This window comes from Paraclostridium tenue (assembly GCF_039521565.1).
GTDB classification, from domain to species: Bacteria; Bacillota; Clostridia; order Peptostreptococcales; family Peptostreptococcaceae; genus Paraclostridium; species Paraclostridium tenue.
This window is the reverse complement of sequence record NZ_BAAACP010000013.1, coordinates 1-57,671: the sequence shown is the minus strand read 5'-3', so window position 1 is coordinate 57,671 and position 57,671 is coordinate 1. Positions and strand designations below refer to the sequence as shown.

The following is a 57,671-nucleotide window of genomic DNA, read 5'->3' as shown; positions in this document are numbered from 1 at the left end:
ATCCTAAAATTTTTCTCAATTGTCTCTAATAACAATTTTGCTCCTCCATAGGCATATGCATGTGTTAATTTTTCATATCCATGTCCAGGAATATTTACTAAAGTATCTCTTACTAAAGAAGTTAATTTTATACTTTTATTTGTGCTGTCTATAGTTAAAATCATCATAGCATCTGATCGTCCTACATTATCAAAATCCTTAGAATCACTTCCAATTAATAAAATATTTGATACATCTTTATTTTTATTTAAAGAGTCAAATTTTTTATCTTGTCTATTATTAGAACTTTTAATTGTATTTTCATTTGATTTATCTATAACTTTACTATAACTATTTAATGCATATACACTACTTATAGTTGAAAATATGACAACTGATATACTTAAAATAATACAAAATTTTTTTAATTTATTCATATTCACTTCCCCTTAATTACTTTTTTAATGTTATTTTAACCATATAAATAAATTTAAATCTTTTTTGTAAAATATTTTAAGCTAAATCTTTATCCCTTTACAAAATATTTAATATTACAGTTTTTGCTAATGCAAAAAACTCCCTTAAATAGTAAACAGGTATAAATTGATTTATTGAATTAACAGTCCAGAAATTTATATTTTTATATCCATTTTTTTTTGCTAATAAAAAGCTTCTAAAACCATGAAAATCTGTAGTTACAACTTTTATATTTAACTTTTTTATACTTTTATTACTATTTTTTTCTATTTTTTCTTTACTATATTTAAAGTTTTCATAGGTACTAGTAGATTTGTCTTCTAAAATTATTCTTCTTTTAGATATTCCATGATCTATCAAGTAATTTTCCATAGCTTTAGCTTCTGATATCTTTTCATCACTTCCCTTTCCACCAGATACAACTATATAACAGTCATCATTACTTTTATTTATGTACTCTATAGCTTTGTCTAATCTGCCTTTTAATGTAAGACTAGGTCTAGTATTTTTAACGGAAGCTCCTAGTATTACTAAGTAATCGCAATCATCTTTTAAATTTTGTTTTGGAAAAAATATTAACATAGATTCAGCTATTAAAAATATAGATAATCCTATAGTTAAAATTGTATTAAATGCTTTTTTAAAGTTTTTATTTAAATCTATTTTAAATTTTACAAAATGATATAATATTAAAATAATCCCTACAACTATAAAAAATATATCAAATGACATACCATTATAAACTATTTCTAAGTAAAAATAATAAAATACACATAATAATCCAATAAATAAATCTAAATATTTAAGCACTAAAAACCTCCTACTAAAACTTATTTAATATTTAAATAGCATATAGATTAAATATTCTTTATTATACTTAAAAAAGGAGTACCATAAGATACTCCCATTTATAAACTATACAATTTTAAATATTAATTATTCTTCGTCGTAATCTAATCCTTCTTCTTCCATTAAAGTATTATAAACAGCTACAACTGTTTCATACTCATCATCATTTTCAAGAGGAGTTAATATATCTCCTTCTTCATCTGAATCAATTCTAAATATTAAAGCTTCTTCAGCTTCATTATCATCTAAAGGCATAAGTATAGCATACTCTTTTCCTTCTGCTTCTAAAGTTAATATTATTTCAAATTGTATTTCATTTCCATCTTGGTCTATTAAATTTACTATGTTTTCTTGCATTTATTTCACCTCAAAATTTAATTATTTAAATATATTATAACGTATATCTACATTATTTTGTACCTGTTTTAGAAAATTCTTTTGCTATCTAAATACCCTTGAAGAATTATTACTGCTGCTAACATATCTATAACTTTTTTTCTTTTATCCCTTCTGACATCTGCTTCTATTAAAGATCTTTCAGCTGCAACTGTAGAAAGTCTCTCATCCCAGTATTCTATCTTAATTCCACTTTCTTGTTCTAAAAGTTCACAAAACTTTATAACTTTTTCTCCTTGAGGACCTAGCGTCCCATTCATATTTTTAGGAAGTCCTGAAACTATTTTGTTTACTTGTCTTTCTTTTATTATAGTTTTTAATTCTTCTATATCTTTTTTCTTACCCACTCTTTTAACAGTCTTAACACCTTGAGCAGTAATTCCCATAAGATCGCTAACTGCAACTCCTATAGTTTTATCACCCACATCTAGACCCATTATTCTTCCGTCTAATATCATATAAATCTCCTTGATTAACAAATTTCTAGCAATTTTTCACTATATGTATATACTATATTCTTATTGTTCTCTAAATTCAAGACATTATGTACAAAAATAAATTAACCTAGATACCAAAATATTAAGTAACTAGGCTAATTTTATATTATTCTTTATTAAAAATCATCATATTTATACTCATAATTAATAATGGTATAAGTATATAAATTGAAGTAGTACCTGCAGCTACTATTCCAGAGTCATTAACTAATAAAGTTACTATACATCCTACAGTAGAAGCAACAAAACCTTTAAATATATAAGGATATTTATCTGATATCTTTTTAAATTGTCTTGAAGGTTTAAATATAAAACTTGATATAAACCCTACAATTGCAAATAAAATTATGATAAATACATTACTTGTAGCGATATCTATATTCATCTGTATCTTTCTAACAAATGTTTGAATTATAGCTCCTGGTCCATCGACCATTATTTGATTTACAAATACAGATAAATGAGATTGACTTTTAGATAATATATCTAGTGCTGCAAATAAGAAAACAATTATAACTGGCACTAAAGCTAAAAGTATATACTTTTTCAAATCCATCTTAGCATCAAATATAAGTAATATAAACAATACATATGCTACAGATTCAGATATTGAACCTCCTACATTTGCTCCCATTGAAGGATAAGCACTGGTTATTAATATTATTAAAGCCAGAACAACTACAAACCAGTTTGGTATTTTTTTATAATTAACTAAAACTGATAAAGCAAAAATAGCACATCCTATAGTTATTCCTTCATACTCATTTCCTATTCCATAATATCTAGCACCAATTATAGCGTCATAACTCATAATATTATTTTGCATTAAATATGTACCAAACATAGAATCTATTACAATAACCAATATAGTAAGAGTAGAGAAAAATCCCATATAAGCTATATCATCTTTAAATAATTTTTTACCTATTATATATAAAACTATAAGAGTCCCTAATATTCCCATAGTTATACTAGTTTTAGTCGAAAAATTAAATATAGGTGAAACTATAAATACCAAAGGTATTAAGATCCCTAGTTTTAAAAACTCTTTTAAAACATTAAAAATCATTTCTTTCTTAGGTAGTTTAGTTCTAAAAAATAATAGTAATATAGTTGCGATAACACCTGCTACAGCTACTATACCAACAGAAGTATTAACTATAGCACTTCTTATGCCTATCATAGAAACCATTTTTTCAAATTCATGATTTATAAAGCTTATATTATCTTTTTTATCAACTTTTATAAGTTTTTTTCCTACCATTTGTTGATTTTCTATCCCAAACTTAGAAAGTATATCTACACCTATATCAATATTTCCAACTACGCCATTTCTTCTAGTTGTAGCTGAGCGTAAAACTCCTTTTCCAGAGCCCTCAAATTTAATTATAGGTGATAATCTTTTTTGCTCTTTATAGTCTTTTTTACTTGGAAATGTAGACATTATATAAACTGTATCATTTTCATTTACTATTTTAAAAACTTCTTTTAAATATGAATCTATGTTTTTATATATTTTATTTTTCATATTTTTATAAGTTTTATCATTTAAATAATTTTTATATTCATCTAGTCTATATGTATCTCCAAGTTCTATAAATACAACTTCACTATCATCATAAAACTTTTTTGTTTCATTTTTTAACTTATTGTAATCAGTTCTCATTCCATAAGGCATAGTATTATCTTTAGTATTTATATTATCAACATTACCAGATTCAACTCTACCTATATTATCCATAGCCATTAAAGCTATATTTCTATTTTTTAATAATTCTCCATTATTAACTTTGTCAGCATTTCCTATAACAGCAGTCTTTATTTTTTTGTCCGCTAAAGTTTGCCCTAGTGACCCAAGTTTTGATCCATAAGAACCATTCTCTAAGTTTTCACTTAGAGAATAGTTTATAGTCATGTCATTTATTTTTTTAGGATTGTGTCCTGTTTCAGCTTTATATGCTACTCCATTGTCTTTATTAACTTCTTCAAAGTTTATAAGACTTTGACTTGGCATTGTAACTTTACCACCTGCACCTATAGCTGCATATGACCTTCTATCATCAGTCCCTCGGTCACCTCTGATATTCATAAGCCCTATATATCCTTCTTTGTTAAGCTTTTTATTTAAGACATCTATACTTAGCATGTCTTCAAGGCCTGTCCTATTCATATTAATTAATATAACTTTACCTTTTTCATTGGCAAAACTAACTGTAGATATAGAACTTATAAGTACTATTAAAGTAGTTAATAAGGATACAATCTTTTTTTTCATAAGATTGACCTACTTTCTATTGTTCAAATAATAAGTTATAACCTCTTCTAAAATTTCATCTCTTTCAAATTTTTTCATGATTCCTCTAGCATTATTATGACTTGTTATATAACTAGAGTCTCCTGAAAGAATATAGCCTATAATTTGATTTATAGGGTTGTATCCTTTTTCCTTAAGAGCGCTATAAACTACATCTATAGCTTCACTAACACTCATTTGTTCAGATGTTATACCTTCGAATTTCATTGTATAATCCATATTTTCATTCATACTACAACACCCCTATTTCTTTTATTTTTATTTGTTTTTTGTTTTTATTACTTTACTTGAGATTTTAACACATCTTTTGCATGATTTAAAGCATCATCAACTTTTGTTACATCTGGTGCTCCAGCTTGTGCCATATTAGGTCTTCCCCCACCTTTTCCACCAGCTGTTTGAGCAACCTCTCTAACTATGTTTCCAGCATGAACTCCTTTTTCAATTACATCTTTAGTAGCTGTAGCAACAAAGTTTATTTTTCCTCCTGCTACATTTGCTAACACTACTACCCCTGAAACTAATTTATCTCTTAAAGTATCAGCAGTGTTTCTAAGTGTGTCCATATCCATATCTTCAAACTTAGCTGTAACTATGTTTACTCCATTTATATCTACTTTAGAGTCTAATATAGAGTCTGCAGATTGTAAACTCATTTTAGCTTTAACTTCATTTAATTCTTTAGTTAATGATTTAGTTTCATCTAATAAGTTTGCTACTTTTGCTTTTAAATTATCTTCTTTAGCTTTTATAGTTGCACATACTTCATTTATTAAATGTTGTTTATTGTTTAGGAAGTTGTATACTTCTTTACCAGTTATAGCTTCTATTCTTCTTACACCAGCTGCAACTCCACCTTCAGAAAGTATTTTAAACATACCTATTTGAGCAGTGTTTGTTAAGTGAGTTCCTCCACATAATTCTATTGAATAATCTCCCATAGATACAACTCTTACTTCATCTCCATACTTTTCACCAAATAATGCAGTAGCACCTTTTTTAGAAGCATCTGTCATACTCATATTTTCACAAGTTATATCTAATGCTTCAAATATTATATCATTTACTTTTTCTTCTATAAGTTTTAATTCATCTTTTGATATAGCCTCAAAGTGAGTTACATCAAATCTTAATCTTTCAGGAGTTACAAGTGATCCCGCTTGGTTAACATGTTCTCCTAAAACTTCTTTTAATACTTTATGAAGTATATGAGTAGCACTGTGGTTTCTAGCTGAAGCTAATCTTACTTCTTTATCTACCTTAGTATATACTACATCCCCAACATTTATTATTCCTGATTTAACAACACATACGTGTTTTATAGTGTTATTTGGTCCTTTTTTAGTATCTATTACTTCTAAAACTACATCTTCATTTTTGTTAACTAAAAAACCTTTATCTCCAACTTGTCCTCCACCTTCTGGATAGAAAGCAGTTTTATCAAGAACTATTACAACTTCATCTGAAACACAAGCTGATTCTACTAATTCGTTGTTTTTAGCAATTCCTTTAACAGTTGATTCTATAGATAAAGTTTCATATCCTTCAAAGTCTGTAACTATATCTTTATCTAACTTAGCTATAGCATCTTCTTTCCATGCTTCTGAGTCCATATTTCCTCTAGCATCTCTTGCTGTTTGTCTTTGCTTTTCCATTTCAGCTTGGAATCCTTCTTCATCTATTTCTAGATGTTCTTCTTCTAAAATTTCTTTAGTTAAGTCAACTGGGAATCCGTAAGTATCATATAATCTAAATGCATTTTCTCCACTTAGAGTTTTTTCATTTTTAGCTTTTAATTCTTCTATATATGAAGATAATATTTCGCTTCCCTTATCTATTGTCTCATTGAATTTTTCTTCTTCTATTCTTATAACTTTTTTGATGTAGTCTGCTTTTTCTACTAACTCTGGGTAAGCTTCTCCACTTACAGCTATAACTTCATCAACTAATTTATATAAGAAAGGCTCTTTCATTCCAAGTAACTTTCCATTTCTTGCTGCTCTTCTAAGTAATCTTCTAAGAACATATCCTCTACCTTCATTTGATGGTAATACTCCATCTGCAACTAAGAAACTTACACTTCTTATATGGTCAGTTATTATTCTTATAGATTTATCAACTTTATATTCTTTTCCATAAGTAGAGTTTGTCATTTTTTCAACAGCATTTAATATATGCTTTATAGTGTCAACGTCAAATATAGTATCAACACCTTGCATTATACAAGCTATTCTTTCAAGACCCATACCTGTATCTATGTTCTTATTTTCAAGTGGGTTGTAATTTCCTTCTTCATCTTTATTAAATTGAGAGAAAACATGGTTCCAAAACTCTAAATATCTATCACAGTCACATCCTGGTTTACAATCTGGGTTGTCACATCCATATTCTTCGCCTCTATCAAAATGTATTTCTGAACATGGTCCACAAGCACCTGTACCTATTTCCCAGAAGTTATCTTCTTTACCTAATCTTACTATTCTTTCTTTTGGTATACCTATTTCTTTTTCCCATATTTCAAAAGCTTCATCATCTTCTAAGTACACACTTACCCATATTTTATCTTGTGGTATGTTTAGGTGTTCTGTAACAAATTCCCACCCCCACTTTAATGTTTCTTCTTTGAAGTAATCTCCAAAAGAGAAGTTTCCAAGCATTTCAAATAATGTAGCATGTCTAGCTGTAACTCCTACATTTTCTATATCTCCAGTTCTTACACACTTTTGACAAGTTGTCATTCTCTTACTTGGTGGTATTTCTGTACCTGAAAAATAATTTTTAAGCGGTGCCATACCTGCATTTATTAATAATAAACTTTTATCGTTATGTGGCACTAATGAATAACTTGGTTGAACTAAATGTCCTTTTGATTCAAAGAATTTTAAAAATTTACTCCTTATTTCGTTTAATCCCATTTTTTGCATTATAAATTCCTCCTTGATTTATGTATTTATTCGATTGAAAATTATACTTATTTTGAATATAACTTTCTTAATAATTAAAAAATCCCCGCCTCTATAATACTATAGGGGCGAGGATATATCTCGCGGTACCACCCTAATTACTGTAAAAAATCTACAGCATCTTCGGAAAACCTTAAGTTATAACGGAACTACCGTCAACTCCTACTTAATTTCAAAGTTGATACTCCAAGACTGCTTCAATTAATCTATTATAAGGGATCTCACCATAACCCTCTCTCTGTAAAACATCAATTAATCTACTACTTCTCTTCATTGTATTTAAATTATATACTACCTGATTATGTTATATTACTAAATTTCATCAAAATAATCAATAGTTTTTTTAGCAACGTACGTAGCCGTTGACACTATGAAGTAATTCGCCGACACGTCGCTCAAGCAAAGTGAATTTTTATTATAGACTTTTTTCTATTATTCCTCCACCTACAACTTTTTCTCCATCATACATTACTACTGATTGACCTTTAGTTATAGCTCTTTGAGGCTCGTCAAATACTATTTTAATCGTATTTTCACCTACTTTAGTCACTGTAGCATCAGATGGTCTTGCAGAGTATCTTACCTTAGCTTGTACTCTTATAGGTTCTTTTATATCATCAATTGATATTAAATTTACATCTTTAGCTATTAATGCATTTGAAAATATATCTTCGTTATCTCCTAATACAACTGTATTTTTAATAGGATCTATATCAACTACAAACATAGGTTTACCAAATGCTATTCCTAGTCCTTTTCTTTGACCTATAGTATAGTTTATTATGCCTTTGTGTTTTCCTAATACATTTCCTTTAGTATCTACAAAAAATCCTGGATCAATTCTTCTTTTAGAGTGTTTTTTTACATATCCAGCATAGTCATTATCTTTTACGAAACATATCTCTTGACTATCTGGTTTATTATGAACATCTATACCAATTTCTTTTGCAATTTCTCTTACTCTATCTTTTTCGTAATCTCCTATTGGAAGTAAAGTATGTTCTAATTGTTCTTGAGTTAAATTGTATAATGCATAAGTTTGATCTTTTTTATCCGTAACAGACTTTTTAAGTAAATATCTACCTGTTTCTTCATCTTTTTCTATTTTAGCATAATGCCCTGTAGCTACATAATCACATCCTATTTGACGTGCTTTATTAAAAAAGTCATCAAATTTTATGTGTTTATTACAAGCGATACAAGGATTTGGCGTTCTCCCGTTTAAATATTCATCTATAAATGGTTCTATTACTTTTTCTCTAAATACATCGCTAAAGTTTAATACGTAAAAAGGTATACCTATTTTATCTGCAACTTTTCTTGCATCCTCAACAGCTGCAAGTGAACAACATCCGCCTTCATTTTCTATAAGTTCATCATCATCATCTTGCCATAACTTCATAGTAACTCCTATTACATCATAGCCTTGTTCTTTTAAAAGATATGCGGCAACAGAACTGTCTACCCCACCACTCATACCGATCATTACTCTCTTTTTCATATTATCACCTCGTTCTTTATATTATATATACTTTGACTTATTTTTTAAAGTGTTAACTATATCCTATCTATAAAATCATTTGCTCTTTTATATAAATAATGATTTTTTATAAATTTTCTATATGATCTTATAAACCAAATTCCACCTACTAAAACTATTATATATATAGGCCATCCAATTATACTTAAACTAATAAATACTAAACTAATAACAATACCTATAGTTCCTAATATTAATCTAGTATCCAGCATATGAACAAAATAAGGAAAAAATTTTATAGTAAACATACTCATTCCTAACAGTAATAGCATACCCATAATCATCACACCAGTAAACACAATTGGCGGAACTATTAAAATTTTAGATACTTTTTCTAATATTTTCTCTAAAATTTTTTTTACTATTATATGCTTTCCCTTATTTGGCCTCTTTGATATTTTTAAAGTTAAATATTTTAAAAATTTAGCTCTATTCATAAATTACTCCTTTAAACTTATCTTAGATAAAACTTTATATACTATAATATCTTTTTTGATGTGCTTATAACAAGTGTTTATCTTTAAAATATTTAAATTATCCTTAACTATTGATATAATATCATCAAGAAAACATTTTCTTATTATAAGGGGGACAATTATGAAAAGAACAGACAGACTTTCATTATTACTCAATGAGAATAATTTAGATGCAATATTTTTAACAAAACGCTCTAATGTAAATTATATTAGTAAATTTACAGATGAAGCTGCATTTGTTTTAGCGTGCAAAGATAAATTTTATCTTATAACTGATGGTAGATTTACTGAATTAGCTCAGAAAGAATGTGTAGGTTTTGAAGTTGTTAACTGGCATTTATTTGATAGAAATCTTATAAAAGCAGTTAGTCATATTTGTGAGGAAAATGATGTAAAGAGATTAGGTTTTGAAAGAAGTAATATAACTTTTGATAGATATGAAGCTTTAAAAAATATGTTATGTGATATAGAACTTGTGGGAACTGATGGAATTGTAGAATCTTTAAGATATATAAAAGATGAAACCGAAGCAAGTTATATAAAAAAAGCTTGTGAAATAAGTGATAAAGCGCTTGAAGAATTAGTTCCTCACATAAAAGTTGGAGTTAGTGAAAAGGAATTATGTGCTAGACTTGAATTTTACTTAAAAATGAATGGTGCTGATGAAATAGGATTTGAAACTATTTTAATTTCAGGAGCTAAAACTTCTCTTCCTCATGGTAAACCAGATAAAAAATTAATAGAAGATGGAGATTTTGTTACTATAGATTTTGGTGCTAAATATAATGGATATATTTCAGATATGACTAGAACTTTTATAGTAGGAAAACCTAGTGAAAAACACTTAGAAATCTATAATCTTGTTAAAGAAGCTCAATTAGTAGGTCTTAGTAAGATAAAAGCTGGAGTATTAGCTTTTGAGCCTGATCAAGCTATAAGAGAAGTTATAAAAAAATATGAAGAGTTTTACTATCCTGGAATAGGTCATGGTGTTGGGATGGACCTTCATGAAGAACCATTTTTAGGTAACTATGGAAGTAAGGTAATAGAAAAAAATTGTATAATAACTATGGAACCTGGTTTATACATTCCAGGGTTTGGTGGAGTTAGAATAGAAGATACTGTACTTGTAAAAGATGATGGAATAGAGATACTTACTAAGTTCCCTAAAGAACTTATGATTTTATAAAAAAAGTGAGCTAATTTAGCTCACTTTTGCTATTCTGACATTTTCTCAAGTTTTTTAATACTAAAGAAAAACGCATTTCTCCTACACTTTATAAATTTGTAAATAATACTATCCATATTACGCTAGTTTTCTAAGTAGTGTTTGGAGTTGTTCCAATTATATTAAATTCTAATACTTAAGTACAAATTATTATTTATAATGTTTAGAATAAATTTAAATAGGTATTAATAATAATATTAATATATTTTTGGAGGTTAATATGAGTTTTCAAAATATAAATAAATTATCTACTTCTAATGAAAATGCTTGTGCAATATTATACAATTTTAATAATAAAGAATTGACTATGTTAAAAAATATATGTGGTTTAATAGGAATTAAAGAAAAAATAATTCTTACTCCTAAAAATGGAAATTCTTTGATTAAAGATGTTTTAGAAGGAAAATTAGATGATAACTGTGAAAATGGTTTAATACATAAAGCTGTTATATTTAATAATGTTGACCATTCTAAAATACATTCTTTTATAGATGCATTAAAAAAATTTAGAATACCTAACCCTTTAATAGCTGTAGTTACAGAAACTTCTTTAAATTGGGATGTAAATACTTTAGTAAGTAATTTATTAGAAGAGCGTGAAGCTTTAAAAGCTGGTAAACCTATTAACCATTAATAAAAACCTCGTAATAAAAGTTACGAGGTTTTTATATTGTCTGAAGTTTTCTTGGAACATAAAAAAATGAAATAATTGATATTATCCAAAAACTTATTTTAAATTTTAAAACTAATGAACCTAAAAAAGCCATTCCCATTATATTTAAAACTTTTATAGATTTAGTTCTTTGATAAGTATATAGCCTAAGATATGCATAAGCATCCCTTATTAAAAAATAATAAATTATATATTTTATAGTTTCTGTCACTGTAAGTAAGTAGACATGATTTATCTCAAATCCAGTTAAATCTTTAATTTGAAGAATAAGTAAATATAATAATCCTATATATACTGTAATTTTAGAACAAAATATAAAATTTGCATACTTTCTTATATTCTTTAATATATAAAACTTTTGACTGGCTACTTCTTTTAAACACTTTATTCTGCTTCCTATAAATAAACTTCCAAAGTAAGTCATTATTATAGTTCCTAAAGGAAGAGTTGCAATAAGAATATATACTAACGAAGATTTTATGCTTTCACTAATTGGAACTTTAGCTAACATTTGTTGATAGTCCTTCATAATACTGAATCCAATTAAGTTTGAAAATAAAACATCTACTAATACCATTATAAAACAAGATATTATACTTAAATAAAATAAGTCATCTAGCATTTTAGTTTTTTTATTAATTATAAAACCACACATAATTCCAATTATCATACTTTGACTCATACAAATTGCTGAAGCTATATCTCCCATGATTAAACCTATTATAACTAAACAAATTAACATAGAAAGTGCGCTAAACTTAAAATCACATCTTAAGTATATAATTGCAATAAATATTGGAACTATCATATCTATATAAAGTGCATATAAAAAACCTGTTGATATTGCAAAAATACTACAAACTACAAACAAAGCAGACATAATAGCTGCTTCAGTCATTTTTCTTATTTCCATGTAACTCCTTCTTTCTTAGTTTTATTAATATTAGTATATTATATCATATACTAAATTTTACAATAATATATAAAAAATAGTTATCTTTAATTAAAGATAACTATTTTTTATATATTTATTCTTAAGCTTTTTTATGATTTTTTATAAATAAAGATGCAATTAACCCTAATAATGCAATAACAGCTGTTCCTATAAATAAATGTGCATACCCTTGATTCATAGTATACTGATATGCATTTTCTATTGCTGGTTTAGCTTTATCTAAACTAACTAAATAGTTATTTTTCAATATATCAAAATGCATATTAGGATTATTACCCATTGTGTGTTGAAGCCCCTTAAACATAGCTTCTACAAATGATTTTACAGTATTAAATATAGTTGTAACATCTGCATTTTGAAACTTATCCATCATTTGAGAAGACATATGCCCGCTTCCTAAAGAACCTCCTGGAATATGTGGCATTACTTTTTCAATTGCACCTGGTACCTTTCTACCTGCATCTGATACAAAATTTATAAGTAAGTTTGGCGAAACTGCAACCCCTATTGAACGAAGTAATGATACAGTTGATTGCCCCATAGATATCTCTTCAGGCTTAACCAAACTCATCATTAAGTAGTTTATTGGAGTTCCCATAGTAAATCCCATACCAGCTCCCATAAATACTAATCCTATTGTTAAGTTTATAAAATTTGGATGATTGGCTGTTACTAATGCTTGATATAACACCCCTATTATATTTACGCCAAAACCTAGTAAAAGTAATTTTTTAACTCCAAACTTATCTATAAATTTACCACCTAAAGGTGCTGCGATACCTGTAAACACAGCAAATAATGTTACTACATAACCTCCGCTACCTTTTTTAATTCTTAATACGTTCTCTGAAAATTGTGGTAAAAATACTGTACTCATAAGCCCACATCCAACTACAAAACTTAAAAATAATGTTAATGCTGTTTGCTTATTTGTAAAGAAGTTTAAATTTAAAACAGGATCTTCTGCTCTTTTTTCTACAGCTATAAATAAAGGAATAAAAACTATAAATATTATTAAGTAAGGCCATACATCAATTGATTGAATTGATTTTGCAAAATCATAGAATTTTAAGTTTGTTAAGCAATACATTATTGATGCAACCATAATACTTAATACAACTGAGCCCCATATATCCATCTTTTTAACTTTAGATTCTTTTTTGTTTTCTTTAAGTTTTAATGCAGCAATTACTATAACTATACTTATTGGAACATTTATTAAAAATAAAAATCCCCATCTACTATCTCCTGCCATTGAAAGTACGAAACTTCCTAATGTAGGTCCAAGTACTGTTGCTATACCATATACTCCACCTACCATACCAAGAGCTGAACCTCTTTTTTCCTCTGGGAAAGAAGCTCCTATATAAGCTGTGGCAATTGGCATTATACCTCCTCCACCTATTGCTTGTATTATTCTTGAAATTAATAAAAATTGATAACTACCTACCATATCAGATACTCCACAAAGTAATGAACCTGTGGCAAATAATATAACACATATCATATATACCTTTTTTCTACCATATGTATCCGCTAGCTTCCCTGTAATTGGCATAGAAACAGCATAAGCTAATGTGTATATAGTTATCATCCATACACTAGCTGACTCAGTTATTCCTAGTCCATTTGCTATTACATTTCTTGCTGGAGATACTATTCCTGAATCCATAGCCCCCATAAAAATTCCAAGTAAGAAAACTAACATAGCTATACCTGTACTATTTTTCTTCTGTGATTCGCTCATAAAAATACACTCCTATTAATTAAATTTTGCCTTAATTAATGTAAGATTCATTATTTTAGTTTAGTTATAATCATTTTAAAATATAATATTAAGATATTCTATCCTAAAACAACTACAATTTTTAACTTACATTAATTAATTTATTAAATTTTAGTTTCTTTTATCTATCATTCATATACCCATAAAAAATTTATTTATTCATTTCTAAAATCTAAAAAAGAAGTGAGAATAAAAAACTATTCTCACTTCTCTTTAATCAAACTTAAATGGATTAACTCTTATTGCATTATTGTATAAAAATGGATATGATTTTTGTAAGTATTCTAAATATGAAATCCACTGTATTGAAATATTTTTATATACTCTTATAACATCATTTTCTAAATGGTTTATATTAAGTTCTAACTCATTATCTTTTTCCATAAATATAATTTCATCTCTCAAGTGAATTACAGACATAAGCAAATCTGTAAAAATTTGATGTTGTAGTATACTCTCATTACTTATTAATGTTACAAACAAATTGCTATGTTCTACTAATATATTTTTTATTGTACACAAATCTATATAATTCATATTAACTTTATAATTATATTCATATAAAGATTTCTTTATTTTATTTAAATCCTCAAAATTTGTTATGTAATTTTTTGCATCTTTATCTGCATCTATAATAAGATGCATTAATTTCCCACCAACTTCTGTGAAAAATACACCAACTAGCATATTTATTTTTTCGATTCTATCTTTTTTAGCTCTGTAATCTATTAATTTTTCAAGCATTATAGTTACAACTAAACTGTTTATGGGAATAAAACATAAATTCATAAGAGAATAGTATGCAGTGTTTATTGCTTGGCCAAAAATTAGATAATGTATAAAAAACATTATGGATGATAAAGCGATTAATATAAATGATATAACAAAATAATATCTAATTTTTTTCATTTAAGTACTCCTTTATAAAATTTTTTTAAATACTTAAGTATTATAACATAGATTATAAATTAACACTTTTCTTTAATTTTCTATGCCTTAAACTATTTAAGCATTCCTATTTTAAAGTTTTAAAAGCAATACACTTAAATTTTATGAGGTAATTATATATTTTAAGGATTTTAAACTTTTTGACCCCTATTTAATAAGATAATTATATATTTTCAAACTATAAAAATTATTCAATTATATATATTCATTTTATTTATTAAAGAACTTTATTTTTACTATTTAAAATTAAAGTTAAATACTATATACTCTTTAATATCAAAAGAAATGAAAGGAGTTTTTACTTTTATGCTTAAAAAAATAAATAAGATACTTGTTGCTAACAGAGGTGAAATTGCTATTAGAATATTTAGAGCTTGCTCTGAATTAGGAATAAAAAGTGTGTGTGTATACAGTAAAGAAGATAAATATTCATTATTTAGAACTAAGGCTGATGAATCTTATCTAATTGGAGAAGACAAAGGTCCTATAGATGCTTATTTAGATATAGATTCCATAATAAAACTAGCTAAAGAAAAAAACGTAGATGCAATACATCCTGGATATGGATTTCTATCTGAAAATCCAGAGTTTGTACGTAAATGTGAAGAAAATAAAATAATATTTATAGGTCCATCTGCAGATATAATGAATATGATGGGAGATAAAATAAACTCTAAACAAATAGCAAAAAACGTAAGTGTCCCTACTATTCCTGGTATTGACAAACCTATTAAGAGTATTGAAGAAGCTAAGGAAATTGCCAGTCAAATAGGATATCCTATCATGCTTAAAGCCTCTAATGGTGGTGGCGGTAGAGGTATGAGAGTTGTATATGATGAAAATAATTTAGGCATAGAATATGAAACTGCTTGCAGTGAATCTAAAAAAGCTTTTGGTGAGGATATAATTTTTATAGAAAAATTTATAAAAAATCCTAAGCATATAGAAGTTCAAATACTTGGTGATATGTATGGAAATATTGTTCATTTATATGAAAGAGATTGCTCGGTTCAAAGAAGACATCAAAAAATCATTGAATATGCTCCTGCATTTTCATTATCTACTCAATTGCGTGAAAAAATATGTAAATGTGCAGTAAAAATAGCTAAACATGTAGGATATGTAAATGCTGGTACACTTGAATTTTTAGTTGATGAAACTGAAAATTTTTATTTTATAGAAATGAATCCTAGAGTTCAAGTTGAGCATACAGTTACTGAAATGATAACAGGAATTGATATAGTTCAAAGTCAAATATTAATTGCCCAAGGTCATAGATTAGATGATGAACAAATAAATATTAAAAATCAAGAAGATATACAAATAAGAGGCTACTCTATTCAATGTAGAATAACAACTGAAGATCCAAAAAATAATTTTATGCCCGATACAGGTAAAGTTCAAGTTTATAGAACTGGTTCAGGATTTGGTATAAGACTTGATGGTGGCAATGGATTTACAGGTTCTACTATAAGCCCTTATTATGACAGTTTATTAGTTAAAACAATTTCTTGGGATAGAACTTTTAAAGGGGCAATAAATAAAACTATCCGTTCTATAAAAGAACTTAGAATTAGAGGAGTTAAAACAAATGTTGGATTTTTAATTAACGTCTTAAATAATAAAATATTTGCAAATGGAAAATGTAGTACCAAATTCATTGATGAAAACCCTGATTTATTTGATATAAAAGAAAGTAAAGATAGAGGAACAAAATTACTGCAATTTATAGGAAATACAATAGTTAATGAAAATAAATGTAGTAAAAAGCCTAAGTTCCAAACTATATATACTCCTAGGTTAGAAGATTCTATTGTAAATAAAGAAGGCAGTAGAGATTTATTTAATAAACTTGGTAAGAAAAAATATATAGATACTATAAAAAATGAGAAAAAATTATTAATAACAGATACTACAATGAGAGATGCTCATCAATCGCTTCTTGCTACAAGACTTAGAAGCTATGACTTACTAAAAGTAGCTAAACCAACAAATGAATATATGAAAGATTTATTTTCTCTTGAAATGTGGGGAGGTGCTACTTATGATGTAGCTTATAGATTTTTAAAAGAATCTCCATGGTTAAGATTAGAAAGATTAAGAGAAGAAATACCTAATATAATGTTTCAGATGTTGTTTAGAGCTTCTAATGGTGTTGGATATAAAAATTATCCAGATAATGTTATAAATGAATTTTTAAAAGAATCTGCTAATAAAGGTATAGATATTTTTAGAATATTTGACTCTCTAAACTGGGTAGAAAATATGAAACCATCTATTTATACAGCTCTTGAAACTGGAAAAATAGTAGAATCTACAATTTGTTATACAGGAGACATTCTAGATCCATCAAAGAGTAAATATAACTTAGAATATTATATAAATATGGCTAAGCAGTTAGAAGAATTGGGTTCAGATATAATATGTATAAAAGATATGGCTGGACTTTTAAAGCCCTATGCAGCATATAAGCTTATAAAAGAGTTAAAAGCAAATGTAGATGCTCCTATTCATCTTCATACACATGATACTAGTGGAAATGGTGTTGCAACTCTTTTAATGGCTAGTGAAGCTGGTGTTGATATTGTAGACACTGCACTTGAAACAATGTCGTCTCTTACAAGCCAACCATCTTTAAATGCTATTGTAGAAGCTTTAAAAAATACAGAAAGAGATACTAAAATAGATTTATACGGATATGAAGAATTAGGAAATTATTACAAAGATTTGAGAAAAGTATATTCTAAATTTGAAAGTGATTTAAGTAATCCATCTGCTGAAATATATAAATATGAAATACCTGGTGGTCAATATACTAACTTAAAACCTCAAGCTGATAGCTTAGGTTTATCTGATAAATTTGACCAAGTAAAAGAAAAATATAAAGAATCAAATGATATATTAGGAGATATCATAAAAGTAACTCCATCATCTAAAGTGGTTGGTGACTTAGCTATATTTATGGTAAAAAATAAACTTGATAAAAATAATATATTAATAGAAGGGAAAAACTTAGCTTTCCCAGACTCAGTAGTTGATTATTGCAAAGGTATGATAGGTCAACCTGAAGGTGGCATTCCTAAGGATATTCAAAAAATAGTATTAAAAGGAGATAAACCTATAACAACTAGACCTGGAACATTAATAGAAAATGAGAACTTTGAAAGTATTAAAAATTATCTTGATGATAAATTTAAAATGGATTCAAATATCAGAAATATATTAAGTTATACCCTATATCCTAAGGTTTATGAAGACTATCTAAAGCATTTACAATTATATAATGATATATCTAAACTTGAAAGTCATGTTTACTTCTATGGTTTATCTATTGGTGAAGAATGTGAGGTAGAAATTGAAGAAGGTAAAGTTCTAACTATAAAGTTGATAGAAATTGGAGATGTAAAAGAAGATGGAACAAGAACCTTATCATTTGAGCTAAATGGAATGATAAGAGATATTGAAATAAAGGATAACAACCACTGCTCAAATATAAAAGATATATTAAAAGCAGATATGAACAATCTATTACAAATAGGTGCTAGTATACCAGGAAAAGTTGCTAAAGTTTTCGTCAAAGAAAATCAATCTGTTAAGAAAAATGAGGCGATTATAGTTATTGAAGCTATGAAAATGGAAACTGTTATAGTTGCAAAAACTGATGGAATAATCAAAAATATACTTGTAAAACAAGATGAACTTGTCAAGGATAAACAATTATTAGTAGAAATGAAATAATAAAAAAGAACCTGTATACAGGTTCTTTTTTATTGCTCTTTATACTTTTTTAAATTCTAATTTTACTTTAAACAAATCTCCATCTATCTGTATATCAAAATTTCCATCTTGAAGTTCCACCAAATCACGAGCAATAGCAAGTCCTAATCCACTACCTTCTGTGTTTCTAGATAAATCTCCCCTTCTAAATCTTTCAATTATTTCATCTGCTTCAAAATTAAGTTCATAAGCTGAAATATTTTTAAAAGATAAATATACTTTATCTTCATCTACTTTCATGTCTATATAAACTCTAGTATTCTCAAGTGAATACTTAGAAATATTTATTAATAAATTTTCAAATACCCTATACATTCTTTTCCCATCACAATTTATATATACAGGTTCTTTTAGTAAGTTTACTTTTAAATTCAAATTAGAATTTGTAAGTTTTTCTTCATTTTCTCCAATACTTTGTCTTAATAATTGGTTTAAATCTAACTTTTCTATATTAAGTTCTATATTGCCACTACTAGCTTTGCTAGCTTCAAATAAATCTTCTATAAGAATTTTTAATCTTTTTGATTTATTGTCTAATACATTTATATAATCTTTTAAATACTCAGGTTGTATATTTTCTTCTTTTTTTATTAAATCTACATAATTTATTATAGAAGTTAATGGAGTTTTTAAATCATGGCTTACATTTGTTATAAGTTCAGCCTTCATTCTCTCGCTTTTAAACTTTTCATCTATTGCACTTTCAAGACCTTCACTCAAATTATTTATATCTTGTGCAAATGTAGCCAATATATCATTACCTTTTACTTCTATTTTATGATTTATATTTCCATTTTTTATTTTTTTAGTTCCTTCTATTATGTTATCTAAATAATCTATTTTATTTAATATAATCCCTGTTATTATAATTAAGCTTAAAGTTAAAAAACCAATTATTGCAATTAGCATAAAAAATGGGTCTTGCCAATACCAAGTAGTATATAAAAATATAAATATTAAACCTACAATAATTACTATCACTAATTCTACTAAAATTAATCTCTTTATTAAAGGTAATTTATTTTTATACTTAATAATATTTTTAATTATGTTTATAAAAAATCTACATATATTATAAGTAATACTATTAGTTATTAAAGCTTTCTTTTCATCTAGATTTTTAAAGTAAATTATCCACATTATAATCGATGTAATAGCTATGAATTTATTAATAATCGATATAATATAACTAAAACCTAAAAACATAGGAAAAAGTAATATAATTACACCTATTATGTAAATTTCTATAGGTATTCTTCTATATATTTTTAAAAGTAACCCATCCTTGTTAATAAATTTTCCTTTAGCTTTTATACACGCTATTAAAGAAATTATACTTATAATACCAGAAGATATTAAAACTTTAAATAAAATATCTATATTATTACGTGAATGTTTAAAATCATCTTGATATGCCCTTAATCCAAATGGCTCATAATTATTTATCTGTTTTGGAATTGATATACTTATTGATATAGGTTCTGGTTTATCTTGCATTACCCAAAAATAATTTGAATATATACTTGATGATAATCTTTTTTTATCGATTATTTTTGTATATGTGCCTTCATTATTATTTAAATCAATTTCTATATTACAATAATCCTTTTGATTTTCTCTAAAAACTTTATTACTTTCATAATTAGTATTTGTATAAATTTTACCTGTTGAATTATTTTTTATAAAAAACTTTACATCTTTAAATTCACTTAAATCTTTCTTTGCATTTTCTATAGATTCATTTTCATAATCACCTGAATTTGAAGTCGCTACCACCATTCTATCTATTAAATTTTGAAGAATTTGATTATCAAAGTTATCCGTTTCAAAAAAATTATCTGCATATATTTTATTACTTTTTTCTAATAAGTTACTTTGTTTTATATAATGAAATTCATATCCCTCTATCATTTTTTGCCCTGTTGCTAAAAATATTGAAGTTGATATCAAAAATATAATTAAAAATACAATTTTTATCCATTTATTACCTTTATTTAATTTTCCCATTTGTCCACCTGCTTTTCTTTTTACAATAAATTCATCCCAGTCATAGCTTTATAAAATATAAAATTTGCAATAATTAAACCTACAAATTGTAATATTATTTTTCCTTCTAAATATGTACATCCTATTAATACAGCCCCTAACTGAGTAAAAAAGAAAAATATAAGTAACATTACAAAATGTAAAACTAATTGTATATTCCATCTTTTTATTTTGAATATATTATAACTTCTCGACTTTGTAGCCAACTCCCCACACCACCTTTAAATATCTTGGTTCTTTAGGATTAATTTCTATTTTTTCCCTAATCCTCCTAATATGTACACTTACAGTATTTTCTGCATTAAAGCTATCTTCTTTCCACACCTTTTCATATATTTCATCTATAGAAAACACTCTACCTTTATTAGATAATAAAAGATTTAGTATCTTAAATTCTATAGGAGTAAGTTTTACAAATTCATCTTCTACAAAAACTTCTTTTGTACTAATATTTAATTTTAAATCTCCACTTTGAAGAATATCTTTATTTTCTTGTGCTTCATAGGTTCCTAATTTTATATATCTTCTCAATTGAGATTTAGTTCTAGCTATAAGTTCTAATGGATTAAATGGCTTAGTTATATAATCATCTGCCCCTATATTTAATCCAATAATTTTGTCACTATCTTCACTTTTAGCTGAAATCAATATTATAGGAATATTTTTTTCTTCTCTAATTTTTATAGTTGCCTTTATTCCATCTAATTTTGGCATCATAATGTCCATGAGAATTAAATGTATATCATGGTTGATTAGTATATCTAAAGCCTCTATCCCATCATAAGCTTTAAATATATTAAAACCTTCATTTTTTAAATAAATTTCAATAGAATCTACTATTTCCTTATCATCATCTACTACTAAAATATTGCTCATTTATATACCTCTCTTAAATTAATCATCGAATTTGATTATACATTATTACACCCTCTTAATCCTACTTTTTTCTATATTTATATAATAAAGTATAAATCTTAAGAAATAATTAATATAATTCTTAAGATTTTCTTACAATTTAAAAAATCTTATCATATATTAGACGAAATACACACTTAAATAGTTTCATTAAATATAAAAATTCACATAAAAAAAAGGAGCAAATGCTCCTTTTTAATTTAAGTTAATATTATCTTACTCTTCTTCTTCAACATCATGATGATGATCGTGATCATCTTCTATAACAACACCATCTAATGCAGCTATGTGTATATTATTCTTTTTAGAATAATCTATTAAAGCAGCTTTTATAGCTTGCTCAGCTAAAACTGAACAGTGCATTTTAACTGGTGGTAAACCATCTAAAGCTTCTGCAACAGCTTTATTAGTTATTTCTAAAGCTTCATCTATAGTTTTTCCTTTTATTAATTCTGTAGCCATAGAAGAACTTGCTATAGCTGATCCGCATCCGAAAGTCATAAACTTAACGTCATTTATAACCTTAGTATCATTATCTATATCAAGATATATTCTCATTATATCTCCACATTTTACGTTTCCAACTTCTCCTACTCCACTTGCATTTTCTATCTCTCCAACATTTCTTGGGTTCATGAAATGGTCCATAACTTTTTCACTGTATTGCATATTACTTACCTCCCTTGTCTAATTTGTTATATAATGGCGACATGCTTCTTAATCTTTCTATTATCTTTGGTAAATTATCTATTATAAAATCGATATCTTCTTCTGTTGTAAAATCTCCTATACTAAGTCTTAATGAACCATGAGCTATCTCATGAGGTAATCCCATAGCCATAAGTACGTGAGATGGATCTAGTGAACCTGAAGTACAAGCTGATCCACTTGATGCAGCTATACCTAACATATCTAACATTAATAATATTCCTTCTCCTTCTATGAATTCAAATGAGAAGTTCACATTTCCTGGAAGTCTATATTCTAAGCTTCCGTTAACTTTTGTATGAGGTATTCTTTCTAATATACCATCTATAAGTCTAGTTCTTAAAGCAGTTAATCTTTCTATATGCTCACCCATGTTAGCTTTTGCAAGTTCACATGCTTTAGCATATCCAACTATACCAGGTATATTTTCAGTACCAGCTCTTCTTCTTCTTTCTTGTGCTCCACCATGAACGAAAGTGTGTAATTTAACACCAGTTCTTATGTATAAAGCACCTATACCTTTAGGTCCATATATTTTATGAGATGACATACTCATTAAGTCTATATTTAATTCTTTAACATCTATAGGTATATTTCCTGCAGCTTGAACAGCATCTGTGTGGAATATAACATTATGCTTCTTAGCTATTTCTCCTATTTCTTTTATAGGTTGAATTGTTCCAACTTCATTATTAGCAAACATTATACTTATTAATATAGTTTTATCTGTTATAGCTTTTTCTACATCTTGTGCATTTACTCTACCATCTGCATCAACATCTAAGTAAGTTACTTCAAATCCGTGATGTTTTTCTAAGTATTCACAAACATGAAGTATCCCATGGTGTTCTACCTTAGAAGTTATTATATGATTTCCTTTTGCTTTATTTGCAAAAGCAACTCCTTCTATAGCCCAGTTATCACTTTCTGTTCCACCAGCTGTAAAGTATATTTCATTTGGTTTTGCATTTATAAGTGATGCAACTGTTGCTCTTGATTTATCTAATACGTTTTTAGCATCTCTCCCGAAAGAATGGAAACTTGATGCATTTCCGAAAGTTTCAGTAAAGTAAGGCATCATAGCCTCTAATACTTCTTTTTTAACAGGAGTTGTAGCCGAATAATCCATATATATCTTTCTTTTTTCCATTTTATTCATCTCCTAAATCTATTTTATAATTAAATCTGTTATATCATTTATATTTTTATTTTTATTATAATCATTTACCATATCTTGAAGAGTTATTGAATTTATAACATCCTCTATCCCTTGCTTAATTCTTTCCCAAACAACTTTGGCAACGCAAATTCCAGAGTTTTCACATATATCATCATCTATCACACAATCTGAAATTGAGATTGGTCCTTCAAGTACTCTTAGTATATCTCCAACTGTTATATCTTTAGGTTCTTTACCTAATAAATATCCTCCTTGAGCACCTCTTACACTTTTTATTAACCCAGATTTTTTAAGTGATGAAAATATCTGTTCAAGATATTGTTCTGATATATTTTGTCTTTGAGCTATCTGCCTTAATGGTACTGGTCCATTTTTTTGAGTAAGTGAAAGCTCAAACATTGCTTTTAGTCCGTATCTACCTTTAGTTGATAGCTTCATTTTTTACACCTTCTTTTTTATTAGGTATTTCCGACTAACTTACTAGGTTTTATCTTCAAGATTATTTTATTATATCATAGTATTTTTGTCAACATTAAATTCATAGTATTTTTCTAGGAATTAAAAAAGGAGTAAAACGCTAATATTATTCACTCCTTCAAATGAATTTACTTATAATAACTTACCCATTGACCTAATTCCTTAAACCCTATTTTTTTATAAATTTTTCCTGCTTCTTCATTATCATAAAAAAGGCAAGGTATTTTTTTATCACTTAATAGACTATTACATAACTTTATAACACATTTAGTAGCATACCCTTTATTTCTATACATTGGATGTGTCCCTACTCCTACCACCATAGCATGAGTGCTATTTTCAGAAGTTGATTTTGCCATAGATACTACTTTTTTATTTTCTTCTATATAATAACCTCTTCCACTTTTCAAATTACTTTTTATACTCTTTATAGTAGTATTTTCAAATTCATCTATATTTTCATAAAGCTCTAGTATTTTATTTATCTTCCCAAATCTTATTTTTTTTACACTAGAATCTATCTCATAATCATTTAGAGATTTCAAATTTTTTAATGCACAAAAATTTACTATTCTTTTTTTATCGTAAGAAATATAAGGTTCTATGCATTTTAAAGTATCAATTTTGCCATTTAGAATTTTATAAGGTAATTTGTTTATGTAATTAACAAAACTAACTACATCATCATTATCATAAGAATAAAGTGTAAGTATATCAAAACACTGTATTAGTATGCCTTTTATATTACCAACTACATCAAAGTTTGCCCATATGTTAAAAAAACAATTATCGTATCCATATCTTTTTATATCTCCATAAATTATTAAATTAAAATTTTCTTCTTGATTTAAATAATTAATAAGTTGATTATCGTAATCTTCACTTAACTTTAAAATCATTATAGCCTCCGATACTTAAATTTTATGTTAAATAATATGTTTTTAATAAATTAATTATTCTTTCTTATACTAACTCTTTCCTTCATAAACATTTTTGTATATAAATTTTTTAGAGAGTTTGTATACAATCATAATTGTAATCAATTTTATCCAGCGATATATTCATTTTAAAGAATTAAGCTTTTTAGTAACTAAATATAAAACTTAAGAAAGAAGGATTAATTATGACTGTATTAGATATGTTTGTAAAAAATTTATGTGGTACATTTAATAATGACGAACAAATAGAAAAAGAACTTAAAAATGGTGAAATAAAACACCCTTATGTAAAACATATAAATGGCATATGTAATGATAAGATTAAAAACTTACCTGATAATTTTGATGGTTATTTTGTTATCGAAGAAAGTTATTATAAACAAGGAAATTTTAATAACATCTTACCTCATTTATTTTTATTTACTTTGAATGAAGATAACAAAGTTGTTTTAACTTCTTATGAACTTCCTAAGGAAATATCTAAAGAGGATTTTAGAAATGATAATGAAGATTTAGTTAAATCAGAAAAGTTTACACCTATGGTATATAATGAATGTGATGGTGTATTTACAGGCGAAAGTATTAGTTATTTCACTCCTGTTACTAAATTTGAGCTTAAAGAAAAGATAGAAGCTTCAACTTTGTATGTAAGTGAAGTTTTTTATAAAAATTATAAGATAACTTTTGGATTTGTTGATCCAATTATTTATAAAAGAATATAGTTAAATAATACATAAAAATAATGGTGGTAACAATTTTACCACCATTATTTTTATGTATTATTTTTCACACTATCCCAATACTGCTTAAAAGATTTTTCATTTTTATTTTCTCCTGGAATATAGTATTTCTTATCTTTTATAGCTTCTGGTAAATATTGTTGTTTCACATAATGATTAGGGTAATTATGAGGATACTTATAATCCACACCTCTACCTAAATTTTTAGCACCTGAGTAATGTGCATCTTTTAAATGAATTGGAATATCTCCTGTTTCTATGTTATCTAAATCTGCTAATGCTGATTCTATAGCCATAACAGCTGAATTTGATTTTGGACACTGTGCTAAATAAATTGTAGCTTGTGAAAGAGGTATTCTTGCTTCTGGAAACCCTAATTGAAGTGCCGATGAAACACAAGCTTCAGTTATCGTTATAGCTTGTGGCACTGCTAGTCCTACATCTTCACTTGCTACACAAAGTAATCTTCTAGTTATTCCTTGAATATCTCCAGCCTTAATAAGTCTTGCTAGATAGTGTATAGAGGCATCTATATCAGAACCTCTTAAAGATTTATGAAATGCAGAAAGTATAGAGTACCCATCATCTCCACCTTTATCGTAATTTAACATTTTTACACTAGAACATTCTATTACATTATCTAAAGTTATATTTACAGTGTTAGAAACAACATTTATTCCTACATTAAAAACTAATTCTAATTTATTTAATGCACTTCTCATATCTCCATTGCAAGTTTGTGCTATATATTCTAATGCTTTATCTTCAACATTAATACTTTCATATGTATTAATACTTTTTAGTCTTTCTATTGCCCTTTGAAGTCCTTTAAGTATATCTTCTTTATTTATTTGTTTAAATTCAAATATAGTACTTCTGCTTAAAATAGCTTTATATACTACAAAGTATGGATTATCAGCTGTACTTGCAATTAATGTTACTGATCCATCTTCAATAACTTCAAGTAAGGATTGTTGCTGTTTTCTATTTAATGCCTGAATCTCATCTAACATTAAAATTATACCATTATATGAAAATAAATCTCTTTTAGCAGAATCTATAACTTCATTTATTTCTTTAACCCCACAGTTTACAGCATTTAACTTTACATATTTTTTACCTGTAACATTAGCAATTATATTTGCCAATGTAGTCTTTCCAGTTCCTGGTGGCCCATATAGTATCATATTGGGAATGGTTTTGTTTTCTATAAGTTTATTTATAATTTTGCCTTTGCCTATTATATGTGATTGTCCTACCATATCTTCTATTTGTTGTGGTCTTAATCTATCTGCTAATGGTTGCATACGCTCCTCCTAACTTTAATATCTTAATTTATTATACTACCTTTTAATTTTTCTTGCATATATATACTGTAATCATAATTTCTCTTACTTATTAGTATATTTATACTAAATGTAATTTTAAAGGAGGTAGTTTATGCAGTATATGAATATGAATGCAATGAGAGAAAAAGGACAGTTATCTGTAAATGGAGTTGGAGTAGTTAAAGTTAAAGCTGATTTAGCAATACTAACAGTTGGAGTTACAACATCTAATAAAGATGTTCAGGTAGCTCAAGTAGAAAACTCTAATACTGTAAATAACATTATACTAAGTTTATCTGACTTTGGTATTGAAAGAGAAAAAATAAATGCAGATGATGTAAATATAAATAAAAGGTATGATACTGTAACAAATGAATTAATAGCTTACGAAATAACAACTACTATAAGAATAGAAGTATCTGATTTAGAAAATCTAGGTGATATTTATACTTTAGCTATTGAAAATGGAGCTAATAGTAACATTGATTTATCTTTTACTATATCTAATGTATCTAATCATTATAATGAAGCTCTTTTAAAAGCTACTCAAGATGCCTTAAATAAATCTTCACTTTTAGCTAAAAGTCTATCAATAAAATTAAGACCACTTCCTGAAAATATCTCTGAAAATAGTATATCTCAATATTCTATAAGTCAAAAAAATGTATCTTATTCTGGTTCTCCAAATTTATCTTCAGGAGATTTAGAAGTTACAGCTCAAGTTAATATGATTTTTAATACTTATTTATAAGTTTTATTAAATAAAATATAAAAGGAGTTATTTTTTATGTGTGATAATAAAGATATACCAACTCCAGAAGAGTTTGATTCGATGTTAAAAAGTATTGGATTTGTAGAAAGTACCCATACGTATAAGAATTATTATATTGAACGTAACATAGAAAAAAAAGAGAATAAAGAAGATAAGAACGATAACAAATAATAAAAAAGCTGCATAGAGTGCAGCTTTTTTATTATACTATACAGTTTTCTATTTGAATTATATAATCTAGGCAGTGTTCACACATTATTACGCTAACTATATAACTATCATCTACTTTCCCAGCTCTACTTAATTTGTTAAATGATAAACCTTCATAGTCTTTACTTATATCACTTATTACAAACTTACCATCTTTGGTAAATATATAAAAATGATATTCTAAGAAACCAAAGAATTTTTGTTTTTCTTTTACTCCTGTTAAACACTCTGGACACGCTTCTTGATAATATTCTAAATCAAAATCTACATCTTGTGCTTGATTTAAAATATTTAATATATCTTCTATATTAATATTTGACACAGGCTTTTCTTCATCATTTATTAATCCACTACAATTTTCTTTAGATAATTCATAATCTTTTTCATTAAATTTAAATTTATAAATACTCATATTACACCTCTTTATTTAATATTCATTGGAGTTTCTTCTTTTTTAGCTTTTTCATATTCATCTTTTGTTATATATCCTAATTGCTGCATTTTATAAAGAATTATATCTCTTCTTTTTTTTGCTGCATTATAATCTTTAGAATATAATCCAGGCCTATTTGTTATACCTGCAAGCAAAGCACATTCTCCTAAGTTTAATTCACTTACATCTTTACCAAAATAAACTTTTGCTCCTTTTTGAGCTCCATATATACCATTACCTAAATACATATTATTTAAGTAAAGTTCTAATATTTCTCGTTTATTCATATTCTTATCCATTTGTCTTGCATTATATATATCTTTAATTTTACGTTTTATAGTTTGATCCATACTTGTTAATAGATTTTTAGAAACTTGCATTTCTAATGTACTTCCACCTTGTGTACTTTTACTAAATATATTATGAACAACTGATCTAGCTAAAGATAAATAGTCGACTCCTTTATGATCAAAAAATCTTTCATCTTCTATAGACACTATTGCATGTTGCAAATCTACTGGTATTTTACTTATACTTACATACTCACTGCTTACTGACTTTTCTTTCATATAAGCATATGTAGGTTTAGGGCTATCTTTTAATGCTATATTCATAATTACATTTGCTGATATAGCCCCTATAAAAGATATTATCAATAAAAAAATTAGTAATTTCTTTGTTATGCTAACAAACCTTTTAGACTTTTTTTTCTTTTTAGCTCTACCTTTATTAGCTCTTTTTCCTTTGCTTGAATAATTGTTTCTATTATCATGTGTTTGTTTATTCTCAGTTTTATTTTCCACCCTTTTATGGTTAGTTTGAGATTTTGAGCTTGTATTATTAGAGCTAACTTTTTTACGTCTTATTTTATTTTTTTCATCATCATAATAACTCATTTTTTACGCTCCTTTTTAAATATATGAGTAATTATACCTTTTTATGCCAAATAAATCAAAGAGTAAAATTCATTTTATTCTTTGATTTATATTGTTATATATTTTAACTATAATTATTTAAATTTATTTTAATTAAATTATATTTTTTTGTTTAAGATTTAAATTTAGTGGTATAAATATACTTGAATAATTTTTTAGGAGGTATTTATTATGGCTTATAAAATAAATGATGCTTGTATCAGTTGTGGAGCATGTGAACCTGAATGTCCAGTTAGTTGTATATCTGCTGGTGATGATAAATATGTTATAAATTCAGAAGCATGCATAGATTGTGGAACTTGCAACAGCGTATGTCCTGTTGATGCACCTCAACCAGAATAATACATAATAAAAAAGAAAAGCAAGTTGCTTTTCTTTTTTATTTTAAATTATCTAAAGCTAAACCTATTTTAAGATCTTCTCTTACTAATATACCATTAATTTCTTTTTATAACATAATATGGTTATAGTTTTTTCAAATCCTTTTTTTGTCATTTGTATATTTTTTTAATTTTTTTGTCGAAAATTGTTGACAGTTTTGTCGAACTTTGTTACTATTAATACAAGGTTATTCCCCTGATAACCTTAAATTTTTACTCCCCAAATAAAATATATTCCCTAATAAACCCCTTTTTATAATATATTTTACCCCTTTAAAAGCCTTACTTTGATCGGTATGAAAGTAAGGCTATTATTTTTTTTACCTCATTAAAAGCATCTGATTTTCTTTCAAGATATTCACAACAATAACCTTTATATACACTGTACTTTCTATTTTCTTTATTAACTTTTATGGTTTTTACATTATAATTTCCTTCATCTTCACTAACTATAATTTGCATAATAGTATTATCATTATTTTTTCTTGTAAAATAATGATGTTTGTCATTTCCTTCATATTTCCAATCTAAATTCTCATTTATATTTTCAATATCATTAATTATTTCAGATACAGTTTCATATCTTTCTTCAGGTTTAACATTTATACATCTTTCTATTATATTTACCATACCCTTTGGTACATGTGGCAAATACTTATTTCTTTTTGGAAACTTACCACTAGCAGATGCAAGTTTTACCATGTTTATATCTTTATATTTTTTTAATTGAGTATTATATTCTAAGTTACCATTGCACATTCTATATAAAGTTGTACCTATTTGATATATATCAACTTTATTGGTTATAGATGTGCTTTTACACTGTTCAGGCGCAATGTGCTTATAGTAAACATTTCTTAATTTTCCTACTCCATCTTTATTTAAATATACAGCTGATCCAAAATCTGCTAATACAGCTTTATTTTCATTGTTTAAAAGTATATTACTAGGTTTTATATCACAATGTGAAATACCTAATTTGTGTAGATATTCAATAGCTGATAAGAAATCTAAGGAATATCTTATTATTTCTCTTATAGTTAAATTTTTTGTTTCTAATAAGTGGTGTAGTGATCCATCTTTATAATAAGGCATGGTTATATATATATTTTCATCATCATAAGAAACATGATTTATATTTATTATATTAGGATGATTAGCTTTACAAATCTTTTTTGATTCTTCAAAGTATTTATCTGGATTTTTAAAAGATGATTTTTTAATTTTTTTCATTATAAATTGTCTTCCCATTTGTGTATCTTCAACTAAATATAATTTAGAGTTAACCCCCTCTGATTTTAAAGGTTTTATTATTTTCAAATCTATATTAGTAACTATATTCATAATATAGTATCACCACCTAAAAATAATTCTAATACAACCCCCATAAATGTCACTCCTAACTGTGCTTATTGTAACTTATATATACTATGATTTTAATTCCTAAATAAACACAAAAAATACAAAAGCTTTCACACTAATTTAAATTAAGTATGAAAGCTTTTTATTATTTATTAAGTATAAGAAATAATTTAGCAGTTGCTAATGTATCACTGTCTGCCCTATGTGCATTTTTATTTTCTATATTGTAATACTCACATGCAGTTTCTAATTTTTTATTCTTACCTTTATATTCTTTATTTTGTTTTAATAGTTCTAATGTGCATATATAATTATTTATAGGTTCTAATCCCATTTTTTTTAAATAATAATTTAAAAATTTCAAATCAAATTTAGCGTTGTGAGCAATTATAGTTTTATCACCTATATATTGTCTAAACTTAGGCAAAACCTCTTCTAGACTCTTTTCATTTTCTACCATCTCATTGCTTATATTAGTTATATCAGTTATAAGACTAGGAATTATTCCATTTGGTTTTATTAGTCTAGAATAATTTCTTCCTATTTCATTATTATTTATCTCTGTAACTCCTATTTCTATAATTTCACAACCTTTATATGGGTCAAGGCCTGTTGTTTCTAAATCTACTACTACATACTCTTTATTCATAAATTGCTCCTCTCATTTTCATAAATATAAGTATATATAATTATAACAAATAAAAAAACAATGATAATATTAAATTTATCATTGCCTTAAAATGCTAATAAAAAATTAAATTTTAACTTAATTACTTTTTCGTTTTCACTTGTCCATTTTTAAATATCTTCTTAGACATCTTAGGAGTTTCTAAAAATACCAATCCATTTCCTTGCGTATTTTTGTCATAATTCAAATCTAAAGTAAATTTTATAAGTTGAGCATATATCTCTGATTCACTTAATACTCTTTTAAACTCTTTATTTGAATAATTTTTTATAAGTGCCAAAGAGCCACTTACATGAGGCGCTGCCATACTAGTTCCATCTAAGATAGCATATGAGTTATTTTTAAATGTTGATAAAATTCCAACTCCTGGAGCCATAACATCTATTAAATTATTACTATTTGAAAAATAAGCTGGTTTAGCTTTCTCATCTACAGCTCCTACTGAAATAACTTCACTATATGAAGCAGGATAAGAAAATTCATTAGTTATAGAAGTATTGTCTCCATCATTTCCAGCTGCACAAACTACCAATATATTATTATTTACAGCATTTTTAACGGCTTTATGCAGATTTTCATCATCTAAATATCCTCCTAATGACATGCTTATAATATCTACCTTTTGGCTAATTGCATAATTTATAGCATTTATAGTCCACTTATACTCACCTTCTCCATTTCTATCTAAGGCTTTTAGTATCATCAAATTACAAGCAGGTGCTACACTATGAACAATCCCAGCAACATGAGTTCCATGTCCAATATAATCATTAACTACTAATTTATTAGATTCATCATCTTTGGTAAAATTTCTAGTATGAACAATTTTATCTTTAAGAACAAAATGATTTATATCACAACCTGTATCTATAATAGCTACAGTAATACCTTCACCACCACTAGACTTACTCCAGAATTTATCAGCTCTAATCATCTTTACTCCATAAGAACTTACATTAATATCTCTACCAACTTCATTAACATTATAAGGTAATAACTTCATTTTATACATAAAAACACACCACCTAAATAAAGTTTTATACTCAATTATATACACTTAATTGTTATATTGTGATAATCACAAACGATCTGTTATTTATACAAATAAAAAAATGCTTCAAAATAATTATAAAAACTATTTTGAAACATTTTCATTTAACAATTATATCTTTTAATTTACTTAATTTTTATTTTTTATCAGATATTATTTCTTTTATTGCTCCTATGCTACCAAGTAAACCTTGAGCTTCATAAGGTACAAATACCTTATTATCACCCTTAGCCATTTCATTTAAAGCTTCTACATACTTAACAGATAACATAGCTTCATCTATGTTTGCATTTTTAAGTGCATCATATACCATTTTTACTTTACTAGCTTCAGCTTCTGCAACTTTTTTAATAGCTTCAGCTTCACCTTCTGCTTTTCTTATTTGAGCTTCTCTTTGAGCTTCTGCATGTAATATAGCAGTTTGTTTTTCTCCTTCTGCCTTTAATATTTGAGATTCTTTAAGACCTTGAGATTCAGTTATAGCAGCTTGTTTTTTACCTTCTGCTTGAAGTATCATAGCACGCTTTTCTCTTTCAGCTCTCATTTGTTTTTCCATAGCTTCTTTTATATCTTCTGGAAGTTCTATATTTTTTATTTCAACTCTTTCTACTCTAACGCCCCATTTATCAGTAGCTTCATCAAGTATAATTCTTAACTTATTATTTACATCATCTCTTGAAGATAATGTTTTATCCAATTCCATAGTACCTATTACATCTCTTAAAGTAGTTGTAGTTAAATACTTTATAGCTTGAACTAAGTTCGCTATTTCATAAGTAGCTTTAAATGAGTCTGTTATTTGATAATAAACTACAGTATCTATTGACATAGTAACATTATCTTTAGTTATAACAGCTTGTGGCGGTGAATCTATAACTTGAGTTCTAAGATCAATCCTTCTAACTACTCTATCTAATATAGGTACAACTATATTAAGACCTGACTCTCCTGTCATTTTGTACTTTCCTAATCTTTCTACAATTATAACTTCTGATTGCTTTACTATTTTAATAGTAGATATAGCTAAAACTATAACTAAAATTATTAAAACAGTAAAAAATATTGTTGTAAACATATTAAAATTTACCTCCCCTTATATTTTTTCTACTACTAATTTTACTCCATCTATATACTTTATTAAAACGTTTACATCTTTAGGTATATGTTTTGAATCAACTGAAGTTGCACTCCATACTTCTCCTTCTATTTTAACTAAACCTATACCATCTTGATTTATTTCTTTTGTCACAACTCCAATTTTTCCAATTAAAGCATTTATAGTAGATGGTTTTACTTCTTTGTTAACGTGAAAATATTTTTGTAATATTTTTCTACCAAATATTACTCCTATAATTGAAACAATACACATTATTATTATTTGAGTTCCTATTGATGAAACTATTAGTGAGGATAATCCTGCTACAAAACATCCAATAGCAAAGAATAGAGAAACAAAGCTTATGGTGCTCGACTCAATTATTAGTAATATTATCCCTATTATAATCCATGTTAAAAACATATAACCTCCTCCTTAAATATAATATATATTTATTTTAAATATTTTTGTATATTAACATATATTTTGTATCTTTATTGTAACTACTTTATAGTTTTGAATATATCACTTATAATTTCTTTTTCATTTTTACTTATATCAATATCTTTTACTTTTATATCTTCTTTATTTTCTTTTATGTATGTACCTTTTATTATAATATTATTTTTTATATTTACTTCAAACTTTGATTTATCTAATAGATAATAGGTTCCAACTCCATATTTGTAATCTTCTTTCCATTCGCCTATATATCTATAAGTATCACAAGTAAAAACTCCTACTCCACACCTTAAACCATTTTCATAGTCACCTTCATATATAGATTTATCTTTATAAAAGTACGTTCCCTTACCATTAAATAAATCATCTTTAAAATTTCCTTTATACATTTCTCCATTTTTAAATTTTAGCACTCCATATCCTTTTTTATATCCATATTTAAATTCACCTTCGTATATGTCACCATTTTCATTTGTGTAACATCCGTGTCCATTATATACATTATTTTTAAACTCTCCAATATACTTACTTCCACATGAGTAAGAATAAGTTCCCTTACCATTTAATTTATCTTCACTATACTCACCTTCATAGATATCTCCATTAATTGATATATATCTTCCTCTACCATTTCTTAACCCATCTTTAAAATTACCTATAAATTTATCTCCATTGTTGTAAGATATGATTCCTTTACCTGTTCTAAGTCCATTTTTAAACTCACCTTTATATATATCTTTATTAGGAAATGTATACATTCCAACTCCATCAATAGCTCCAAACTTAAAATCTCCACTATAAATTGACCCATCATTATATAAGTATTTGCCTATACTGTGCATTAAATCTTCTTTCCATAATCCCTCATATCTATCTTTATTAGCAAATATACAAACTCCAAATCCACTTCTTTTTCCTTTTATCAATTCTCCTTTATAAATATCTCCATTATCATATTTTATAATTTCATATTTATCATCTTTTTTAATTTTTAGATTTGATTTATATATATCATTATTAAAAAGATGACCACCTTGATTATAATTATTACCTCTTTCTCCTATTGAAAAAGATATTTTATTTGTTTGACACCCACTTATCATTTTTCTTGAAATATCTTTTCTCATTTTAATAATTCTTAAAATCAATTTAATTGATATAAAAATTCCTGATAAAATAATAAAAATCAAAAATACTATTTTAAAATATGACCTTATACTATCCATTTAAACCCCTCCTACATATATACTTATAATATAAATTTATATATGCAAGTCCCAAAAAATGATTTTAATCATACGACATATTAATACTAATAAAAAAAGACTACCTTAGAATAAATTTAGTAAGTAATATTTTTACATAACTAATTTTATCTTAAGATAGTCTATTATTTTTTATTTTTAAATTTAATATACTTTAATTTAACCTCTTATTTCTGCTGCTGTAACTATTTTATGATTTCTAAATACATAACTTGCTACAAATCCTACAATAGTACTTATAACAGCGCATATAGCCATACATATTAAAACTTCTTGTGCTGGGTTATATGCAAACATAACAGGTAATCCAGCTGAAGGTGCTGCTGTTCCTGGTGCATTGTTTACAAGTCCCATAGCTGCTACTACTACTCCACAAAGAGCTCCACTTATGAAATTTGTTATATATATTGGTATTGGATTTGCTGAAATTATATCTGCTTGAGTTAATGGTTCTATTACCACAGATATAGTATCTCTTGTGTCTCCAAATTTTAGTTTTTTAAATAATACGAAGTTTGCAAAAGATGTAGCTGATATAGATAATGCAGCTATTCCCATAGGTAGTCCAGTTAAACCTAGCATTGCTGTAAGTGCCATAGAACTTAATGGAGATGTTGATAATAAAGTAAAGAATCCTCCTATAATTAATCCCATTATTATCGGACTTGAGTCTGTAGAACCAGCGATTATATCACCTATGCTTAATAAAGTAGAATTTACTATAGGTTCTAATTGTACCCCTATCAATCTTGTTATAGGTGCCATTACAATTACCATAACTAATAAATCAAGTCCAGGTGGTACTTTTTCTTCTAAAAATTTAACTACAAATGACATTAAGTACCCTGCTATAAATCCTGGTAATATTCCTAATCCAGAACATGTTATTCCTAATAACATTGAATATACTGGTGAAACTCCTAAAGCACCCATAGTTAATGATGCTGCTGCTAAACCACCTAATTTACCACTTATTGATCCTAATTCGCTAAGAAATGGTATACCGATTGTGTTTCCTAGAAGTGAAAATTGTATTGCTTCGACTAAGAATGTAGCACATGCTGCACTTGCTAATGCCCCCATTGCTTTCATACCATGTGGTGCCTTGTAGCTAAATATAGAAAATGCGGCGAGCACCATTACTAATAGTATTGTTCCTTTTAAAACTTCCATTTTAAAGCCTCCTCTTGTCTTGTTCAAGTAGCAAAACGTTTTTCTTTCCTCTATTATAGTCTATTTTCTTACCATAGCGCAATAAATTTTCAAAATTTTTTTATTATATATAATATTTTTTATAGGTATAAAAACTAACCAGTCACTGCTTAAACTGGCTTAGTAACTGGCTTCTAGTAAATTTTTTATATTTATATTTTCATACTCTAAATCTTCTTCAAATAATTCTATAATCTTATTTAATTCTTGCTTGTATTCATCTTTATTTAATCTATAATAAAATAAATCATCTACTAAATCCATCATATCCAGATATGGATTTTCTAGTAAATAAAAATTTCCATTTTTTATATTAATAAGATTATCGAATATAAGTAATTTTTTATTTATATCTTTTATTGCTTCAATATTATGTATATCAATATCAACTATAGATTCCAAATATAGTTTAAATGTTTTTAATATTTCTATAGATAAGTCATCTAGTTTTATATTACTTTTTTTATTATGTATAGATTCTTTATATTCTTCAAACTTAGACTTTAAATCTTTATTTATTTCTATAAATGGATTTTTTATTATATCCTTAATAATTAATAATTCTCTTATTTTAATATTAGAAGATAATGTATTGTCTAATATAAATAAGTTATACGCATCAGCTAAAGGGTCATGTGCATCTCCATCAAATTCTATATTTGAATACTCTAATAAGTTTTTTAATGATACATAATTAATGCACCTAATTCCTTCATTTAAGTATTGTTTTTTTACATCTATAAATAAATCTTTTATATTATTTACAAATCTAGGATGATTGTTCTTTTGTGCACTTCTCCTATCTGTATTTGCAAAACAAGTTAAATCTAAGTTTCCAAATGTATAAATTCCTTCAATTTCTACAAAATTTCCTAACCATTTCTTAAAATCTCTCATAACTTCTTCATAGGTAGGCGCTTTGATGATATCTTCATTAGTTATTTTAGTAAGTTCCTCTATATGAGGATATATATCAATATTGCTAACAGGCTTTATTAAAGATTTAAATTTAGAAATTTTTTTATTTGCTGTATCGTATTTAATTGCCCCAATAGCAATAATATCTGCATTATTTATATCTCTTCCATATTTAGAATTTGACATATTCATCTCAAAGTCTACATATATTTTTTTCATCCCCTTCATCCTTTCTAAAACCCTAAAAATACATTTTACCAACTGTTAATTTATTTTAAGTATAATTTTATAATACATTATCTTCAATATCAATGTAAAAGAAAAAGGATGTACTAAGTACATCCTACTCAAATCTTTCTAGGAATGAATGCTTGACTCCATCTTGTTGCCAACCTAATACTGAATCCATATTTACATTTTCCGCTGCTTTAAATATAGATTTTTCAACGTCTTTAAAGTTATCACCTAAACTTTTTATAAGATCTTTTATTTCATATCTTTTGTTACCAGTCTTTTTAGCTGCTACCATACAGGCACAGTTAAGTGGCCATATACCACTATTTTGTATGAACCTTACTATATGCTCTTCCCTTATATAATATAAAGGTCTTATTATTTGTATTCCATCAAAGTTAGTAGATTTTAACTTTGGAAGCATTGTTTTAAAATTTCCTGCACATAATAAGTTTAACATCGTAGTTTCAATAACATCATCATAGTGATGTCCAAGTGCTAATTTATTACATCCTAATTCTTCTGCTTTAGAATATAATGCTCCTCTTCTCATTCTTGCACACATATAGCAAGGATAATCTTTAGCAATTTCATCTGCAATTTCAAATATTCTAGAATCAAATAGATGTATAGGTATATCTAAATATTCACAGTTATCTACTAATAATTGTCTTATATCCTTATGATATCCTGGGTCCATAGCTATAAATTCTACTTCAAAGTTTACTGGACTATGTCTTTTTAATTCTTGAAACATTTTAGCCATAAGTAAACTATCTTTTCCTCCAGATATAGCAACTGCAATTTTGTCGCCTTCCTCTACTAAGTCATAAGCTCTTATTGCTTTGATAAATTTTGACCATAAGTTTTTTCTATATCTTTTTACTATGCTTCTTTCAATATCTTTAAGTGGCTGTCTTTCATCAAAAGGAACTATAATTTCGCAGCCTTTTCCTGCTAATTCGCTCATTAAATCACCTCATTTTTTGTGAATATGCAACTTATTTTATCACAAAGCCCAATATTAGTTCAAGATATTCATACCTTATATCTAATTATTTCCCAGGAAATCATTTTATTATATATATTTTTATGAATTTCTATATTTTACATTCTTTTTTAATTTATTTAAAATTTTGTGTAACTATTTATCTATCCATACATATTATTATATTAGATAAAGATAATTCAATAAATTATTAACTATATCATATGTAAATTAATTAAGTCTAAAAAATTTATAATTATTCTTTAATTAGACATTATGTTATTAAATATTTATTAGTATGTATAACTTTTCAAAATCATTAAAAGGTAAAACAATCTTTGAAAAGCTAAATTTATAAGATTGTACTATGTATAATAAGAACTTATATAGATAAAAAAGAAAAATGGAGGTAGGATATAATGGCTACAAGAGCTGAAATGTTAACTAATATAGAAGAGCTGTGCTTTGCTTGTTTAAATTTACATCTATATCTAGATAATCATACAGAAGATATAAATGCTATGGATACTTATAATAAACTTTGCTCTGAATTTAATAAAGCTAGAATGTGTTATGAAAAAAAATATGGATCTTTAAATAACTTTGATTATCTTTCAGTCAATGTTTCTTTGAATAAATAGAAGATATTTAAACTTTAGGAAAATAAATTTTATAAAATACAATAAAATTGAAAGTTATACATAATTTATAACATCCTATAACCTTAAATAACTTCTATAGAAATATAGAAGCTACTTAAGTTTTTTTATTATATTGTAGACAAAACTCTAATTTTTGTATCTTCATCTAGTATATTAAATATACTTAAAGTTTCATACTCTAAAGCCATATAAGTTTGTAAATACTTATAAAGTACATTTAAAACTTCATACTTAACTTTATTTCTAAAGTATAATTGTAAATTAGATATATAAATCATAAAGCATTTATTCATTCTGATTTCTACATATGGTGAGTTACTATTTGCTCTAGATTTTTGAAATAATTCTTTTAACCTCATATATGCACACTCCGAGTCTCTATTGACTGCATATTCACTAAGTCTTTCATCTAAAGCATTTTCTATATCCATAACAGCATCTCTATTCATATAAAACTCTATATAATAATTATTCCTACTATATTTAAATTGGTAAAAATCAGTTATTATACACATGATTACTCTCCTTAAAAATTAACATATGATTATGATGACTTTATTAGTATTTTCAAATTATCACGATATTTATACATATAAAATAAAAAAATAAAAAGCTTTCGCTTTTTATTTTTTATAAAACTCGTCTTGCATTTGTATAAACAGATGAATAATAACCATTTAATTGAGATATTATAACTTTTTTACCACCAGATGATGCATGTATAAACTCATTATTACTTATATATATACCAACATGATTTACTGAACCATCTTTATCAGTATCAAAGAATATTAAATCCCCTTTTTGAAGATTATTTTTATTTACATATTGCCCAAATCTACTTTGTTCTCTAGATACTCTAGGTAAGTTTATTGAAGCAGCATTTTTAAATACATATTGTGTAAATCCTGAACAATCAAAAGTGTTAGGCCCTTCTGCTCCCCAAACATATGATTTTCCTAATTGCTGCTTTGCTAAATTTATAACTTTATCCGCTTTTGATGATGAGTTTATAGATTCATTTGTATTACTATTTGAGCTTATAACTCCCAAATAACTAGATGACATATATCCTATACTTCCATTATAATTTATTTTTGACCATCCATTACTTTCTGATATAACTCCTACACTTGTTCCTCTGCTTAAAGATGTAACAACTGGATAATTAGTTCCTGGCCCTTTTCTAAGATTTACTCTGCTTCCTGTTACAGATTTATTATATTTTACTGTATTATCAGCTTCTTCATTATTATTATTATTTGAGTTTATAGGCCCTAAATACTTAGATGATATATATCCTATACTTCCATTATAGTTTATCTTAGCCCAGCCATTACTTTCTGATATAAATCCTACTTTTGTTCCTTTACTTAATGCTTTTATAACTGAATAATTAGTTCCTGGTCCTTTTCTAAAGTTTACACTACTTCCAGTTACTTCTTTATCAGCTTTTACTGTATTATCAGATTCGGCATTATTATTATTTGAATTTGCAGATCCTAAGTATTTAGATGACATATACCCTATTGTTCCATTATAATTTACTTTAGCCCATCCATTACTCTCTGATATAAATCCTACTTTTGTTCCTTTACTTAATGCTTTTATAATTGAATAATTTGTTCCTGGTCCTTTTCTAAGGTTTACACTACTTCCAATTACTTTTTTTGTAGTCTTTATTGTATTGTCACCTTCTGAAGTATTATTATTTGAAGAACCAGACACATAATCTCCATGTACAAAGCCTTCTAGTCCATTATATTTTATCTTAACCCATGACCCAACAGTTTCTAAGTATTCCACTTTATAACCTTTATTTAATTTGTTTAAAGATGAGTAGTTAGTTCCTGGTCCTTTTCTAAAGTTTACTGAATTTCCAGTTATAGTTCTGTAATCAATAGTTTTTGTTTGTGAGTTTGCATCATTAACTCCATTTGCAAATGATACTCCAGTTGAGGTTGGTATTATGATTGCTGCAGAAATTAATCCGGCAACCATACTTTTTCTTTTAAAATTCATATGTAATTCTTAACTCCTCTCCCTATAAATCGGATCCATTATGTTTGTAATATAAATTATTTTATACTATAAACATTATTACAAAATTGTAAGTAATTGTCTATAATTATAAATAGTTTGCCATTTATTACATCTTCATCCAAGTAAATGTAGTTTTATTGATAAACCTAATAATTTATCTAGTTTTGTTGATGTATCTTATTTTTATATGCTAATATATTTATTAGGTTTTATTAAGGAGGTTAAGTATGAAACTTATATTAGCAGAAAAACCCTCTGTTGCAAAAACAATAGCATCATTTTTAGGTGCTAAAACTAAACATGATGGATATTTTGAAGGAAATAACTATATAGTAACTTATGCTGTTGGGCATTTAGTTTCTTTATATGATGTTAAAGATTATGATAAAGCTTATGCAGGATCTTGGAAAAGTGAAAACTTTCCATTTATACCTGATAAATTTAGATTTAAAGTTGATGCCTCTAAAAGCAAGCAATTTAATATAGTAAAATCACTTATTCATAGAAGTGATGTTGATGAAATAATAAATGCTACAGATAACGACCGAGAAGGTGAACTGATAGCTTTTTTAATTTTTCTAACAGCTAAAAATAAAAAACCAATAAAAAGAATTTTAGTAAATGAATGGACTCCAGAAGATATAAAAAGAGGTTTAAATAACTTAAAAACTGATGAACAAATGAGAAATTTACAAGCTGCAGGATATACTAGACTTATAACAGATTGGCTAATAGGAATTAACTTTACATCTATGACTACATTAAAATATGGTAATGGAAAACTTTTAAACATAGGAAGGGTAATACTTCCTACTGTAAAGTTAGTTTATGATAGAGATATGGAGATAGCAAACTTTGTTCCAAAAACATATTATGAAATAGAAGGAAATTTCAAATGTGCAAATGGTAAATATAAAGGTAAATATATAAAAGGAAAAGAATCAAAATTTGATAGTATAGATGATGCTAACAAAGTAATAGATAGTATATCTTCAAACACTGGTGTTATTAAAGAAAAAAAGGTTACGACATCTAAAGAATATGCACCTAAATTATTTAGTTTAACATCTCTTCAAGGATATATAACGTCTAAACATTCTAACTTTACTTCTGATAAAGTTTTAAAAGTCTGTCAGTCTTTGTACGAAGGTAAAGGAAAAGGTGGATATATAACATATCCAAGAACTGATTCTATATATCTGGAGGAAAGTTTAGCTAGTAAGGCATCTCAAACCTTAGAAAAACTTAAAATTGGACTTCCTTATGAGAATAAAACAAAATTTACTAAAACTAAAAGAGTTTTTGACTCTTCAAAAGTAGATAGCCATAGTGCTATAATTCCAACTTATATAATACCTAATAAGTTGACTCCTGATGAAGAAATTGTTTATAGTGCCATAAAAGATAGATTTATAGCAAACTTTATGCCACCTGCTGAGTATGAAAATACTGAAATCCATACATTTGTTGATGATAATAAGTTTTTAACTAAAGGAAAAGTGCTTAAAGTTAAAGGATATTTAGAGGTCTATAATAAAGAAGAAAAAAATGATTTACTCCCTTTAGTTAATAAAGACGAGGTTGTCGATGTTATTAATATGGATATACTAACTAAACAAACTACTCCACCTAAATCATATACAGAAGATACTTTACTTAAAGCTATGAAAAACTGTGGTAAAAATGTTTCTGATGAAGATACTACTGTTTTATCTGGATATTCTATAGGTACTTCTGCAACTCGTGCTGATGTCTTAAAGAAAATTGCAGAGGTTGGATATGTTAATAAAAAAGGTAAATCATATTATATAACTGATTTAGGTAAAAACTTAGTTGAGATATTTCCATTAAAAGATTTACTTGATGTTGATTATACTGGTAAACTTGAAAAAAGTTTAAGTGATATTCAAAGAGGCGAATTTACTAGAAGTGAATATCTGACTAATATAATGAATTTTATTGTTAATGGAGTTGAAACTATTAAAAGAGATTCAAATAAAAATATTAGTACAGAAGTTTATAGTTATAATCCTAAAACTAAGAGATATTCTAAAGGCACTTTTTCTAGTGATGGATCTAAGCAAGAAAGTTTAGGTAAATGTCCAGTTTGTCAAAATGATGTTGTTGAATGTTCTAAAGGATATATTTGTACTAATTATAAAAATTGTAAATTTGGTATTTGGAATAGTGATAGATTTCTTTTAGCTTTAAAGAAAAAGCCTACTAAAACTATGGTAAAAAGCATTCTTAAAAATGGATTTGCTAAAATCAAAGGATTAACTAGTAAAAATGGTTCTAAGTTTGATGCAATTTTAAAATACACAAAGAAAGATAATGGTTATTTTTCTTGGGATATGGAATTTGAAAAAAAAGAGGAGTAGTTTTACTCCCCTTTTTAATTTGTTAAAGAATAAAATGAAGTTCTTATTAAATCTATTATCATTGTTGGGTACTCTCTTATTAAATAATTTATTCTGATTTTCATTGGTGTTTGTGATGCTAAACCTTCATTTTCAACTCCCAATATATTTGCTATTATCATAGACCTTGTTAAATGAAATTCATTAGTTACTATAAGTACTTTCGTCTTTTCGTCTTTTCTATTTTTTAATATATCTTTGCTAAATTTTAGATTTTCTAAAGTTGTCGTTGCCTTATCTTCTTTTATTATTTTATTTTCATTTACTCCATTTTCTATTAAATATCTTTTCATGGCTACCGCTTCAGATATCATTTCATCTTTACCTTGTCCACCCGATACTATTATTTTTGCATTTGGGTTTAATTTATAATATTCTACAGCTTTATCTAATCTTGATTGTAATGTCTTTCCTACCTTATATCCATCAAGTCCTGCTCCTAATACTATTATATATTTTAGATTTTCTATATCTTTAACTTCTTTAAATTGATTTATATTTATTATTAATATAGATTCTATAAATATAAATGAAACTATAAATATAATTAGTATTGTATTATATATTTTTAAAATTAAATTTAAATATTTTTTATTTTTTATATTAACAGTATTATTTAATATGATACTAAAACATATTGCATAAATACTAAATAAAATAAATACTGTAAAAAAATTTACTCCCTTTATTAAAAAAGTAAATAAACTAAAAACTATAATGGCTAACGATAAATAAAGTTTTCTCATATATTTTAAATTTCTCCCTAATTATGACTTATTCTATCTATACTTTTGTATTAGATTATTTAAACTTTCCTCAAATTTTATATCGTCTTCTCTTTGTCTTTTTTTAGGCCCTTTCATTTTTTTCCCTGAACTTCTTGCTTTTTTTGATAAGTGTCTAGTAAATAATAACTCGTCTATATTTTCATTAGTATATATTTTCCCATTTTGATTTATAGGGTAACCTTCTTTAGATAAAACCATTGCTGCTAGTCCATAATCTTGTGTTACTACAATATCTCCTTTATTAACTTTATTTACAAGCGCAAAATCTACTGAATCTGCCCCCTTTGAAAGTATTATTGTTTCAATTCCTGGTTTATTAAATATATGTGATGTATCACACATTATTATCGTTTCTATATTAAACTTTCTCGCTACTTTTATTGTTATATCTACAACTGGACATCCATCTGCATCTATTAATATTTTCATAATATTCTCCTTAATAAATATATCTAATATTACTTAATTTATTATAGTATCAAAATAAATAAAAAAAAAGACTGCTTCCGATACAGTCTTTTCAAATTGGGTGGGTATTAGGTTTAAAATACTATTTTATGGGGGGATAGTATTTTATCTAAAGGTTATAAGGAATCAATTATAAATGATTCTTATATGTAATTTTTAAAATTTATGTCAATTCCTATTGTCTTGTCTTTGTTTTTTGTCTAATCTTGTTGTCTATGTATACATAGTACTACAATTTTTTCGTAAAATCCATAAAAAAATAAATGTTTTTTATAAAATTTTTATTTTATGACAAATTAAAATAACATATTAAATTGCAATTTTAAATATAATTTGATTTATATGTAATAATACTTAATTCTATAATCATAACAATTATAAAATTTCAGTGAATTATTATATGCTACATTAGCCCAAATTTAATTATAAACAAAAGACCTTTTATAAAACAATTAATTTATAAATGACCTTTTAAGTATTTATTTTATTATTATCCCCATAAGTTTAGCTAATTCTAAACTTTGGACAACTGAGAAAATTCCTCCAGATAAATCTTTTAATCTGAATTCACACCCATCTATATTACAAGTTGTAAAGTCTACACCTTTTAATGAAATTCCATTAAATATAGATTTACTTAAATCTGTATTTTCCACTTCTAGATTATGATTATGCACTTCTTGAAAAACTCCACTTTGAAAATCTGAATTTTTAAATCTTACTCCTTTAAACTTTGAAAAGGAAAAGTTTGAATATCTTCCTATGCTATCTTTAAAAACTACATCTTTAAATATAGAATCTTCAAATATCGTTCCTGTTAGTTTACAATTTATAAACTCTGCTCTATATATTCCACTGTCACTAAAATTTATATTAGACATATTACAGTTTTCAAATATAACATTAGTAATATCAATTTTTCTTAAATCGCAATTTTCAAATACTACATTTTTAAATATACAGGAATTAAATCTAACTCTTACCTCGTATATATCCGATATAGTAGTGTTTTCTATTATTTTATTTTCTAGATATTCTTCATCATAAATTTCATTAATTACATCGTAAGCCTCTTCTAAGCATTTACTTATCTTAGGTTTTTCTATCTTTTTTTTCATACTAAAGCTCCTTTATATCTTTATATGATTGCTTCTTATCTTTGTTTTGAGTATCAATATCTTTTCCATATCCATATACACTCTTATATTTATTTATATACAATATAGATATTATCATTGATATCATCTCTGCCAATGGCACAGCTAACCATACCCCATTAACTCCTAGAAACTTAGGAAGTATAATTATTCCTGCTATTAAAAATACAAATGTTCTTAAAAACGATATAGTTGCTGATACTCTCCCGTTTGAAAATGCTGTAAACATAGAAGATGCAAAAATATTTACTCCGGTTACTAAAAATCCTATAGAAAATAACTTAAATCCTTTATATCCTATATCAAATACCCTAGTTCCTCTAGGTGAAAATGTACCTACTATACTAGGTGCAAATATCATTGATATTGTAAATAATACCAATGAACTTATAGCTATAAACCTAGTACTGTATTTAATTATCTTTTTAAGTTCTTTTTTGTTTTCATTGCCATAATTATAACTTATTATTGGTGCAACTCCAGAAGAAAACCCTATATAAGCTGAGTTTATTAAAAACTCTCCATACAATACTATAGTTATAGCAGCTACTCCATTTGATCCTAAAAGTTTCATCATTACTATATTAAATAACATTGTAGTTACCCCTGTAGCTAAGTTAGTAACCATCTCTGATGAACCATTAGTGCACGAATTTATTATAACCTTAAAATCTAACTTAGGCTTTACAAAATATAATGTTGATTTTTTTTGTGTAAAATATATAGTTCCAAGAATTACAGGTAATAAATTTCCCATGCCAGTTGCATATGCAGCTCCTGATATACCCATATTCATAGGTACTATAAATACATAATCTAATATCATATTTGTAAGCCCACCAATGATTGTTAATATTAATCCTACATTTGGTTTTCCTGATGTTATTGATAAATATTGAAATAATAAATTAATTATGTATGCCGGTATAAAAAAAAGTAATGCTGAAAAATAATCCATACAGTAATCATTTAAATCTTTAGTAGATCCCAATATGGATATTATTTTTTCTGAGAAAATAAATCCTATTAAACTTATTATAATTCCTAGTGATAATCCAAGTAATATTATTAATGTGAAATTTTCTTTGGCTTCTCTTTCTTTATTTTCTCCTAATTTTTTAGCTATAACTGCACTACTTCCCGTAGCTAACATAACTCCTACAGCTATTACTACATTTATAAATGGATACACTATATTTACCGCTGATAGTGCATCTGTATTTACAAATCTTGATACGAACACTCCATCAACTATAGTATATAAAGATATAAATACAATCATAACAATAGAAGGTATAGTAAACTTTATAAGTGATGAGAAATTAAAACTTTTTGCTAATGAATTTTCCATACATCCTCCCTTACCATATGTCTTTTTTATTATATTAATAAGATAATATATATATTTACCATATAGTCAATAGGAAATTTTTAAAATAAAAGTAAATTCATAAAAACATCTATTGGAAATAATTTTTATGAAAATGTAATATTGGATAATTTAACTTTTAAAGATATTTTTTAGTTAAGTTTTTAACTTTTATGTTTCATGTGGAAATTTATGGGTATTTAGAGTAAAGAGGTGACATTTAATATGAATACTATAGATAAAATATTTATTAAAGAATTTCTTACAAAACTTGATTCAAATCCGTTTCAAGTTAAACTTTGGGATGGAGAAGAATTTTTAGTTGGTCAAGGTGAACCTGTCTTTAAAGTATGCTTTAACAATCCTATAAGTAAAAAAGATTTATTAACTAGTACTTCTTTATATCTAGGTGAAGCTTATATGAGAAAAGATATTGAGATTTCAGGAGATTTATTATTGGCTCTAGATACTCTATTTAGTTGTCAAAAAGATCATTTCCATACTAATTTCTCAAAACTTGGTAAAATATTTCATAAAGCAGGTAACGAAAAGAAACAAAAATCTGAAGTTTGCTACCACTATAATCTTGGTAATGACTTTTACAGTCTTTGGTTAGATAAAACACTTAGTTATTCTTGTGCTTATTTTAAAAATGAAAACGATACATTATATGAAGCTCAAATGAATAAAATCCATTATATCTTAAAGAAACTTCAATTATCAGAAGGTGAAACTTTATTAGATATAGGTTGTGGATGGGGTTATTTACTTATAGAAGCTGCAAAAAAATATAAAGTAAAAGGAACTGGTATCACTTTAAGTGAAGAACAATATAAAAAATTCCAAGAAAGAATTGAACAAGAAGGTCTTGAAGATTACTTAGAAGTTAAGCTTATGGATTACAGAGACCTTGAACACTCAGGAATGTCTTTTGATAAAATTGTAAGTGTTGGTATGCTTGAACATGTTGGTCGTGAACATTATGATTTATATCTAAAAAATGTAAATAGTGTATTAAAACCAAAAGGTCTATTTTTACTACATTACATAAGTGGTTTAACTGAATCTCCTGGTGATGCTTGGATTAAAAAATATATATTCCCAGGCGGTGTTTGTCCATCTTTACGTGAGATTATAGATTTATTCCCTAAATATGATTTCTATACATTAGATGTTGAAAGTTTAAGAAGACACTATACAAAAACTTTAATAGAATGGTATAAAAACTTTGATAAACAAAGAGATACTGTAAAAGGTATGTTTGGTGAAGAGTTTGTAAGAATGTGGGATTTATATCTAACTTCTTGTGCTGCTTGCTTTAATAATGGAGTTATCGATTTACATCAAATTTTAATAAGCAAAGGTGTTAACAACGATATTCAAATGACTAGAGCTTATATGTACGAAGATTAATTTAAACTAAAAATGAGTAAATTTCTTGTTACAATTATTTAAATTGTGCTAGGAAATATGTACATTTTTAAATTTTACATAAAACGAACATAAATATTTATACAAATTTACATAATATAAGGGGAGTAACTATTTATTACTCCCCTTTTTATTTATAATTCTATCTTTCCATCAACTATATTTATTATTCTATCTGCTTTTTTTGCGATATTTAAGTCGTGAGTTATAACTATTAATGTTTGATTATATCTTTTAATAGATTTTTTAAGTAAGTCCATTACTTCTTCTGTAGTTTTACTATCTAAATTTCCTGTTGGTTCATCAGCAAGTATTATACTTGGCTTTGTAGATAATGCTCTTCCTATTGCTACTCTTTGTTGCTGTCCTCCTGATAATTGACTCGGAAGGTGACTTTTTCTTTCTTTAAGTCCTAGCAAATCTATTAATTCGTTTATATATATTTCATCTATATTATCATTTCCTAACATAAGAGGAAGTTCTATATTTTCTTCTACATTTAATACTGGTATTAAATTATATTGCTGAAATACAAACCCTACTTCTTTTCTACGATACTCGGCTAGTTCTTTATCTTTTAATTTGCTTATATCTTTTCCATTTACTTTTATACTTCCTCCACTTAATCTTTCAAGTCCTCCTAGTAAATGTAGTAACGTACTTTTACCACTTCCACTAGGTCCTATTATTGCAACAAACTCGCCCTTTTCAATATTTATATTTATATCATTTAAAGCGTTTACTTTATTTTCTTTACTTCCATAAGTTTTAGATAAATTTATAGTTTCTAAAATTGACATTTTTAATCCTCCAAATTTTAAATTTTTACTCGTTTATATTCATCATTTCAACTACACTTACTTTTTCTAACTTTTTAGCAGGGAAATATGTTGCCATTATTCCAACTAAAGTATTTATTATTATAATTAATATAAAGTCTATATATCTTATGCTAAATTCTATTCCATATTTTGAAACTTCAAATGAGTCATAAGTCATTTTGTTAAGTATTAAAGATACTACTATGATTATTAAGCTTGATATTAGTGTGTATATAAGACCTTCAAATGTTATCATTTTTCTAAAGTCTTTATTATTAAGCCCTATTGCTCTTAACATTCCAAATTCATTTGTTCTGTCTACTATACTTTGACTTATGTTATTTACTATATTTACAATAGCTATTACAAATAACACTAAAACCATAGCATAATTATAAATTCTTGATTTTTCATACATTGCGTCTGAGTTTCTTTTTTCTTCAATTAGATTTCTAGCCATTGCTCCATTTACTTTTATAGTAGTTCTTAAAACTTCATCATAAATTTTTTTGTCATTTGCACCTTCTTCTAAATTTATATTTATAGCTTGATAATTTTCTCCACCTGTAACTTGCTTAAATTTATTATCACTCACTATTACATCTATACAACTATTTGATGTATATGTGTCTTCTGCCATAAATGGATAGCTAACTACTGCTCCTACTTTAAATTCTTTTTCTATATATTTAGCATCTTTATCTTCTAAAGTACAAAATTCTATAGGTCTTTTTCCATCTTCTCTAAATTTAACTTTAACAGTATCTCCTGCTTTTATATTTGCTACTGGAGTCCCATTGTCAACTAAATTATACACTGTACCTTCTTTATCTTTTTGTTCAACTACTCTTGGGACATAAACTACTGCTAAATCTTCATTTTTCATTTTTTCAATATCTATTTTTCCTTCAATTAGATAATCATTCAATTTATTTAAAGCTTTTTTATCATATCCTCTAAGGTTTTGCTTAAGTATTAATTCATTATTTGTATTGTCTTTTACTAAATAACCCTTAAACAAATTTTTCCCTCTAATAGATTTATTTATATGTTCAAAATAATCTTTATTGGTTATATCTTTTTCATTCATAACCATTCTTCCATTCATTATTTGAGATTTTACTACTTCTTTTACTCCATCTATATTTTCAAGTTTTTTTATATCTTCACTAGTTAAACCATTTCTTTGATTTTCAGTTCCATAAATATCAATCCTCATATCAGAATTATTATTTAACACTCTATCTACTATAAAGTCATCCGATTGAGATAAATGTAGACGGTAATTAGAATTTATAAATAAAACTCCACATATACTCATAGAAAAAATTATCATTATAAATCTTTTTTTATTTCTTAATATATTTTTAAATGATATCGCTTTGTAAATTTTCATGTATTTTCTTAAAGTTTTAACATTTACCATGTTTCTTTTTATATTGTCAGATTTTCTATTTCCTTTTATAGCATCTATTATTGATAATTTATTTATCTTTTTATATGTAAAAATTGAAATTAAAAATAATATTAAAATCATAAATAATATAGCTACTAATATTTCAAATATTGGATAAACCATATGTAGTTTAATTATTTCTCCATTTAAAGCTATATTAGTTTTTAATTTGCTAGCATTTTTATTTGCTATAAATGAAGCTATAACTCCAGCTAAAATACCTATAGGTATTCCTATAAATGATAACGTCATTAATTCATTTAATATAAGTTTAAATACTTTAAAGTTTTTAGCTCCTATTGCTCTTAATATTCCATATTCTTTAAATCTTTTGTACATAGATATATTAAAAATACTATATATCACTATTCCACATATTAAGCTTATAACTAAAGCACTTAAAATTGTGTCTAAGCTAACATTATTTGCATTGTTTGATATTGTTATTAAATCATCTGAACTATATATATTGTCTTTATTTATATTAGATTTTTTAGCTAATTCTAAAGTATAATCTGGTATATCTACTTTTTCATTAAAAGCTATTCCAACCTCTAAGTTTTCACTATTTTCTTGTAGTGGTAAATACATTTGCATTTTTCCTATTTGCTTTTCTGTTGGTCTATCTTTTATAATTCCTACTAATTTAAATTCTTCGTCTTTTACATTTTTATTTATATCTTCAATATTTAGTTTTATAATTTGGTTTATTTTAGGTTCTAATCCAAGATTTTTTAATACCCATTCTTCAGCTACTATTTCATTTTTAGACTTTGCAAATCTTCCTTTTTCAAGTTTTGAATTTGAAATTATATAATCTTCATTACAATTTATCATTATTACAGATTGTTTTTCTTTATCTGTAGTTATTCCATGAAAATTAAAAGCTCCTACATTTTCTAAATCACTAGATTCTTCTATTATTTTTAATTGTTTATAATTTAAATTTTTAAATATTGTGTGATATATTCCTGTGTTGTACTTCATAGTTTGTAATTCATTCATGTTTTCTGTTTTTGTTAAGGTTAATATCCCTACTATCATAGCTACTGATAAGATTATACTTAGTATAATTGCTAAAGATCTTGCTTTGTAGGCCTTCATATACCTAAATCCTAAATTTAATTTTTTTCGCATTTTTTCCCCTTTCTTTTTCTAAGCAAATTTCTTTTATAAGAGCATTGTACCTTAATTTTTTTACAAAAAAAGGAATTTAACTTCATTGTACAAACTTCGTTATTAAATTGTAATAATTATACTTTTTCGTAATAAATTCTTAATAATTTAGCTCCCAGTTTACAAGATTATTTAATAAAATCGTATGTTATAATATTTTTAAAGGAGTGATTTTAAATGGGTGAAAATATATTAATAGTTGATGATGATAAGGAAATAGTTGATGCTATTGAGTTTTATCTAAAACCAGAGGGATTTAATGTTTTAAAAGCTTATGATGGACTAGAAGCTATTGAAAGTTTAATAGATAATAATATAGATTTAGTTATTATGGATGTTATGATGCCTAATATGGATGGTCTTAAAACAACTCTTAAAATTAGGGAAAATAATAATATTCCTATAATACTTTTATCTGCTAAAAATCAAGATATGGATAAAATTTTAGGTCTTAATATGGGTGCTGATGATTATGTTACTAAGCCTTTTAATCCATTAGAACTTATAGCTCGTGTTAAGTCTCAACTTAGAAGATTTATTAATTTAAATAATAGTAAAGACAATATAGATTGTTCTAATTGTAATAATAGCTTACTTATTAGTGCCGGACTTTGTTTAAATAAGGATACAAAAACTGTCACACTAGATGGAGATGTTGTTAAAGTTACGCCTATTGAATTTAAAATTTTAGAATTTTTATTAGAAAATAAAGGTGTGGTTTTTTCTTCTAAGGATATTTACGAAAACGTTTGGGATGATGTTGCGTATAATTGCGAAAAAACTGTTGCTGTACATATAAGAAGGATTAGGGAAAAAATAGAGATAAATTCAAAGGATCCTAAGTATTTAAAGGTGGTGTGGGGAATTGGCTATAAAATTGAAAAAATTGCTTATTAATAATCCATTTTTAAAATTTCTTTCTTTATTTATACTTTTTATCTCTTTATCAATATTATTTGAAGTATGTTTTAATATAATGTTTAACTTTTTAGGTTTTTCTACTACATCTCATATGGCTAAGTACTACTTATTTGGTCCAGTTTTTGAGTATTCCAGAACTGAACTTTTAATAATCCAAAAACATATAGCTTTTACGACTTCTATAATATCATTAATTTGTTTTATAATTTATTTGCTTAACCGCAAGTCTAATATAAAATTTATAAATTCTTCAATTAGATTAGTAAATTTTGTATCTATTGAAATAATTTTAACTTGTATAATATTTGTTTTTTTTACTAGATATTGCGTTTGGAAGCGAACTTATGAATTTTATGATACAGATTTAATTATAGCAAATACCATAATTCTGTGGGTATTTTATCTTTCTTTTATTAGTATTTACTCAAGTAGAAATAATATTAAGTCAAGGTTTATTTCTATATACCTAGTGAAAAAGTTTATTTCTAAAAAAGACAAAAACACTTTAGCAAAAAAAATATCAATAGCATTTGTAATCGCTGTATTAATTCAGTTTTTTTTCGTTTTTTTTACAATAATAATGTTAGACTATTGGCCAATATACGCATTAACTAGAGCTATTTATCTATCAATTGTAAGTATTATATGCTATTCATATATTTATAAAAAAATAGAAGAAAAAATTGATTATATTGAATATATAGAACGTAATATAAAAAATATAGAAAATGGGGACTTAAAGTATAAATTAGATATTATAGGAAATGATGAATTAGCTTCTATTGCAACTAGTGTTAACAATATTGGTGAAGGTTTAGATAAAGCTTTAGAAAGTCAACTTAAAAATGAAAAAATGAAAACAGAACTTATAACTAATGTAAGTCATGACTTAAAAACTCCACTTACTTCTATTATTAGCTATATAGATATATTAAAAAATAACAAATTAGATAAACAAACTACTAATAATTATTTAAGTATCTTAGATAAAAAATCACAAAGACTTAAAAATTTAGTAGATGATATTTTCGAAGCTTCTAAAATTAGTAGTGGTGATATAGAACTTCATTTTGAAAAAACAGATATAAAAGAACTTCTTATTCAAAGTATTGTAGAACTTGATGACAAGATTGAATCTTCTAAACTAGATTTTATATTAAATACTCCAAATGAACCTATTTTTACTAATATAGATGGTAAAAGAATGTTTAGAGTATTTGATAATCTTATTTCTAATATAGTTAAGTATTCTTTACCAAATACTCGAGTATATGTAGATGTATATACAGATTGTGGTTACGTGTTAATTACTATGAAAAATATTTCTAATCATAAATTAAACATATCACCTGATGAACTATTAGAACGATTCGTCCGTGGTGATGTTTCAAGAAATACTAGTGGAAGTGGATTAGGACTTTCTATTGCTAATAATTTAGTTGATATGCAAGGTGGTAAGCTTGAATTAGATATAGATGGGGATTTATTCAAGGTTAAATTAAAATTTAGAATTCTTCAAAATTTAAATGGGTGTAAAGCTTAATACTTTTGTTTTTTATCCGTATAATTACTGTATTATTTATAGGTAATGGAGGATAGTATATTGAAAAATTTAAATTTGGTCATGATTACAAAAAATGAGGAGTCCAAGTTAAGAAGATGTTTAAACTCAGTAAAAAATTTAGTAAATGAAATAATAATAGTAGATACAGGATCTACTGATAGCACTAAAGACATAGCACTAGAATTTGGAGCTACTGTATATGATTATTCATGGGATAACAATTTCTCCAATGCTAGAAATTTTGGTTTAAAAAAATCTAATTCAGATTGGAATCTAATATTAGATGCAGATGAATTTATTTCAAATATTGACTTTGATAATATTTATAAGGTTTTAAATAGTAATGATAAATTTATTGGTCAAATAAAAATAGTTAACTTATTTGAACAAGAAAATGAAATAAGAAAATCTACTTCTTTTATTTCAAGACTTGCTCCAAAAGGTGTTTATTTTACAGGTAGTATTCATGAACAATTAGATTCTACTTTGCCTAGAAAAAAAATTGATATTGAAGTAGAACATGATGGATATTTATATACAGATAAATTTAAAAGAAATATAGATCTTATACTTAATGAATTAAAGGAAACTGAAAATGATATATATTTATTGTATCAAGCTGCAAAAACATATTACTCTAATAAAATGTATAAAGAAGCTTCTTTTTATTTTGATAAGTTCTACTCTAATCTTTCTTCTTATGATTATGATTTCGTTAAAGATGGATTAATTCTTTATTTATATAATTTAATTAAAGTTAATGAACTTGAAAAAGGGTTAATGGTTATTGAAAATACTTTTGATTTTATGAGTGATTGTTGTGATTTTTACTTTGTTTGTGGTTTGTTTTTTACAGAATTAGTTGCTTATGATTCAAATAAATATATATCTTATTTTAATAACATAGATATTTGCTACTTAAATGCATTGCAATTGGATTATGAAATAGTTGAAGGTACAGGTAGTTACTTAGCAGCTTTTAATTTAGGAATTTTTTATGAGTTATCTAATAACTTAGAAAATGCTATTAAGTATTTTAACCTTTCTGCATCTTATAAATATAAGCCAGCACTAGACAAATTAATTAGCTATACTAATTAATAATCGTATTTTTTAATAAATAAGGAGTAACAAATTGTTACTCCCCTTTAAAATTCCATTCATAATAAAATTCATTTAAATATTCTTCCATAAATTTATGTCTTCTATTAACTTATCTATTTCTGTATTAATATTGAAACTTAAATTGTAATATAGCTATTAGCCATAAATGTAGTGGGTAAAATATATAAAATAAATATTTACTAAATTTATTGTTTATACCCCTTTTGCCATTATATAAAAGTATAAATGGCACTACTAATATAAATAAAAAATCGGAATTAAACATTAGCATACTTATAGTTTCTTTTACAGTAGAGTATGATTTATAACTCATAATAAATAATACTATAGATAAACATACATATAACACTATTTGTTTTTTTTCATTTTTTCTAAATAAATATGTTATTAAAATAAATGGGATTAAAATAATTCCTCCCTCCGTAAAAAATCCTAATAAAATTAAAAGTGTTGAAAAAAGTAATAATCCTATCTTTTTAATACCTTCTTTATTTTTACTAAACTCTATTAAATTTATAATAGTAAGTCCTATTGCCAATGTCAAAAATATATTATTATAAACATATACTTCTTTTGATTTTAAAGCTATATTAATTATAAAATTTCCAATTTGCATAAATATTGCCCATCCAAATAATCGAATATTATATCTTAACTTATTTCTAGTATGAAATAAACCTTCCACTAATAAAAATCCAAATATAGGTGCTACTACCCTTGATAAAGGATGATACCACGCTGAAAATGCATTTGGAAAAGCAATATATAAATGATCCATTAACATAAGTACAAGTCCAATCATTTTTAATTCAAATGCATTAAACTTTACCATAAAAATACCTCCTGTTTTTATCTTAAGTACATTTTACCTTTAGATAAAAAATAGAGCCATTTAATAACCTTACATATATATTACATTTTCGTAATATAATTTAAAATCGATTTAATCTTATAAAATAAAAAAGAGTATCTTTAATTAAAGTGGACCCTTTGTCAAGGACACTAGAAAAAGAGAGTTATTAAAAAACTGATAAAAGCTGATTTCTGTATTGTACAGGAGTTAGCTTTTTTAAA

Annotated in this window: 53 protein-coding genes and 1 other annotated feature (1 of these 54 running past the window's edge); of the genes, 13 read left to right on the top strand and 40 right to left on the bottom strand. The window is 25.9% G+C overall.

The features are described from left to right. The 9 genes from ABFX13_RS10855 to ABFX13_RS10815 all read right to left on the bottom strand — a co-directional run. Positions 1 to 416: the beginning of an LCP family protein gene (locus tag ABFX13_RS10855; RefSeq protein WP_346045850.1), read on the bottom strand. 556 nt of this gene lie to the left of the window's left edge; the window shows 416 of its 972 coding nt (coding positions 1-416); its start codon is at positions 414 to 416; the stop codon falls past the left edge of the window. 97 nt (positions 417 to 513) lie between these two features. Continuing rightward, positions 514 to 1,266 carry a YdcF family protein gene (locus ABFX13_RS10850; RefSeq protein WP_346045848.1) on the bottom strand — a complete coding sequence of 251 codons (753 nt, stop codon included), beginning with the start codon at positions 1,264 to 1,266 and terminating at the stop codon, positions 514 to 516. A gap of 126 nt (positions 1,267 to 1,392) precedes the next feature. Then, positions 1,393 to 1,662 (bottom strand): DUF1292 domain-containing protein, encoded by a 270-nt coding sequence (locus ABFX13_RS10845; protein WP_147546514.1) that lies wholly within the window; start codon positions 1,660 to 1,662, stop codon positions 1,393 to 1,395. A 68-nt stretch (positions 1,663 to 1,730) separates the two neighbouring features. Then, a complete protein-coding gene (ruvX, locus tag ABFX13_RS10840; RefSeq protein WP_346045923.1) occupies positions 1,731 to 2,156 on the bottom strand; it encodes a Holliday junction resolvase RuvX in 426 nt (141 codons plus the stop codon). 148 nt (positions 2,157 to 2,304) lie between these two features. After that, complete coding sequence (locus ABFX13_RS10835) at positions 2,305 to 4,473, bottom strand: hypothetical protein (RefSeq protein ID WP_346045843.1); 2,169 nt, start codon at positions 4,471 to 4,473, stop codon at positions 2,305 to 2,307. A 9-nt stretch (positions 4,474 to 4,482) separates the two neighbouring features. Further along, positions 4,483 to 4,743 carry an IreB family regulatory phosphoprotein gene (locus ABFX13_RS10830; protein ID WP_147546510.1) on the bottom strand — a complete coding sequence of 87 codons (261 nt, stop codon included), beginning with the start codon at positions 4,741 to 4,743 and terminating at the stop codon, positions 4,483 to 4,485. Positions 4,744 to 4,790: 47 nt separating this feature from the next. After that, entirely contained in the window at positions 4,791 to 7,436 is a 2,646-nt protein-coding gene (alaS, locus tag ABFX13_RS10825) for an alanine--tRNA ligase (RefSeq protein WP_346045841.1), read from the bottom strand. Positions 7,437 to 7,536: 100 nt separating this feature from the next. Further along, positions 7,537 to 7,758, bottom strand: a binding site (T-box leader). A gap of 132 nt (positions 7,759 to 7,890) precedes the next feature. Beyond that, positions 7,891 to 8,976 carry a tRNA 2-thiouridine(34) synthase MnmA gene (gene mnmA, locus ABFX13_RS10820; protein WP_346045838.1) on the bottom strand — a complete coding sequence of 362 codons (1,086 nt, stop codon included), beginning with the start codon at positions 8,974 to 8,976 and terminating at the stop codon, positions 7,891 to 7,893. Between the two features lie 56 nt (positions 8,977 to 9,032). Beyond that, positions 9,033 to 9,452: a hypothetical protein gene (locus ABFX13_RS10815; protein ID WP_346045836.1), complete on the bottom strand. Its 420-nt coding sequence runs from the start codon at positions 9,450 to 9,452 to the stop codon at positions 9,033 to 9,035. A gap of 160 nt (positions 9,453 to 9,612) precedes the next feature. Between ABFX13_RS10815 and ABFX13_RS10810 the strand changes: the two genes are divergently transcribed. Both ABFX13_RS10810 and ABFX13_RS10805 read left to right on the top strand, forming a co-directional pair. Further along, positions 9,613 to 10,680 (top strand): M24 family metallopeptidase, encoded by a 1,068-nt coding sequence (locus ABFX13_RS10810; RefSeq protein WP_346045834.1) that lies wholly within the window; start codon positions 9,613 to 9,615, stop codon positions 10,678 to 10,680. A gap of 259 nt (positions 10,681 to 10,939) precedes the next feature. Next, on the top strand, positions 10,940 to 11,353 hold the full coding sequence (locus tag ABFX13_RS10805) for a DUF3783 domain-containing protein (RefSeq protein ID WP_346045832.1): 414 nt from the start codon (positions 10,940 to 10,942) through the stop codon (positions 11,351 to 11,353). 31 nt (positions 11,354 to 11,384) lie between these two features. On the opposite strand, the gene ABFX13_RS10800 is transcribed toward ABFX13_RS10805, so the two are convergent. The 3 genes from ABFX13_RS10800 to ABFX13_RS10790 all read right to left on the bottom strand — a co-directional run bounded on the left by ABFX13_RS10800 (position 11,385) and on the right by ABFX13_RS10790 (position 15,042). Beyond that, a complete protein-coding gene (locus tag ABFX13_RS10800) occupies positions 11,385 to 12,305 on the bottom strand; it encodes a DUF2232 domain-containing protein (protein WP_346045830.1) in 921 nt (306 codons plus the stop codon). Between the two features lie 121 nt (positions 12,306 to 12,426). Next, positions 12,427 to 14,094 (bottom strand): MFS transporter, encoded by a 1,668-nt coding sequence (locus ABFX13_RS10795; RefSeq protein WP_346045828.1) that lies wholly within the window; start codon positions 14,092 to 14,094, stop codon positions 12,427 to 12,429. A gap of 252 nt (positions 14,095 to 14,346) precedes the next feature. After that, a complete protein-coding gene (locus ABFX13_RS10790) occupies positions 14,347 to 15,042 on the bottom strand; it encodes a hypothetical protein (protein WP_346045826.1) in 696 nt (231 codons plus the stop codon). 345 nt (positions 15,043 to 15,387) lie between these two features. Here ABFX13_RS10790 and ABFX13_RS10785 point away from each other — a divergent pair, with 345 nt between their 5' ends. Then, a complete protein-coding gene (locus ABFX13_RS10785; protein WP_346045824.1) occupies positions 15,388 to 18,819 on the top strand; it encodes a pyruvate carboxylase in 3,432 nt (1,143 codons plus the stop codon). Between the two features lie 39 nt (positions 18,820 to 18,858). Here ABFX13_RS10785 and ABFX13_RS10780 read toward each other — a convergent pair whose 3' ends face one another. The 7 genes from ABFX13_RS10780 to ABFX13_RS10750 form a co-directional block, all read right to left on the bottom strand. Further along, on the bottom strand, positions 18,859 to 20,865 hold the full coding sequence (locus tag ABFX13_RS10780) for a HAMP domain-containing sensor histidine kinase (protein WP_346045822.1): 2,007 nt from the start codon (positions 20,863 to 20,865) through the stop codon (positions 18,859 to 18,861). A 20-nt stretch (positions 20,866 to 20,885) separates the two neighbouring features. After that, positions 20,886 to 21,110 (bottom strand): hypothetical protein, encoded by a 225-nt coding sequence (locus ABFX13_RS10775; RefSeq protein WP_346045820.1) that lies wholly within the window; start codon positions 21,108 to 21,110, stop codon positions 20,886 to 20,888. Beyond that, on the bottom strand, positions 21,085 to 21,780 hold the full coding sequence (locus ABFX13_RS10770) for a response regulator (RefSeq protein ID WP_195923970.1): 696 nt from the start codon (positions 21,778 to 21,780) through the stop codon (positions 21,085 to 21,087). The genes ABFX13_RS10775 and ABFX13_RS10770 overlap by 26 nt, the downstream gene beginning before the upstream one ends. Positions 21,781 to 22,035: 255 nt before the next feature. Next, positions 22,036 to 22,488 (bottom strand): Fe-S cluster assembly scaffold protein NifU, encoded by a 453-nt coding sequence (nifU, locus tag ABFX13_RS10765; protein WP_147546486.1) that lies wholly within the window; start codon positions 22,486 to 22,488, stop codon positions 22,036 to 22,038. Position 22,489: 1 nt separating this feature from the next. Further along, positions 22,490 to 23,677 (bottom strand): cysteine desulfurase NifS, encoded by a 1,188-nt coding sequence (gene nifS, locus ABFX13_RS10760; protein WP_346045815.1) that lies wholly within the window; start codon positions 23,675 to 23,677, stop codon positions 22,490 to 22,492. Positions 23,678 to 23,695: 18 nt separating this feature from the next. After that, on the bottom strand, positions 23,696 to 24,145 hold the full coding sequence (locus ABFX13_RS10755; protein ID WP_346045813.1) for an RrF2 family transcriptional regulator: 450 nt from the start codon (positions 24,143 to 24,145) through the stop codon (positions 23,696 to 23,698). Positions 24,146 to 24,312: 167 nt separating this feature from the next. Beyond that, entirely contained in the window at positions 24,313 to 25,083 is a 771-nt protein-coding gene (locus tag ABFX13_RS10750) for a GNAT family N-acetyltransferase (protein WP_346045811.1), read from the bottom strand. Positions 25,084 to 25,307: 224 nt separating this feature from the next. Here ABFX13_RS10750 and ABFX13_RS10745 point away from each other — a divergent pair, with 224 nt between their 5' ends. Beyond that, a complete protein-coding gene (locus ABFX13_RS10745) occupies positions 25,308 to 25,844 on the top strand; it encodes a hypothetical protein (RefSeq protein WP_346045809.1) in 537 nt (178 codons plus the stop codon). A 50-nt stretch (positions 25,845 to 25,894) separates the two neighbouring features. On the opposite strand, the gene ABFX13_RS10740 is transcribed toward ABFX13_RS10745, so the two are convergent. Further along, positions 25,895 to 27,169 (bottom strand): replication-associated recombination protein A, encoded by a 1,275-nt coding sequence (locus tag ABFX13_RS10740; protein ID WP_346045807.1) that lies wholly within the window; start codon positions 27,167 to 27,169, stop codon positions 25,895 to 25,897. A 133-nt stretch (positions 27,170 to 27,302) separates the two neighbouring features. On the opposite strand from ABFX13_RS10740, the gene ABFX13_RS10735 reads away from it, so the two are divergent. Together ABFX13_RS10735 and ABFX13_RS10730 are read left to right on the top strand one after the other, a co-directional pair. Continuing rightward, positions 27,303 to 27,941, top strand: a complete 639-nt coding sequence (locus ABFX13_RS10735; protein WP_346045805.1) for an SIMPL domain-containing protein — start codon at positions 27,303 to 27,305, stop codon at positions 27,939 to 27,941. A 36-nt stretch (positions 27,942 to 27,977) separates the two neighbouring features. Continuing rightward, positions 27,978 to 28,133: a hypothetical protein gene (locus ABFX13_RS10730; RefSeq protein WP_346045803.1), complete on the top strand. Its 156-nt coding sequence runs from the start codon at positions 27,978 to 27,980 to the stop codon at positions 28,131 to 28,133. 31 nt (positions 28,134 to 28,164) lie between these two features. On the opposite strand, the gene ABFX13_RS10725 is transcribed toward ABFX13_RS10730, so the two are convergent. Then, positions 28,165 to 28,584 carry a DUF3785 domain-containing protein gene (locus ABFX13_RS10725; protein WP_346045801.1) on the bottom strand — a complete coding sequence of 140 codons (420 nt, stop codon included), beginning with the start codon at positions 28,582 to 28,584 and terminating at the stop codon, positions 28,165 to 28,167. 11 nt (positions 28,585 to 28,595) lie between these two features. Next, positions 28,596 to 29,501 (bottom strand): transglycosylase domain-containing protein, encoded by a 906-nt coding sequence (locus ABFX13_RS10720; RefSeq protein ID WP_346045799.1) that lies wholly within the window; start codon positions 29,499 to 29,501, stop codon positions 28,596 to 28,598. A gap of 210 nt (positions 29,502 to 29,711) precedes the next feature. Here ABFX13_RS10720 and ABFX13_RS10715 point away from each other — a divergent pair, with 210 nt between their 5' ends. Continuing rightward, positions 29,712 to 29,882: a 4Fe-4S binding protein gene (locus tag ABFX13_RS10715; protein WP_346045797.1), complete on the top strand. Its 171-nt coding sequence runs from the start codon at positions 29,712 to 29,714 to the stop codon at positions 29,880 to 29,882. A 320-nt stretch (positions 29,883 to 30,202) separates the two neighbouring features. Here ABFX13_RS10715 and ABFX13_RS10710 read toward each other — a convergent pair whose 3' ends face one another. The 9 genes from ABFX13_RS10710 to ABFX13_RS10670 form a co-directional block, all read right to left on the bottom strand. Further along, complete coding sequence (locus ABFX13_RS10710) at positions 30,203 to 31,264, bottom strand: serine/threonine-protein kinase (RefSeq protein ID WP_346045795.1); 1,062 nt, start codon at positions 31,262 to 31,264, stop codon at positions 30,203 to 30,205. A gap of 163 nt (positions 31,265 to 31,427) precedes the next feature. After that, the gene (locus ABFX13_RS10705) at positions 31,428 to 31,931 is read right to left on the bottom strand and encodes a 3'-5' exonuclease (RefSeq protein ID WP_346045793.1); all 504 of its coding nucleotides are present in this window, start codon (positions 31,929 to 31,931) and stop codon (positions 31,428 to 31,430) included. 121 nt (positions 31,932 to 32,052) lie between these two features. Then, on the bottom strand, positions 32,053 to 32,982 hold the full coding sequence (locus ABFX13_RS10700; RefSeq protein ID WP_346045790.1) for a S8 family peptidase: 930 nt from the start codon (positions 32,980 to 32,982) through the stop codon (positions 32,053 to 32,055). A 175-nt stretch (positions 32,983 to 33,157) separates the two neighbouring features. Further along, positions 33,158 to 34,096, bottom strand: a complete 939-nt coding sequence (locus tag ABFX13_RS10695) for an SPFH domain-containing protein (protein WP_147546458.1) — start codon at positions 34,094 to 34,096, stop codon at positions 33,158 to 33,160. An 18-nt stretch (positions 34,097 to 34,114) separates the two neighbouring features. Beyond that, positions 34,115 to 34,540, bottom strand: a complete 426-nt coding sequence (locus ABFX13_RS10690; protein WP_346045788.1) for an NfeD family protein — start codon at positions 34,538 to 34,540, stop codon at positions 34,115 to 34,117. A gap of 80 nt (positions 34,541 to 34,620) precedes the next feature. Then, positions 34,621 to 35,805 (bottom strand): MORN repeat-containing protein, encoded by a 1,185-nt coding sequence (locus ABFX13_RS10685; protein ID WP_346045786.1) that lies wholly within the window; start codon positions 35,803 to 35,805, stop codon positions 34,621 to 34,623. 198 nt (positions 35,806 to 36,003) lie between these two features. After that, positions 36,004 to 37,017: a PTS sugar transporter subunit IIC gene (locus ABFX13_RS10680; protein WP_346045784.1), complete on the bottom strand. Its 1,014-nt coding sequence runs from the start codon at positions 37,015 to 37,017 to the stop codon at positions 36,004 to 36,006. A 159-nt stretch (positions 37,018 to 37,176) separates the two neighbouring features. Next, complete coding sequence (locus ABFX13_RS10675) at positions 37,177 to 38,193, bottom strand: 3'-5' exonuclease (protein WP_346045782.1); 1,017 nt, start codon at positions 38,191 to 38,193, stop codon at positions 37,177 to 37,179. A 124-nt stretch (positions 38,194 to 38,317) separates the two neighbouring features. Then, positions 38,318 to 39,178, bottom strand: a complete 861-nt coding sequence (locus ABFX13_RS10670) for a tRNA 2-thiocytidine biosynthesis TtcA family protein (RefSeq protein WP_187004822.1) — start codon at positions 39,176 to 39,178, stop codon at positions 38,318 to 38,320. Positions 39,179 to 39,615: 437 nt separating this feature from the next. On the opposite strand from ABFX13_RS10670, the gene ABFX13_RS10665 reads away from it, so the two are divergent. Then, positions 39,616 to 39,837, top strand: coding sequence for a spore coat protein CotJB (locus tag ABFX13_RS10665; RefSeq protein WP_346045779.1), 222 nt, complete (start codon positions 39,616 to 39,618; stop codon positions 39,835 to 39,837). 128 nt (positions 39,838 to 39,965) lie between these two features. Here the strand turns inward: ABFX13_RS10665 and ABFX13_RS10660 are convergent, their stop codons facing one another. Both ABFX13_RS10660 and ABFX13_RS10655 read right to left on the bottom strand, forming a co-directional pair. Next, entirely contained in the window at positions 39,966 to 40,373 is a 408-nt protein-coding gene (locus tag ABFX13_RS10660) for a hypothetical protein (RefSeq protein WP_346045777.1), read from the bottom strand. A 115-nt stretch (positions 40,374 to 40,488) separates the two neighbouring features. Next, positions 40,489 to 41,880, bottom strand: a complete 1,392-nt coding sequence (locus ABFX13_RS10655) for a C40 family peptidase (protein ID WP_346045775.1) — start codon at positions 41,878 to 41,880, stop codon at positions 40,489 to 40,491. Positions 41,881 to 42,128: 248 nt separating this feature from the next. Here ABFX13_RS10655 and ABFX13_RS10650 point away from each other — a divergent pair, with 248 nt between their 5' ends. Next, complete coding sequence (locus ABFX13_RS10650) at positions 42,129 to 44,282, top strand: type IA DNA topoisomerase (protein WP_346045773.1); 2,154 nt, start codon at positions 42,129 to 42,131, stop codon at positions 44,280 to 44,282. A 14-nt stretch (positions 44,283 to 44,296) separates the two neighbouring features. Here ABFX13_RS10650 and ABFX13_RS10645 read toward each other — a convergent pair whose 3' ends face one another. From ABFX13_RS10645 to ABFX13_RS10630, 4 genes are all read right to left on the bottom strand, one after another. Then, the gene (locus ABFX13_RS10645; protein WP_346045771.1) at positions 44,297 to 45,067 is read right to left on the bottom strand and encodes a YdcF family protein; all 771 of its coding nucleotides are present in this window, start codon (positions 45,065 to 45,067) and stop codon (positions 44,297 to 44,299) included. A 33-nt stretch (positions 45,068 to 45,100) separates the two neighbouring features. After that, a complete protein-coding gene (locus tag ABFX13_RS10640) occupies positions 45,101 to 45,538 on the bottom strand; it encodes a YaiI/YqxD family protein (RefSeq protein ID WP_346045769.1) in 438 nt (145 codons plus the stop codon). A gap of 518 nt (positions 45,539 to 46,056) precedes the next feature. Next, entirely contained in the window at positions 46,057 to 46,695 is a 639-nt protein-coding gene (locus tag ABFX13_RS10635) for a pentapeptide repeat-containing protein (RefSeq protein ID WP_346045767.1), read from the bottom strand. 1 nt (position 46,696) lies between these two features. Continuing rightward, complete coding sequence (locus tag ABFX13_RS10630; protein WP_346045765.1) at positions 46,697 to 48,085, bottom strand: MATE family efflux transporter; 1,389 nt, start codon at positions 48,083 to 48,085, stop codon at positions 46,697 to 46,699. A 243-nt stretch (positions 48,086 to 48,328) separates the two neighbouring features. Here ABFX13_RS10630 and ABFX13_RS10625 point away from each other — a divergent pair, with 243 nt between their 5' ends. After that, positions 48,329 to 49,516 carry a class I SAM-dependent methyltransferase gene (locus ABFX13_RS10625; RefSeq protein WP_346045762.1) on the top strand — a complete coding sequence of 396 codons (1,188 nt, stop codon included), beginning with the start codon at positions 48,329 to 48,331 and terminating at the stop codon, positions 49,514 to 49,516. Between the two features lie 152 nt (positions 49,517 to 49,668). Here ABFX13_RS10625 and ABFX13_RS10620 read toward each other — a convergent pair whose 3' ends face one another. Both ABFX13_RS10620 and ABFX13_RS10615 read right to left on the bottom strand, forming a co-directional pair. Continuing rightward, positions 49,669 to 50,334 (bottom strand): ABC transporter ATP-binding protein, encoded by a 666-nt coding sequence (locus ABFX13_RS10620; protein WP_346045760.1) that lies wholly within the window; start codon positions 50,332 to 50,334, stop codon positions 49,669 to 49,671. Positions 50,335 to 50,359: 25 nt separating this feature from the next. Then, positions 50,360 to 52,948, bottom strand: a complete 2,589-nt coding sequence (locus ABFX13_RS10615; RefSeq protein WP_346045758.1) for an ABC transporter permease — start codon at positions 52,946 to 52,948, stop codon at positions 50,360 to 50,362. Positions 52,949 to 53,164: 216 nt separating this feature from the next. On the opposite strand from ABFX13_RS10615, the gene ABFX13_RS10610 reads away from it, so the two are divergent. From ABFX13_RS10610 to ABFX13_RS10600, 3 genes are all read left to right on the top strand, one after another. Continuing rightward, positions 53,165 to 53,884 (top strand): response regulator transcription factor, encoded by a 720-nt coding sequence (locus ABFX13_RS10610; RefSeq protein ID WP_346045756.1) that lies wholly within the window; start codon positions 53,165 to 53,167, stop codon positions 53,882 to 53,884. A gap of 493 nt (positions 53,885 to 54,377) precedes the next feature. Continuing rightward, the gene (locus ABFX13_RS10605) at positions 54,378 to 55,451 is read left to right on the top strand and encodes a HAMP domain-containing sensor histidine kinase (RefSeq protein WP_346045754.1); all 1,074 of its coding nucleotides are present in this window, start codon (positions 54,378 to 54,380) and stop codon (positions 55,449 to 55,451) included. 81 nt (positions 55,452 to 55,532) lie between these two features. Then, positions 55,533 to 56,573 (top strand): glycosyltransferase family 2 protein, encoded by a 1,041-nt coding sequence (locus ABFX13_RS10600; protein ID WP_346045752.1) that lies wholly within the window; start codon positions 55,533 to 55,535, stop codon positions 56,571 to 56,573. A 127-nt stretch (positions 56,574 to 56,700) separates the two neighbouring features. On the opposite strand, the gene ABFX13_RS10595 is transcribed toward ABFX13_RS10600, so the two are convergent. Beyond that, positions 56,701 to 57,429, bottom strand: a complete 729-nt coding sequence (locus tag ABFX13_RS10595; RefSeq protein WP_346045750.1) for a TraX family protein — start codon at positions 57,427 to 57,429, stop codon at positions 56,701 to 56,703. Between the last annotated feature and the right edge of the window lie 242 nt (positions 57,430 to 57,671).

Bases quoted from the DNA above. Each gene is read 5' to 3' on its own strand.
- ABFX13_RS10810 (WP_346045834.1), top strand. From the start codon at position 9,613: ATGAAAAGAACAGACAGACTTTCATTATTACTCAATGAGAATAATTTA.
- ABFX13_RS10830 (WP_147546510.1), bottom strand. From the start codon at position 4,743: ATGAATGAAAATATGGATTATACAATGAAATTCGAAGGTATAACATCT.
- ABFX13_RS10750 (WP_346045811.1), bottom strand. From the start codon at position 25,083: ATGATTTTAAAGTTAAGTGAAGATTACGATAATCAACTTATTAATTAT.
- ABFX13_RS10600 (WP_346045752.1), top strand. From the start codon at position 55,533: ATGATTACAAAAAATGAGGAGTCCAAGTTAAGAAGATGTTTAAACTCA.
- alaS (WP_346045841.1), bottom strand. From the start codon at position 7,436: ATGCAAAAAATGGGATTAAACGAAATAAGGAGTAAATTTTTAAAATTC.
- ABFX13_RS10645 (WP_346045771.1), bottom strand. From the start codon at position 45,067: ATGAGAAAACTTTATTTATCGTTAGCCATTATAGTTTTTAGTTTATTT.
- ABFX13_RS10610 (WP_346045756.1), top strand. From the start codon at position 53,165: ATGGGTGAAAATATATTAATAGTTGATGATGATAAGGAAATAGTTGAT.
- ABFX13_RS10745 (WP_346045809.1), top strand. From the start codon at position 25,308: ATGACTGTATTAGATATGTTTGTAAAAAATTTATGTGGTACATTTAAT.
- ABFX13_RS10705 (WP_346045793.1), bottom strand. From the start codon at position 31,931: ATGAATAAAGAGTATGTAGTAGTAGATTTAGAAACAACAGGCCTTGAC.
- ABFX13_RS10795 (WP_346045828.1), bottom strand. From the start codon at position 14,094: ATGAGCGAATCACAGAAGAAAAATAGTACAGGTATAGCTATGTTAGTT.
- ABFX13_RS10715 (WP_346045797.1), top strand. From the start codon at position 29,712: ATGGCTTATAAAATAAATGATGCTTGTATCAGTTGTGGAGCATGTGAA.
- ABFX13_RS10740 (WP_346045807.1), bottom strand. From the start codon at position 27,169: ATGCAACCATTAGCAGATAGATTAAGACCACAACAAATAGAAGATATG.
- ABFX13_RS10595 (WP_346045750.1), bottom strand. From the start codon at position 57,429: ATGGTAAAGTTTAATGCATTTGAATTAAAAATGATTGGACTTGTACTT.
- ABFX13_RS10625 (WP_346045762.1), top strand. From the start codon at position 48,329: ATGAATACTATAGATAAAATATTTATTAAAGAATTTCTTACAAAACTT.
- ABFX13_RS10770 (WP_195923970.1), bottom strand. From the start codon at position 21,780: ATGAGCAATATTTTAGTAGTAGATGATGATAAGGAAATAGTAGATTCT.
- ABFX13_RS10620 (WP_346045760.1), bottom strand. From the start codon at position 50,334: ATGTCAATTTTAGAAACTATAAATTTATCTAAAACTTATGGAAGTAAA.
- ABFX13_RS10660 (WP_346045777.1), bottom strand. From the start codon at position 40,373: ATGTGTATAATAACTGATTTTTACCAATTTAAATATAGTAGGAATAAT.
- mnmA (WP_346045838.1), bottom strand. From the start codon at position 8,976: ATGAAAAAGAGAGTAATGATCGGTATGAGTGGTGGGGTAGACAGTTCT.
- ABFX13_RS10845 (WP_147546514.1), bottom strand. From the start codon at position 1,662: ATGCAAGAAAACATAGTAAATTTAATAGACCAAGATGGAAATGAAATA.
- ABFX13_RS10665 (WP_346045779.1), top strand. From the start codon at position 39,616: ATGGCTACAAGAGCTGAAATGTTAACTAATATAGAAGAGCTGTGCTTT.
- ABFX13_RS10780 (WP_346045822.1), bottom strand. From the start codon at position 20,865: ATGGGAAAATTAAATAAAGGTAATAAATGGATAAAAATTGTATTTTTA.
- ABFX13_RS10805 (WP_346045832.1), top strand. From the start codon at position 10,940: ATGAGTTTTCAAAATATAAATAAATTATCTACTTCTAATGAAAATGCT.
- ABFX13_RS10640 (WP_346045769.1), bottom strand. From the start codon at position 45,538: ATGAAAATATTAATAGATGCAGATGGATGTCCAGTTGTAGATATAACA.
- ABFX13_RS10650 (WP_346045773.1), top strand. From the start codon at position 42,129: ATGAAACTTATATTAGCAGAAAAACCCTCTGTTGCAAAAACAATAGCA.
- ABFX13_RS10735 (WP_346045805.1), top strand. From the start codon at position 27,303: ATGCAGTATATGAATATGAATGCAATGAGAGAAAAAGGACAGTTATCT.
- nifU (WP_147546486.1), bottom strand. From the start codon at position 22,488: ATGCAATACAGTGAAAAAGTTATGGACCATTTCATGAACCCAAGAAAT.
- ABFX13_RS10835 (WP_346045843.1), bottom strand. From the start codon at position 4,473: ATGAAAAAAAAGATTGTATCCTTATTAACTACTTTAATAGTACTTATA.
- ABFX13_RS10615 (WP_346045758.1), bottom strand. From the start codon at position 52,948: ATGCGAAAAAAATTAAATTTAGGATTTAGGTATATGAAGGCCTACAAA.
- ABFX13_RS10680 (WP_346045784.1), bottom strand. From the start codon at position 37,017: ATGGAAGTTTTAAAAGGAACAATACTATTAGTAATGGTGCTCGCCGCA.
- ABFX13_RS10730 (WP_346045803.1), top strand. From the start codon at position 27,978: ATGTGTGATAATAAAGATATACCAACTCCAGAAGAGTTTGATTCGATG.
- ABFX13_RS10785 (WP_346045824.1), top strand. From the start codon at position 15,388: ATGCTTAAAAAAATAAATAAGATACTTGTTGCTAACAGAGGTGAAATT.
- ABFX13_RS10720 (WP_346045799.1), bottom strand. From the start codon at position 29,501: ATGAGTTATTATGATGATGAAAAAAATAAAATAAGACGTAAAAAAGTT.
- ABFX13_RS10690 (WP_346045788.1), bottom strand. From the start codon at position 34,540: ATGTTTTTAACATGGATTATAATAGGGATAATATTACTAATAATTGAG.
- ABFX13_RS10725 (WP_346045801.1), bottom strand. From the start codon at position 28,584: ATGAGTATTTATAAATTTAAATTTAATGAAAAAGATTATGAATTATCT.
- ABFX13_RS10670 (WP_187004822.1), bottom strand. From the start codon at position 39,178: ATGAGCGAATTAGCAGGAAAAGGCTGCGAAATTATAGTTCCTTTTGAT.
- ABFX13_RS10675 (WP_346045782.1), bottom strand. From the start codon at position 38,193: ATGAAAAAAATATATGTAGACTTTGAGATGAATATGTCAAATTCTAAA.
- ABFX13_RS10790 (WP_346045826.1), bottom strand. From the start codon at position 15,042: ATGAAAAAAATTAGATATTATTTTGTTATATCATTTATATTAATCGCT.
- ABFX13_RS10800 (WP_346045830.1), bottom strand. From the start codon at position 12,305: ATGGAAATAAGAAAAATGACTGAAGCAGCTATTATGTCTGCTTTGTTT.
- ABFX13_RS10635 (WP_346045767.1), bottom strand. From the start codon at position 46,695: ATGAAAAAAAAGATAGAAAAACCTAAGATAAGTAAATGCTTAGAAGAG.
- ABFX13_RS10695 (WP_147546458.1), bottom strand. From the start codon at position 34,096: ATGTTTACAACAATATTTTTTACTGTTTTAATAATTTTAGTTATAGTT.
- ABFX13_RS10630 (WP_346045765.1), bottom strand. From the start codon at position 48,085: ATGGAAAATTCATTAGCAAAAAGTTTTAATTTCTCATCACTTATAAAG.
- ABFX13_RS10755 (WP_346045813.1), bottom strand. From the start codon at position 24,145: ATGAAGCTATCAACTAAAGGTAGATACGGACTAAAAGCAATGTTTGAG.
- ABFX13_RS10815 (WP_346045836.1), bottom strand. From the start codon at position 9,452: ATGAATAGAGCTAAATTTTTAAAATATTTAACTTTAAAAATATCAAAG.
- ABFX13_RS10710 (WP_346045795.1), bottom strand. From the start codon at position 31,264: ATGAATATAGTTACTAATATAGATTTGAAAATAATAAAACCTTTAAAA.
- ABFX13_RS10655 (WP_346045775.1), bottom strand. From the start codon at position 41,880: ATGAATTTTAAAAGAAAAAGTATGGTTGCCGGATTAATTTCTGCAGCA.
- ABFX13_RS10685 (WP_346045786.1), bottom strand. From the start codon at position 35,805: ATGGATAGTATAAGGTCATATTTTAAAATAGTATTTTTGATTTTTATT.
- nifS (WP_346045815.1), bottom strand. From the start codon at position 23,677: ATGGAAAAAAGAAAGATATATATGGATTATTCGGCTACAACTCCTGTT.
- ABFX13_RS10700 (WP_346045790.1), bottom strand. From the start codon at position 32,982: ATGTATAAAATGAAGTTATTACCTTATAATGTTAATGAAGTTGGTAGA.